This window comes from Stutzerimonas stutzeri (genome assembly GCF_002890915.1).
GTDB classification, from domain to species: domain Bacteria; phylum Pseudomonadota; class Gammaproteobacteria; order Pseudomonadales; family Pseudomonadaceae; genus Stutzerimonas; species Stutzerimonas stutzeri_AF.
On the sequence record NZ_POUT01000006.1, the window covers coordinates 222,286 to 276,054 of the forward strand.

48 protein-coding genes, 1 pseudogene and 1 riboswitch (1 of these 50 only partly in view) are annotated in these 53,769 nt (G+C 65.7%); of the genes and pseudogenes, 26 read left to right on the forward strand and 23 right to left on the reverse strand.

Features of this window, described 5'->3' with window-relative positions; genetic code table 11:
* The 6 genes from murC to lpxC all read left to right on the forward strand — a co-directional run.
* Positions 1-1,050 carry the 3' portion of a UDP-N-acetylmuramate--L-alanine ligase gene (murC, locus tag CXK94_RS12805; protein WP_102894620.1) on the forward strand. The gene continues 411 nt to the left of window position 1, outside the view, so only the last 1,050 of its 1,461 coding nucleotides appear in the window; its start codon lies beyond the left edge, outside the window; it ends in the stop codon at positions 1,048-1,050.
* On the forward strand, positions 1,047-1,991 hold the full coding sequence (locus CXK94_RS12810) for a D-alanine--D-alanine ligase (protein ID WP_102894621.1): 945 nt from the start codon (positions 1,047-1,049) through the stop codon (positions 1,989-1,991). The genes murC and CXK94_RS12810 overlap by 4 nt, the downstream gene beginning before the upstream one ends.
* 3 nt (positions 1,992-1,994) lie before the next feature.
* On the forward strand, positions 1,995-2,849 hold the full coding sequence (locus CXK94_RS12815; protein WP_102894622.1) for a cell division protein FtsQ/DivIB: 855 nt from the start codon (positions 1,995-1,997) through the stop codon (positions 2,847-2,849).
* A gap of 12 nt (positions 2,850-2,861) precedes the next feature.
* Positions 2,862-4,109 carry a cell division protein FtsA gene (ftsA, locus tag CXK94_RS12820; RefSeq protein ID WP_037038551.1) on the forward strand — a complete coding sequence of 416 codons (1,248 nt, stop codon included), beginning with the start codon at positions 2,862-2,864 and terminating at the stop codon, positions 4,107-4,109.
* A gap of 47 nt (positions 4,110-4,156) precedes the next feature.
* Entirely contained in the window at positions 4,157-5,341 is a 1,185-nt protein-coding gene (gene ftsZ, locus CXK94_RS12825) for a cell division protein FtsZ (protein WP_102894623.1), read from the forward strand.
* 115 nt (positions 5,342-5,456) lie between these two features.
* A complete protein-coding gene (lpxC, locus tag CXK94_RS12830) occupies positions 5,457-6,368 on the forward strand; it encodes a UDP-3-O-acyl-N-acetylglucosamine deacetylase (RefSeq protein ID WP_037038566.1) in 912 nt (303 codons plus the stop codon).
* Between the two features lie 214 nt (positions 6,369-6,582).
* Here lpxC and CXK94_RS12835 read toward each other — a convergent pair whose 3' ends face one another.
* The 9 genes from CXK94_RS12835 to CXK94_RS12875 form a co-directional block, all read right to left on the reverse strand.
* Complete coding sequence (locus CXK94_RS12835; RefSeq protein WP_102894624.1) at positions 6,583-7,116, reverse strand: ferritin-like domain-containing protein; 534 nt, start codon at positions 7,114-7,116, stop codon at positions 6,583-6,585.
* 239 nt (positions 7,117-7,355) lie between these two features.
* Positions 7,356-7,754, reverse strand: a complete 399-nt coding sequence (locus CXK94_RS12840) for a Rho termination factor N-terminal domain-containing protein (protein WP_102894625.1) — start codon at positions 7,752-7,754, stop codon at positions 7,356-7,358.
* 63 nt (positions 7,755-7,817) lie between these two features.
* Positions 7,818-8,159 carry an osmotically-inducible lipoprotein OsmE gene (osmE, locus tag CXK94_RS12845; protein WP_037038572.1) on the reverse strand — a complete coding sequence of 114 codons (342 nt, stop codon included), beginning with the start codon at positions 8,157-8,159 and terminating at the stop codon, positions 7,818-7,820.
* Positions 8,160-8,250: 91 nt separating this feature from the next.
* Complete coding sequence (locus tag CXK94_RS12850) at positions 8,251-9,567, reverse strand: PQQ-dependent sugar dehydrogenase (RefSeq protein WP_102894626.1); 1,317 nt, start codon at positions 9,565-9,567, stop codon at positions 8,251-8,253.
* Positions 9,568-9,576: 9 nt separating this feature from the next.
* On the reverse strand, positions 9,577-10,137 hold the full coding sequence (locus CXK94_RS12855) for an MgtC/SapB family protein (protein WP_102894627.1): 561 nt from the start codon (positions 10,135-10,137) through the stop codon (positions 9,577-9,579).
* A 77-nt stretch (positions 10,138-10,214) separates the two neighbouring features.
* Positions 10,215-11,303: a DUF5924 family protein gene (locus tag CXK94_RS12860; protein WP_256046006.1), complete on the reverse strand. Its 1,089-nt coding sequence runs from the start codon at positions 11,301-11,303 to the stop codon at positions 10,215-10,217.
* 186 nt (positions 11,304-11,489) lie between these two features.
* On the reverse strand, positions 11,490-11,981 hold the full coding sequence (locus tag CXK94_RS12865; protein ID WP_037038575.1) for an SgcJ/EcaC family oxidoreductase: 492 nt from the start codon (positions 11,979-11,981) through the stop codon (positions 11,490-11,492).
* A gap of 103 nt (positions 11,982-12,084) precedes the next feature.
* Positions 12,085-12,561 (reverse strand): DUF2726 domain-containing protein, encoded by a 477-nt coding sequence (locus tag CXK94_RS12870; RefSeq protein WP_102894628.1) that lies wholly within the window; start codon positions 12,559-12,561, stop codon positions 12,085-12,087.
* Between the two features lie 461 nt (positions 12,562-13,022).
* Complete coding sequence (locus CXK94_RS12875) at positions 13,023-13,610, reverse strand: TIGR00730 family Rossman fold protein (protein ID WP_102894629.1); 588 nt, start codon at positions 13,608-13,610, stop codon at positions 13,023-13,025.
* Positions 13,611-14,175: 565 nt separating this feature from the next.
* On the opposite strand from CXK94_RS12875, the gene CXK94_RS22640 reads away from it, so the two are divergent.
* Positions 14,176-14,310 carry a hypothetical protein gene (locus tag CXK94_RS22640; protein ID WP_256046007.1) on the forward strand — a complete coding sequence of 45 codons (135 nt, stop codon included), beginning with the start codon at positions 14,176-14,178 and terminating at the stop codon, positions 14,308-14,310.
* Positions 14,311-14,333: 23 nt separating this feature from the next.
* Positions 14,334-15,245 carry an SDR family oxidoreductase gene (locus CXK94_RS12880; RefSeq protein WP_102894630.1) on the forward strand — a complete coding sequence of 304 codons (912 nt, stop codon included), beginning with the start codon at positions 14,334-14,336 and terminating at the stop codon, positions 15,243-15,245.
* 52 nt (positions 15,246-15,297) lie between these two features.
* Here CXK94_RS12880 and dauA read toward each other — a convergent pair whose 3' ends face one another.
* Entirely contained in the window at positions 15,298-17,028 is a 1,731-nt protein-coding gene (gene dauA, locus CXK94_RS12885; RefSeq protein WP_102894631.1) for a C4-dicarboxylic acid transporter DauA, read from the reverse strand.
* A 195-nt stretch (positions 17,029-17,223) separates the two neighbouring features.
* Between dauA and CXK94_RS12890 the strand changes: the two genes are divergently transcribed.
* Together CXK94_RS12890 and mqo are read left to right on the forward strand one after the other, a co-directional pair.
* Positions 17,224-17,511: a PA4642 family protein gene (locus CXK94_RS12890; protein ID WP_037038583.1), complete on the forward strand. Its 288-nt coding sequence runs from the start codon at positions 17,224-17,226 to the stop codon at positions 17,509-17,511.
* Between the two features lie 331 nt (positions 17,512-17,842).
* On the forward strand, positions 17,843-19,354 hold the full coding sequence (gene mqo, locus CXK94_RS12895; RefSeq protein WP_102894632.1) for a malate dehydrogenase (quinone): 1,512 nt from the start codon (positions 17,843-17,845) through the stop codon (positions 19,352-19,354).
* A gap of 643 nt (positions 19,355-19,997) precedes the next feature.
* Here the strand turns inward: mqo and CXK94_RS12900 are convergent.
* Positions 19,998-20,189 (reverse strand): hypothetical protein, encoded by a 192-nt coding sequence (locus tag CXK94_RS12900; RefSeq protein WP_037039012.1) that lies wholly within the window; start codon positions 20,187-20,189, stop codon positions 19,998-20,000.
* Positions 20,190-20,360: 171 nt separating this feature from the next.
* On the opposite strand from CXK94_RS12900, the gene CXK94_RS12905 reads away from it, so the two are divergent.
* Positions 20,361-20,945 carry a YajG family lipoprotein gene (locus CXK94_RS12905; protein ID WP_037039014.1) on the forward strand — a complete coding sequence of 195 codons (585 nt, stop codon included), beginning with the start codon at positions 20,361-20,363 and terminating at the stop codon, positions 20,943-20,945.
* A 382-nt stretch (positions 20,946-21,327) separates the two neighbouring features.
* On the opposite strand, the gene CXK94_RS12910 is transcribed toward CXK94_RS12905, so the two are convergent.
* Positions 21,328-22,689, reverse strand: coding sequence for a DUF1329 domain-containing protein (locus tag CXK94_RS12910; RefSeq protein WP_102894633.1), 1,362 nt, complete (start codon positions 22,687-22,689; stop codon positions 21,328-21,330).
* Positions 22,690-23,028: 339 nt separating this feature from the next.
* Between CXK94_RS12910 and CXK94_RS12915 the strand changes: the two genes are divergently transcribed.
* Complete coding sequence (locus tag CXK94_RS12915; protein ID WP_102894634.1) at positions 23,029-23,301, forward strand: hypothetical protein; 273 nt, start codon at positions 23,029-23,031, stop codon at positions 23,299-23,301.
* Between the two features lie 40 nt (positions 23,302-23,341).
* On the opposite strand, the gene CXK94_RS12920 is transcribed toward CXK94_RS12915, so the two are convergent.
* A complete protein-coding gene (locus tag CXK94_RS12920) occupies positions 23,342-24,508 on the reverse strand; it encodes a 1-acyl-sn-glycerol-3-phosphate acyltransferase (protein ID WP_037039019.1) in 1,167 nt (388 codons plus the stop codon).
* Between the two features lie 268 nt (positions 24,509-24,776).
* Here CXK94_RS12920 and CXK94_RS12925 point away from each other — a divergent pair, with 268 nt between their 5' ends.
* The 3 genes from CXK94_RS12925 to CXK94_RS12935 are packed head-to-tail and all read left to right on the forward strand — an operon-like array spanning position 24,777 to position 25,848.
* On the forward strand, positions 24,777-24,959 hold the full coding sequence (locus CXK94_RS12925) for a CPXCG motif-containing cysteine-rich protein (RefSeq protein WP_037039022.1): 183 nt from the start codon (positions 24,777-24,779) through the stop codon (positions 24,957-24,959).
* Positions 24,959-25,219 carry a DUF2007 domain-containing protein gene (locus tag CXK94_RS12930; protein ID WP_037039024.1) on the forward strand — a complete coding sequence of 87 codons (261 nt, stop codon included), beginning with the start codon at positions 24,959-24,961 and terminating at the stop codon, positions 25,217-25,219. Before CXK94_RS12925 ends, CXK94_RS12930 begins: the two co-directional genes overlap by 1 nt.
* Positions 25,220-25,230: 11 nt before the next feature.
* On the forward strand, positions 25,231-25,848 hold the full coding sequence (locus CXK94_RS12935) for an SOS response-associated peptidase (protein WP_102894635.1): 618 nt from the start codon (positions 25,231-25,233) through the stop codon (positions 25,846-25,848).
* Positions 25,849-26,140: 292 nt separating this feature from the next.
* Here CXK94_RS12935 and CXK94_RS12940 read toward each other — a convergent pair whose 3' ends face one another.
* Entirely contained in the window at positions 26,141-28,270 is a 2,130-nt protein-coding gene (locus tag CXK94_RS12940; protein ID WP_102894636.1) for a methyl-accepting chemotaxis protein, read from the reverse strand.
* Positions 28,271-28,562: 292 nt separating this feature from the next.
* Between CXK94_RS12940 and CXK94_RS12945 the strand changes: the two genes are divergently transcribed.
* Positions 28,563-29,381: a M48 family metallopeptidase gene (locus tag CXK94_RS12945; RefSeq protein ID WP_102894637.1), complete on the forward strand. Its 819-nt coding sequence runs from the start codon at positions 28,563-28,565 to the stop codon at positions 29,379-29,381.
* A gap of 24 nt (positions 29,382-29,405) precedes the next feature.
* On the opposite strand, the gene CXK94_RS12950 is transcribed toward CXK94_RS12945, so the two are convergent.
* From CXK94_RS12950 to CXK94_RS12965, 4 genes are all read right to left on the reverse strand, one after another.
* Positions 29,406-29,849, reverse strand: coding sequence for an ester cyclase (locus CXK94_RS12950; RefSeq protein ID WP_102894638.1), 444 nt, complete (start codon positions 29,847-29,849; stop codon positions 29,406-29,408).
* Positions 29,850-29,934: 85 nt separating this feature from the next.
* Positions 29,935-30,522 (reverse strand): TMEM165/GDT1 family protein, encoded by a 588-nt coding sequence (locus CXK94_RS12955; RefSeq protein WP_037039032.1) that lies wholly within the window; start codon positions 30,520-30,522, stop codon positions 29,935-29,937.
* An 88-nt stretch (positions 30,523-30,610) separates the two neighbouring features.
* Positions 30,611-30,729, reverse strand: a riboswitch (yybP-ykoY riboswitch).
* A gap of 57 nt (positions 30,730-30,786) precedes the next feature.
* Positions 30,787-31,785, reverse strand: coding sequence for a class I SAM-dependent methyltransferase (locus CXK94_RS12960; protein ID WP_102894639.1), 999 nt, complete (start codon positions 31,783-31,785; stop codon positions 30,787-30,789).
* 413 nt (positions 31,786-32,198) lie between these two features.
* Complete coding sequence (locus CXK94_RS12965; protein ID WP_102894640.1) at positions 32,199-33,158, reverse strand: 2-hydroxyacid dehydrogenase; 960 nt, start codon at positions 33,156-33,158, stop codon at positions 32,199-32,201.
* Positions 33,159-33,229: 71 nt separating this feature from the next.
* On the opposite strand from CXK94_RS12965, the gene CXK94_RS12970 reads away from it, so the two are divergent.
* Together CXK94_RS12970 and CXK94_RS12975 are read left to right on the forward strand one after the other, a co-directional pair.
* The gene (locus tag CXK94_RS12970) at positions 33,230-33,859 is read left to right on the forward strand and encodes a LysE family translocator (protein WP_102894641.1); all 630 of its coding nucleotides are present in this window, start codon (positions 33,230-33,232) and stop codon (positions 33,857-33,859) included.
* Between the two features lie 105 nt (positions 33,860-33,964).
* On the forward strand, positions 33,965-35,647 hold the full coding sequence (locus CXK94_RS12975) for a fatty acid--CoA ligase (RefSeq protein WP_102894656.1): 1,683 nt from the start codon (positions 33,965-33,967) through the stop codon (positions 35,645-35,647).
* An 8-nt stretch (positions 35,648-35,655) separates the two neighbouring features.
* Here the strand turns inward: CXK94_RS12975 and CXK94_RS12980 are convergent, their stop codons facing one another.
* Positions 35,656-37,713, reverse strand: coding sequence for an ATP-binding protein (locus CXK94_RS12980; RefSeq protein WP_051497091.1), 2,058 nt, complete (start codon positions 37,711-37,713; stop codon positions 35,656-35,658).
* Between the two features lie 54 nt (positions 37,714-37,767).
* Between CXK94_RS12980 and CXK94_RS12985 the strand changes: the two genes are divergently transcribed.
* From CXK94_RS12985 to CXK94_RS13000, 4 genes are all read left to right on the forward strand, one after another.
* Positions 37,768-38,412 carry an MBL fold metallo-hydrolase gene (locus tag CXK94_RS12985; RefSeq protein WP_102894642.1) on the forward strand — a complete coding sequence of 215 codons (645 nt, stop codon included), beginning with the start codon at positions 37,768-37,770 and terminating at the stop codon, positions 38,410-38,412.
* Positions 38,413-38,531: 119 nt separating this feature from the next.
* Positions 38,532-39,185, forward strand: a complete 654-nt coding sequence (locus tag CXK94_RS12990) for an OmpA family protein (RefSeq protein ID WP_037039038.1) — start codon at positions 38,532-38,534, stop codon at positions 39,183-39,185.
* Positions 39,186-39,336: 151 nt separating this feature from the next.
* Positions 39,337-42,738 carry a CHASE domain-containing protein gene (locus CXK94_RS12995; protein ID WP_102894643.1) on the forward strand — a complete coding sequence of 1,134 codons (3,402 nt, stop codon included), beginning with the start codon at positions 39,337-39,339 and terminating at the stop codon, positions 42,736-42,738.
* A 113-nt stretch (positions 42,739-42,851) separates the two neighbouring features.
* Positions 42,852-44,975, forward strand: coding sequence for a two-component system response regulator (locus CXK94_RS13000; protein ID WP_102894644.1), 2,124 nt, complete (start codon positions 42,852-42,854; stop codon positions 44,973-44,975).
* Positions 44,976-44,990: 15 nt separating this feature from the next.
* Here CXK94_RS13000 and CXK94_RS13005 read toward each other — a convergent pair whose 3' ends face one another.
* The 3 genes from CXK94_RS13005 to CXK94_RS13015 all read right to left on the reverse strand — a co-directional run bounded on the left by CXK94_RS13005 (position 44,991) and on the right by CXK94_RS13015 (position 49,622).
* A complete protein-coding gene (locus CXK94_RS13005) occupies positions 44,991-45,899 on the reverse strand; it encodes an acyltransferase (protein WP_037039043.1) in 909 nt (302 codons plus the stop codon).
* A 273-nt stretch (positions 45,900-46,172) separates the two neighbouring features.
* Positions 46,173-48,269, reverse strand: coding sequence for a phosphate acetyltransferase (pta, locus tag CXK94_RS13010; RefSeq protein ID WP_102894645.1), 2,097 nt, complete (start codon positions 48,267-48,269; stop codon positions 46,173-46,175).
* A 165-nt stretch (positions 48,270-48,434) separates the two neighbouring features.
* On the reverse strand, positions 48,435-49,622 hold the full coding sequence (locus CXK94_RS13015) for an acetate kinase (protein WP_102894646.1): 1,188 nt from the start codon (positions 49,620-49,622) through the stop codon (positions 48,435-48,437).
* Between the two features lie 239 nt (positions 49,623-49,861).
* On the opposite strand from CXK94_RS13015, the gene CXK94_RS13020 reads away from it, so the two are divergent.
* From CXK94_RS13020 to CXK94_RS13035, 4 genes are all read left to right on the forward strand, one after another.
* A complete protein-coding gene (locus tag CXK94_RS13020; protein ID WP_102894647.1) occupies positions 49,862-50,347 on the forward strand; it encodes an FKBP-type peptidyl-prolyl cis-trans isomerase in 486 nt (161 codons plus the stop codon).
* Between the two features lie 172 nt (positions 50,348-50,519).
* Complete coding sequence (locus tag CXK94_RS13025) at positions 50,520-51,002, forward strand: glutathione peroxidase (RefSeq protein WP_102894648.1); 483 nt, start codon at positions 50,520-50,522, stop codon at positions 51,000-51,002.
* Positions 51,003-51,206: 204 nt separating this feature from the next.
* The gene (locus CXK94_RS13030) at positions 51,207-51,851 is read left to right on the forward strand and encodes a TetR/AcrR family transcriptional regulator (protein WP_037044869.1); all 645 of its coding nucleotides are present in this window, start codon (positions 51,207-51,209) and stop codon (positions 51,849-51,851) included.
* Between the two features lie 11 nt (positions 51,852-51,862).
* The gene (locus CXK94_RS13035) at positions 51,863-52,972 is read left to right on the forward strand and encodes an NADH:flavin oxidoreductase (RefSeq protein WP_102894649.1); all 1,110 of its coding nucleotides are present in this window, start codon (positions 51,863-51,865) and stop codon (positions 52,970-52,972) included.
* Positions 52,973-53,660: 688 nt separating this feature from the next.
* On the opposite strand, the pseudogene CXK94_RS13040 reads toward CXK94_RS13035, so the two are convergent.
* A pseudogene (locus CXK94_RS13040) lies at positions 53,661-53,769 on the reverse strand (IS110 family transposase); the annotation flags it as partial.

The following is a 53,769-nucleotide window of genomic DNA, read 5'->3' on the forward strand; positions in this document are numbered from 1 at the left end:
TCGGTATTCGCCGCCGGCGGGCTGGACCCGACCTTCGTCATCGGCGGTCGCCTGACCGCCGCCGGTACCAACGCGCAGCTGGGCAGCAGCCGCTACCTGATCGCCGAGGCCGACGAGAGCGACGCCAGCTTCCTGCACCTGCAGCCGATGGTCGCGGTGGTCACCAACATCGATGCCGACCACATGAGCACCTACGGCGGCGATTTCGGCAAGTTGAAGAAGACCTTCGTCGAGTTCCTGCACAACCTGCCGTTCTATGGCCTGGCGGTGCTTTGCGTCGACGATCCGGTGGTGCGCGAGATCATTCCGCAGATCGGCCGGCCGACGACCACCTATGGCGCCAGCGAGGATGCCGACGTGCGCGCCATCAACATTCGCCAGCACGGCATGCGCACCTACTTCACCGTGCTGCGCGATGGCTGCGAGCCGCTGGACGTGTCGGTGAACATGCCCGGCAACCACAACGTGCTCAATGCGCTGGCGACCATCGCCATCGCCACCGACGAAGGCATCGACGACGAGGCCATCGTCCAGGGGCTGGCGGAGTTCGCCGGTGTCGGCCGGCGCTTCCAGGTCTACGGCGAACTGCCGGTCGAAGGCGGCAGCGTGATGCTGGTCGACGACTACGGCCACCATCCGCGCGAAGTCGCGGCGGTGATCAAGGCGGTGCGCGGCGGCTGGCCGGAGCGCCGGCTGGTGATGGTCTACCAGCCGCATCGCTACAGCCGCACCCGCGACCTGTACGACGACTTCGTCCAGGTCCTCGGCGAATCCAACGTGCTGTTGCTGATGGAAGTCTACCCGGCCGGCGAGGAGCCGATTCCCGGCGCCGACAGCCGCCAGCTGTGCCACAGCATCCGCCAGCGTGGCCAGCTCGACCCGATCTACGTCGAGCGTGGCGTCGACCTCGCGCCGCTGGTCAAGCCGCTGCTGCGCGCCGGCGACATCCTGCTCTGCCAGGGCGCCGGCGATATCGGCGGGGTGGCCCCGCAATTGCTCAAGAGTCCCCTGTTCGACGGTGCCGCGAGCGCCGCGAGGAAAAGCAAATGACAGCCCTGCATTCGACCCGCGATCCCAAGGCCTTCGGCCGCGTCGCCGTGCTCTTCGGCGGCAAGAGCGCCGAGCGCGAGGTCTCCCTGAAGTCGGGCGCGGCGGTGCTGGCCGCGCTGCAGGCGGCGGGTGTCGACGCCTTCGGCATCGATGTCGGCGACGACCTGCTGCAGCGCCTGGGCAGCGAGAAGATCGACCGCGCCTTCATCGTCCTGCACGGCCGCGGCGGCGAGGATGGCAGCATGCAGGGCCTGCTGGAGTGCGCCGGCATTCCCTACACCGGCAGCGGCATCCTCGCCTCGGCCCTGGCCATGGACAAGCTGCGCACCAAGCAGGTCTGGCAGAGCCTCGGCCTGCCGACGCCGCAACATGCGGTGCTGGCCAGCGAGCAGGATTGCCAGGCCGCCGCCGACGCGCTGGGTTTCCCGCTGATCGTCAAGCCGGCCCACGAAGGCTCGAGCATCGGCATGGCCAAGGTCGAGGGCGTCGCCGAGCTGGTCGCCGCCTGGCGCGCGGCCAGCGCCTACGACTCGCAGGTGCTGGTCGAGCAATGGATCCAGGGCCCCGAGTTCACCATCGCCGTGCTGCGCGGCCAGGTGCTGCCGCCGATCGGCCTGGGCACGCCGCACAGCTTCTACGACTACGACGCCAAGTACCTGGCCTCCGATACCCAGTACCGCATCCCATGCGGTCTCGATACGGCCAGGGAGCAGGCGTTGAAGCAGCTCTCCGCGCGGGCCTGCGAGGCGGTCGGCATCCGCGGCTGGGGCCGGGTCGACGTGATGCAGGATGCCGCGGGTAACTTCTGGCTGCTGGAGGTGAACACCGTGCCGGGCATGACCGACCACAGCCTGGTGCCGATGGCCGCGCGCGCCGCCGGCCTGGATTTCCAGCAGTTGGTGCTGAGCATTCTCGATGACAGCCTCGAGGCGGGGAACTGAGCCATGATCGCCACGCTGCGCCATTCGCAACCCGCAAGCGGCCGCGCCTCGCGCAAGCCGGTGCCGCGTGGTGCGAGTCGCCTGGTGAAACCGCAGCCGCTGTCGGCGCGCCTGCCCAAGCCGAGTCTGGCCGGGCTCAAGCGCGTCGTCTGGCCGGTGCTGCTGATCGGGCTGGTGGTTGGCCTGTACGAACTCGGCCAGCGTCTGCTGCCCTATGCCGACCGGCCGATCGCCAAGGTGAGCGTGCAGGGCGAGCTGGGCTATGTCAGCCGCGAGGCGGTGCAGCAGCGCATCGCGCCTTTCGTCGAGCAGAGCTTCTTCAAGGTTGATCTGAACGGCCTGCGGCACCAACTCGAAGAAATGCCATGGATCGCCCACGTCGAAGTCCGCCGCGTCTGGCCGGACGAGGTGCTGGTGCGCCTGGACGAGCAATTGCCGATTGCCCGCTGGGGGGGCGAAGCATTGCTCAACAACAAAGGCCAGGCTTTTGCGCCGGATGACCTGAGCCGTTATGAACACTTGCCGCACTTGTATGGTCCGAAGCGGGCCCAACAGCGGGTCATGCAGCAATACCAGATGCTCAGCCAGATGCTGCGCCCGCTGGGATTCTCCATCGCCCGCCTGGAGCTGCGTGAACGGGGAAGCTGGTTCCTGACCACCAACCAGGGCATCGAACTGCTGCTGGGGCGGGACCAGGTCGTCGAGAAAATGCGTCGTTTCACCGCCATCTACCAACAGGCGCTGGAGCAGGAAAGCGAGAAAATTGCGCGGATCGACCTGCGCTACGCCAACGGCCTGGCCGTTGCCTGGCAGCCGATCCCGACCGCGACGGATACCACCGTCGCCGCGAAGAATTGAGGAATGAAATACATGTCTAGCGTGCAAAGCGGCAAGATGATCGTCGGCCTGGACATCGGCACCTCCAAGGTGGTGGCGCTGGTGGGCGAGGTGACCGCCGATGGCGAGCTGGAAATCGTCGGTATCGGTACCCACCCCTCGCGTGGGCTGAAGAAAGGCGTGGTGGTCAACATCGAATCCACCGTGCAGTCGATCCAGCGCGCCATCGAGGAAGCCCAGCTGATGGCCGGCTGCCGCATCCATTCGGCCTTCGTCGGCCTGGCCGGCAACCACATCCGTAGCCTGAACTCCCATGGCATCGTGGCGATCCGCGATCGCGAGGTCAGCACGGCGGACCTCGAGCGCGTGCTCGACGCCGCTCAGGCCGTGGCGATTCCGGCGGACCAGCGCGTGCTGCACACCCTGCCGCAGGACTACGTGATCGACAACCAGGAAGGCGTGCGCGAGCCGCTGGGCATGTCCGGCGTGCGCCTGGAAGCCAAGGTGCACGTGGTCACCTGTGCGGTGAACGCGGCGCAGAACGTCGAGAAGTGCGTGCGCCGCTGCGGCCTGGAAGTGGACGACATCATCCTCGAACAACTGGCCTCGGCCCACGCCGTGCTCACCGACGACGAGAAGGAGCTGGGCGTGTGCCTGGTGGACATCGGCGGCGGTACCACCGACATCTGTATCTTCACCGAGGGCGCGATCCGCCACACCGCGGTCATCCCGATCGCTGGCGACCAGGTCACCAACGACATCGCCATGGCTCTGCGCACGCCGACCCAGTATGCCGAGGAGATCAAGATTCGCTATGCTTGCGCGCTGGCCAAACTGGCCGGCGCCGGCGAGACCATCAAGGTCCCCAGCGTCGGCGATCGCCCGCCGCGGGAACTCTCCCGGCAGGCGCTGGCCGAAGTGGTGGAGCCGCGTTACGACGAGCTTTTCACCCTGATCCAGGCCGAACTGCGACGCAGCGGCTACGAGGATCTGGTCCCCGCCGGGATCGTCCTCACAGGCGGTACAGCGAAGATGGAAGGAGCCGTCGACCTGGCCGAGGAAATCTTTCACATGCCGGTGCGCCTGGGCGTGCCGCACAGCGTCAAGGGACTGACCGACGTAGTACGCAACCCCATCTATTCAACGGGCGTGGGCCTGTTGCTGTACGGACTGCGCAAGCAGGCCGACGGCATCCCCATGTCCGGCCTCGGTAATTTCACCGAAGACAACAAGACATCTGTCCTGGACCGGCTCAAGGGCTGGATCCAGGGCAATTTCTGAGCAGTGCGTGTAACACCAAAAATAGAAAGCTGGAAGGAGAGAGGGAAATGTTCGAACTCGTAGATCATACCCCGCAAAGTGCAGTCATCAAGGTCATCGGCGTCGGCGGTGGGGGCGGCAATGCCGTCAATCACATGGTCCGCAACAACGTCGAGGGCGTCGAATTCATCTGTGCCAACACCGATGCACAAGCGCTGAAGAAGATCGAAGCGCGTACCGTGCTGCAACTCGGTTCGGCCATCACCAAGGGGCTGGGCGCCGGCACCAATCCCGACATCGGCCGCCAGGCGGCGATGGAAGACCGTGAGCGCATCGCCGAAGTGCTCGAGGGTGCCGACATGGTGTTCATCACCACCGGCATGGGCGGCGGTACCGGTACCGGTGCCGCACCGATCATCGCTTCGGTGGCCAAGGAAATGGGCATCCTCACCGTCGCCGTGGTCACCCGTCCGTTCCCCTTCGAGGGCCGCCGCCGCATGCAGGTCGCCGACGAAGGCATCCGTGCGCTGTCCGAGTGCGTCGACTCGCTGATCACCATTCCCAACGAGAAGCTGCTGACCATCCTCGGCAAGGACGCCAGCCTGTTGGCCGCGTTCGCCAAGGCCGACGACGTGCTGACCGGTGCGGTGCGCGGCATTTCCGACATCATGCAGCGCCCGGGCCTGATGAACGTCGACTTCGCCGACGTCAAGACCGTCATGGGCGAGATGGGCATGGCGATGATGGGCACCGGCAGCTCCACCGGCCCGAACCGCGCGCGTGAAGCGACCGAGGCGGCCATCCGCAACCCGCTGCTGGAAGACGTCAACCTGCAGGGCGCGCGCGGCATCCTGGTGAACATCACCGCCGGCCTGGACCTGTCCCTCGGCGAGTACGCCGCGGTGGGCGAGATCATCGAGGCCTTCGCCTCCGACGAAGCCACCGTCAAGGTCGGCGCCGTGATCGACCCGGAGATGGCCGACGAACTGCACGTCACCGTCGTGGCCACCGGCCTGGGCGCGCGCAACGAGAAGCCGGTCAAGGTCGTCGACAACACCGTGCAGGCCACCGTTGCCGCAGCGCCGGCACAGGCTCCGCGCCAGGAACAGGCGGCGGTCAACTACCGTGACCTGGAGCGTCCGACCGTGATGCGCAACCAAGCGCATGCGGCCGCCACCGCAGCCAAACTGAACCCGCAAGAGGACCTGGATTACCTGGATATTCCTGCGTTTCTGCGTCGTCAGGCCGATTGATTGAAGTTATCAGGAGTATTGTTGTGATTGGTATTCAGCAAAGTTGGCATCTGCTATTATCGCCGGCAATTGTTGAAAACAATTCGCAACTAGTGCTATAGCGAAGCAAAAGGCCATGATCAGACAACGCACCCTGAAGAACATCATTCGCGCTACCGGCGTCGGCTTGCATTCGGGAGAGAAGGTTTACCTGACCCTGAAACCGGCACCGGTAGACACCGGAATCGTGTTCTGTCGCACCGACCTCAACCCGCCCGTGGAGATTCCCGCGCGGGCCGAGAACGTGGGCGAAACCACCATGTCCACGACGCTGGTCAATGGGGACGTCAAGGTCGACACCGTGGAGCATCTGCTTTCGGCCATGGCCGGCCTGGGAATCGACAACGCCTACGTCGAACTTTCCGCGTCGGAAGTGCCGATCATGGATGGCAGCGCCGGGCCTTTCGTATTCCTGATTCAATCCGCCGGCCTGCAGGAGCAGGACGCCCACAAGAAGTTCATCCGCATCACCCGTGAAGTGACTGTCGAGGAGGGTGACAAGCGCGCCACCTTCCTGCCGTTCGATGGCTTCAAGGTGAGCTTCGAGATCGACTTCGACCACCCGGTTTTCAAGGGCCGTACCCAGACCGCCAGCGTGGATTTCTCCAGCACTTCCTTCGTCAAGGAAGTCAGCCGTGCACGAACCTTCGGTTTCATGCGCGACATCGAATTCCTGCGCTCGCACAACCTGGCACTGGGCGGCAGCGTCGAAAACGCCATCGTGGTGGACGAAAACCGTGTGCTCAACGAAGACGGCCTGCGTTACGAGGACGAGTTCGTCAAGCACAAGATTCTCGATGCCATCGGTGATCTCTACTTGCTGGGAACCAGCCTGATCGGCGAATTCCGCGGCTATAAATCCGGTCACGCGTTGAACAACCGCTTGCTGCGCACCCTGATGGCCCAAAAGGATGCGTGGGAACTGGTGACCTTCGATGACCCGCAGACCGCACCGATCTCCTACATGCGTCCGGTGGCAGCCGGTTAAGCAGTACCTCTCTTCCTGATTGAGCCACCTTCGGGTGGCTTTTTTTATTTCGCTGCCCAGGCAAGTGAATGGCATGGAAGGTCGGGCCTGAGCTTCGAGCTACAGGCGGTCCTTTGGCCCGCATCGCCGCGAGGGCGCGCCTCCTACAGGGGTGTACCGGCCGCTTTTTGTGGGAGGCCCGACCTCGGGGCGCTAGCTTTTGGAGCTTGTCGCTTCAATTCATGCCGTCCAGCAGCCCCGCCATGTCGTCGGCGTGTTCCTCTTCCTGGGCGAGGATGTCTTCGAAGATGCGCCGGGTGGTGGGGTCCTTGTCGCCGATGTACTGGATGATCTCCCGATAACTGTCGATGGCGATACGCTCGGCCACCAGGTTCTCGAAGACCATGTCGCGCAGCCCGTTGCCCTCGACGTACTGGGCGTGGGCGCGTTCGGTCAGGCTGTCGGGGTTGAAGTCCGGTTCGCCGCCCAACTGCACGATACGCTCGGCGAGGCGATCGGCATGCTGCTGTTCCTCGTTGGCGTGCTCGAGGAATTCGTCCGCAGCCAGGGTGGATTTGAGCCCGGTGGCCATGTAGTAGTGGCGCTTGTAGCGCAGATAGCAGACCAGCTCCGTGGCCAGGGCTTCGTTGAGCAGGTTGACCACCACCTCGCGGTCGGCGGAATAGCTTTCGGTTACGGCTCCGTTCTCGACATGTTGGCGGGCCCGCTGACGCAGGCTTTGCTTGTCGCTCAGTTGTACGTAACTCATCACGGTGTCCTCGTCGGCTTTGTCTCGCCGCGAGGATGTCGCGGCGAATTCACGGTTCGCCAATTGAGATCGGAGCCGGGACGGAAAGTTTTGTGAGCTGGCTTCCATCCGGCTCCGGCTCGCGTGGCGGCCGGCCTGGCTCGTCGATCGGCAGCGGATCGCCTGGCTCCTCGCGCTTGGGATTGCGCTCCGGCATCGGCGGGTCGCTGTCCGGCTCTGGGCGTTGCATGGCGTCTCGCTCAGCTCAGGGCGCGCAGCAGCTCGTCCTTGCGCATCTTCGAGCGGCCGCGGATATCGCGCTCGCGTGCCTTGTCCATCAGTTGGTCGCGGGTCATGTCGGCCAGCGCCGTGCTAGCGGATTTCGAGCGGCGGGCCGAGCCCTTGTTCGGCGAATCGCCTTTGCGCGTCTGCGCTGCCCGGTGGGCGGAGTCCTTGCGTTCGGCGCGCTTGGCGGTTTCGCTTTTCGTCCTGCCCGAGCCGCCTTTGCGTTCGCCGCCGCCGGATTGCTTGTTGACCGTCGCCCAGGCTCGCGCCTCGGCCTCCTTCTCGGAAACGCCACGTTCTTCGTAGCTCTGCTCGATATGCTCGGCCTTGCGCTGCTGCTTTTCGCTGTATTTGGATTTGTCTCCACGGGGCATGGCGGGCCTCCTTGGTCGTGGAAATAGGCGGCGCAGCGGGTGCCGCTACGCCGCCGATGCGTCTCAACGGCGCTGATTGCGCTGGTTCTCCTCGAGTTGCCGGCAAGTCAGGAAGCCTTTGCCGTCCACGCGTCCAGAGGCGTCGAAGCTGACGTAGTAGGGCTGCTGCTTACCGTCCCGGCTGAGGATGTAGTCGTGGCAGAGGCCCGGAGCGGCGGTACGGGCGCCGGCGCTGGATGGTTCGCCGCCGATTGCCAGTACCCGCTCCTGGGTCATTCCCTCTTCGACGTCACGGACCAGGGGCTCATCGCGATAAGTGATCCGGTCGACGGGGTTCTGCACGTTGCTGGCGCAGCCGGCGAGCAGCAGTACGGCCGCAAGGGGGTAGAGCGCGCGCTTGAACATGGGAAGTCCTCGCTGGGTAGGGTTCTCTTTTGGCCCCTGAGCGCTCCGGGAGTTTCAGCGCAGCGCCGTTTCACGCCTGTGGCGAGGCCTCTCAATCGCCGCCTGGCGTGACGCGCCAGATGACGTTGCCGACGTCATCGGCCACCAGCAGGGCACCGCTCTTGTCTACCGCGACACCGACCGGACGCCCCATGGCCTCGCCCTTGTCGTTGACGAAACCGCTGAGCACGTCCTCGGGCGCCCCGGCCGGCATGCCTTCGCGGAAGGGAATGAACACGACCTTGTAGCCGCTGCGCGGCTTGCGGTTCCAGGAACCGTGCTGGCCGACGAAGGCACCCTTGGCATAGCGCTGCGGCAGCAGTGTCCCTTCGTAGAAGGCCAGGCCGAGCGAGGCGGTGTGCGCGCCCAGGGCATAGTCCGGGACGATGGCGCGCGCCACCAGCTCCGGCCGCTGCGGCTTGACCCGCACGTCGACGTGCTGGCCGTAGTAGCTGTAGGGCCAGCCATAGAAGCCGCCGTCCTGCACCGAGGTCATGTAGTCCGGCACCAGGTCGCTGCCGATTTCGTCGCGTTCGTTGACGGCGGTCCAGAGCGCGCCGCTGTCGGGCTGCCAGGCCAACCCGTTGGGGTTGCGCAGGCCCGAGGCGAACAGCCGCAAGGTCCTGGTCCGGGGATCCACCTCAAGGATCGCGGCACGGTTTTCCTCGGCTTCCATGCCGTTCTCGGCCACGTTGCTGTTCGATCCGCTGGTGACGTACAGGTGCTTGCCGTCCGGGCTGGCGATGACGTTCTTGGTCCAGTGATGGTTGATCGGCCCGGCCGGCAGGTCCACCACCTTCTCGCCTTCGGCAGCGATACGGGTCATGCCCTCCTCATAGGAGAAGCGCAGCAGCGCGTCGGTATTGGCTACGTAGAAATCGCTGCCCACCAGCGCCATGCCGAACGGCGAGTGGAGGTTTTCCAGGAACACCGTGCGCCGCTCGGGCACGCCGTCGCCATCGCTGTCGCGCAGCAAGGTGATGCGGTTGGCGCTGGGATTGCCGGAGCCGGCGCGGGCCATGACCTTCTTCATGATCCAGCCGCGAATGCCCTGCTTGCCCTCCTTGGGCGGTGCATCGCTTTCGGCGACCAGGACGTCGCCGTTGGGCAGCACATGAAGCCAGCGTGGATGATCGAGGTCGCGGGCGAATGCCTCGACTCGCAGGCCCGCTGCAGCCTGGGGCTTGGCGCCGTCCGGCCAGCCTGTGGCGGGGGCGATGTTCACCGTCGGCAGCAAGGTCTTGTGCGGTTCCGGCAGGGGCGGGTTGGGGCCATAGCCGGATTCGACCGGCAGCGTGGCCGTTTCGCTGCAACCGCCGAGGGCCAGCAGGCCGGCACCGATCAGCAGGACAAGGCGGGAATCGTGCATGGGAATTCCTCAGGCTGGTGGTGGGGGCGGGCCGCCATCGTTCGGCCCGCGCGAGCTGCTTCCTTCGTTGCCTTTCCGACGCTTGTGGGCGTGCAGCGCGGCGTGCCGCTCCAGCCGCGGCATCAGCACGAAGATCGCCAGCGCCAGCAGCGTGCTGAGCACGGCGGTGGCCTCGTGGCCCATGCCGACGGCGATGCCGATGGCCGCGGTGAGCCAGATGCCCGCAGCGGTGGTCAGCCCTTTGACATCCTCGATCGAGCTACCTTTGAGGATAGTCCCGGCACCGAGAAAGCCGATGCCGGTGACGATGCCCTGGATCACCCGCGAGATGTCGTCGCCGCCCATGCCGGCTTGCACCGGCACTAGCACGAACAGGGCCGCGCCCAATGCCACCAGCATGTGGGTGCGCAGCCCGGCCGCCTTGCGCCGGCGCTCGCGTTCGTAGCCGAGCAGTCCGCCCAGGATCGAGGCGATCAGCAGGCGACAGCCGATCCGTGTCGCCTGCTCCAGGTCGGGAATGTCGGAAAACTCCGAAGCGATGGTGCTGCTGATGATCGACCACCACTCCATGTTCGTCTCCAGTGCGCTGGGGTCTGACTGTATTGAGTCGTGGGAGCGCAGTGGGTTCGGTCAGTCGCGTGCGGCAGTCATGGGGCCTCGCCGGGGGCTTGTCCCATTCGTACCTGGGTTGATCCCGCTGGCCGCGCAGGCCCCTGATCGGTCACCTGGAAACGCAACATGCCGATCATCTGCCCGGCCTCGGTGACCACCCGTACCCGCCAGCGGCCTGCCGGTGCGGCAGGGAAATTGCGTTTGTGGGTCCAGGCCCGATAGCCCGCCTCGCGACCGCCGCTGATGTCCAGGGCGATGCGGTCGACTTGCCGGCCATTGTGCAGCCATTCGTGGTAGATGCGTTCCTTCAGGCCACGCGGCGCATTGATCGCGGTATAGGCATACAGCCCGTTGGCCTTCAGCTCGGCGCTGTTCAGCTGGCGCAGGCCCTGGCCCGGTTTGCGCTGGCGGTCATCGAGGCTCATGGTCACCGCGACATCGGTGAGCCAGAGCGTAGCCGGCGGCACCCAGGTGCGCCCCAGCCAGCCCGCGCCGCCGAGCGCCACGGCCAGCAGCACGATGCCCGGCACGTTGCGCCAGCTCCAGCGCGGGAACAGGCCGCTGAGGCTCGGCAGCGCCAGTAGCACGGCGACCGCCAGTGCCAGCTGGTAGCTCTGCGGCGTGGAGAGATGGAGGATGATCGGCAAGGCGGTAAGCAGCACCGCGAACAGTGTCAGGGTATGGAAGCCGAGGTAGAGCCAGCGCCTCGGTGCCAGCCACCTGTAGTACAGCGGGTCGATCAGCGAGATCAGCGCCGCCACGCCGAGCAGCCCGGTGAACAAGGCCTGACCGCTGTTCCAGGTGGTGGTGATGACGAAGAACGGAATGATGAAGAACAGGCTTTCCTGGTGCACCATTTGCGTCGCGTAACGCAGCAATGGTGGCGGCACCTGCCAGCCGAACCTGCGCTGCAGGCTGCGGCGCAGGCTGGATTCGAGCACCAGCCAGAGCCAGCTGACCAGCATGACCAGCGCCACCACCTTGGCCAGGCCGGCATGCCGTTCGACCAGCAGGAAGCTGGCCACGCCGGAACAGAAACCGAACAGCGCGATGGTCCCCGGATAGCGGCGGATCAGGCGGCTGGCCAGTTCGAACAGGCGTGACAGCAAAGGCTTGAACTGCATGAAGCGGCGTTCCGGGTAGAGGCTTGTTACCAGTATCGGGTACGGCAGGGGCGGTGCAAATGTGCTGGGCGCCGCTCGCCTGCCATTGTGCCCCGGCCGCGACCGAGTCGTGTGCCGAGCGATGAGGTTTTCGTCATTTTCCGCGCGTGCGCCGTCCCGCGGCGGCGCCGGCACGGTGGAAACGGATCAGTTCGGCGAAGCTTCGCCGTCCTCGTGAACCCGCTCCGCTGGCTGCGGTAGCGCCGAGGAGTGATGGCTGGTGATCAGCCACTGCCCGGCGGGGTCGTGCCATTTGTAGGTGAAGGTATAGCGTGCGCGGACGGTGCTGCCATCGCCGAGGTGGAAATCGTAGAGGCCGGTGTCCAGCGCGCTGTTGCAGTCGATCTGGATCATCCGCGAGACGACCTCGCCGGTCGGCTGCAAGGCGAGGAAATGCCTGAAATAGTCGAGCTTGCCTGCTGCAGTCGGGCGCGGGGTGTTGGATACCGTCGGCAGCAGCAACGACCCGGGGGCATAGTTGTCGACCACGCGCTGCGGATCGCCCGACTGCACGTCGTCGTTCCAGCGGTCGAAGAGAGCGGCGACCTGCTGCTCGTCGATGGTATGGCAGGCTCGATCTTCGGCCTGTGCGGCGATGGGGGACAGGGAAAGCAAGAGCAGGGGTAGTGCGTATTTCATTGCATTACTCGAGGTGGAGGGGTCGATTGCGGAACAGGAGCCGCTGCGGTTCTGCGCCTTCGCGCATGACTGTGACCGCCCAGGCCTGTCGACATTCCATCCCCTAATGAAGCATTGCCCGGTCCAGCGCTTCGCGGACCTCACGGAAGGAGCCGGCGGCCTCGGGCGAGAGGCGAATCAGCGGCAGATCGACGGTCCGGCACAGCTGGTCGAGGAAATCGTCCGCGGCCTGTGGCTCGTCCAGCTTGAGCGCGCAGACGGCGGCCAGGTCGCGCTTGCGGCACAGGAGGAAATCGAAGCGCTGCGCGGCGATCCGGTTGGTCGCCCGGTACCAGTACGCCCTGCGCGCGAGGGCGGTGACCTCGACGACATCGGCGACGCCTACCTTGGCGAGGATCAGGTAGTCGTCGCCGGCGCTGCGTTGCAGCGTCGCCAGCAGTTCACGCTCGGCCGGGGCGAACAGGGGCTCCTTGAGGCGATAGGGAAACTGCAATGCCGGATGGTTGAGCTGCCGGTTCTTGATGAAGAACACCAGCACGAAGCAGACGAAGGCCACCAGCGTCAAGGCGAGCCAGCTCATCCGGGGCGGCCTCGTCCTGCCGGCGGCACCAGCCTGCGTGCGGACTCAATGGCGCGATCGTTCATGCGGCCTCCTGTCTGGTTGTCTACCATGGTGGAGTGCAGAGCGCGGAAATGGTTTCCTCCGTTATCCACTACAGCTGTGCAGCTTTCTGTGGATAAGCATGGGAATGAAGGCGCTGGACCTTGCAGCACTAGGTCTTGAAGAATCTGCTCAAATTTCGCTCAATGCCTTGTTTGTCGAAGGAAAAAGCTCCAGCCGGCATGAGAAGGGAAAGAACCGCAGGCGTCCTCGCCATTGGCGATGGGTTATCCCCGGTTATTGTGGACGTCATTGTGGATAAAGCGGGCAAAGACGTCGCGAAGCCCCATATCTTTGCCGCCTTGGCGTCACTGGCTGAATTTTGCTCAGCTCGACGGAATGCCCGTTGCACGGGCATTCCTGCACCGCGGCGCGGTCGATCATGCCGGCGCGGTTTTTTCCCACCTGGCGTGCACGGTCGGCTGCCAATCCTCGAGCAGGCGCAGCAGCGTTTGCGCCGAATCGCTGCGCTGCAGCATGTCGCGATGGGCGCCGCGCACGAAACGTTCCTCGACGAGATGGTCGAGGAAGTGGCTGAGCTTGCTGTAGAAGTGGTTGACGTCGAACAGGCCGAGCGGCTTGTTGTGATAGCCGAGTTGGCCCCAGGTCCAGACTTCGAACAGCTCTTCCAGCGTCCCCAGGCCGCCGGGCAGAGCGATGAAGGCGTCCGACAGCTCGGCCATCCGGGCCTTGCGTGCGTGCATGCCGTCGACCACTTCCAGGCGCGTGAGTCCGGTATGGCCGACTTCGGCATCCTTCAGGCTCTGGGGGATGATGCCGACGACTTCGCCGCCGGCCTCCATGGTGGCGTTGGCCACCACCCCCATCAGGCCCACGGCGCCGCCGCCATAGATCAGCGTGATGCCATTGGCTGCCAGGGTGCGGCCGAGTTCGCGGGCGGCCTGTTCATAGATCGGGTTGGCGCCCGTGCTGGCGCCGCAAAAAACGCAAATGGAACGCAGGGACATCGTTGACTCCGTTGCAGGGACTGCCCGCAGGTTACGCCGCGCGGCGACCGGGGCCAAGCGGTGCCCCCGGCGAGATCATCGATCGACCCAGGCACCGCTGACCGCCGAGGCGTAATCGGCGAACAGGCATTCGAACAGGTTGTGGCTGAACATGGTCAGGCTCCTCCGCGGTTGATGAGCCCATGGTATGGGCGCTCCGGCTAGCCGGCCCGTTGATTCTGAACATCGTCGCGATAGGACGATGGCTATCGTGACTGCTTGGGTTTATCCCCGAACTCTGTGCAGCAATCTGTGGATAAGCTTGGGAAGAGCCGCTGCGAGCGAGTGCTCATCGGGGCTGGCGTGGTGCGTACATTTTTTGCCCAGATAACTGGGGATGCGGCTGGATGCCGCGCTACAGGGGGGTTGTCGTCATGTTGACGAACAGTGGGAAGCTATCAAAAGGGCGACATGCAATGGCCGAGGTTATCCCCGGAAGCTGTGGAAAACTCTGTGGTTTGTTTGGGTAAAGATGCCTGTGGAGCCGTTTTGACGGGGGTTGAGCCGGATTGAATGAAAAATGCTCATGACGGTGGACGTGGCTGCCATCGTCCATCGCATCATCCCGCTGTCTTATGCTCCGGCATTCATTCGCGGCCAGTTGGTTGTGGGTGCCTGGGCCCTCGCCGACACTCGCCCGGTCGACGAAACCGTCCCATGAAAAATCCGCTGAAGGAGCCCCGAATGACTGAAGCCATCCGCTTCGAAGACAAGGTTGTGATCGTCACCGGTGCCGGTGGCGGGCTTGGCCGCGCACATGCGCTGCTGTTCGCCCGTCATGGCGCCAGGGTCGTGGTCAACGATCTGGGCGGCAGCGCCCAGGGCGAGGGGGCCAGCAGTTCCGCCGCCGATCGCGTGGTAGAGGAGATTCGCCAGGCTGGCGGCAGCGCAGTGGCCAACCACGACTCGGTGACCGATGGCGGCAGGATCGTGCAGCAGGCGCTGGATACCTTCGGCCGTGTCGATGTGGTGGTCAACAATGCCGGCATCCTGCGCGACAAGACCTTCCACAAGATGGAGGATGCCGATTGGGACCTGGTCTATCGCGTACATGTCGAAGGCGCCTACAAGGTCACCCGGGCCGCATGGCCGCACATGCGCGAGCAAGGCTATGGCCGGGTGATCTTCACCGCCTCGACGTCCGGCATCTACGGCAACTTCGGCCAGTCCAACTACGGCATGGCCAAGCTCGGCCTCTACGGGCTGACCCGCACCCTGGCGCTGGAAGGGCGCAAGAGCAATATCCTGGTCAATGCCATCGCGCCCACCGGCGCGACGCGCATGACCGAAGGGCTGATCCCGCCGCAGGTATTCGAGCAGCTCAAGCCGGAGCTGGTCAGCCCGCTGGTGGTGTACCTGGCCAGCGAGCGCTGCCAGGACACCGCCGGGCTGTTCGAGGTCGGTGGCGGCTGGATGGGCAAGGTGCGCTGGGAGCGCAGCCTGGGCATGGGCTTCGATCCGCGGGCCGGCTTCGATGCCGAAGATGTCGCCGCACACTGGCAACGGATTTGCGACTTCGAGAATGCCGCACACCCGGCGGACAACATCGAGGCGCTCCGGGAAATGATGGCCAACCTGCAGCAGCACGCCGGCTGAGGCATGGTGGCGGCCGGCGCCTTCCGTTGGGCGGGGAGGCACCGGCGCAGGGTCAGGCCGGCGCCGTCAGCGCGTCCGGCTGCAGCAGGCGCATCGCCTTTTCGCGGGCCTGGCTCAGGTCGCGCACGTACAGCAGCCGCCCCTCCAGCCGGTGGATGCCGGCGCGGCGCAATTTCAGGCGCACCCGCGCGTTGCTGCCGCTGAGAATGAGGGTGACGCCCAGCTTGCGGTAATCCACCAGCACGTTTTCCAGCGCCGCCAGGGCAGTCATGTCCAGCATCGGTACCGCGCTGACGTCGACGATGACGACCTTGACCTCGGGGTTGAAGCGGCGCAACGCGCCGAGCGCCTTTTCCGCCGCGCCGAAGAACAGCGGGCCACGGATGGCATAGGTGGCGACGTGCTCGGGCATATCCTGGAGAAGCTTGCGTTGATCGCGCGAAAGCACCGTGGTGTCGGTCAGCTCGCTCATGCGCTTGATGAACAGGCCGGCGGCCAGCAGCAGGCCGACGCCCACCGCCAGCACCATGTCGAACAGCACGGTCAGCACCAGGCAGGTCAGCAGCACCAGCACGTCGCTGCGCGGCGCGATGCGCAGCACGTGCAGCACATGCGGCGCTTCGCTCATGTTCCAGGCCACGATCACCAGCAACGCCGCCAGCGCGGCCATCGGCAAGTAGCTGAACAGCGGCGCCAGCCAGAGGATCGCCACCAGCACCACGCCGGCGTGGATGATCGCCGCCAGCGGTGAAAACGCCCCGGCCCGCACGTTGGTGGCGCTGCGGGCTATCGCGGCGGTAGCGGTGATGCCGCCGAACAACGGGGCGATCAGGTTGCCCAGGCCCTGGCCGATCAGTTCGCCATTCGGCTCGTGGTTGCTGCCGGTCATGCCATCGGCCACCACCGCGCAGAGCAGCGACTCGATGGCGCCGAGCATGGCGATGGCAAAGGCCGGCGCCAGCAGCTGATGGAACAGATCGTAGTTCAGCTGCAGCGGCTGGCCATCCGGCCCGGGCAGCAGCCATGGCCAGGCGAAGTCCGGCAGGAACGGCGGGATACCCGGGTGGCTAACGCCGTCGAGGGTATAGCTGAAGCGTTCTCCCAGCGTGGCGACCGGCAGCCCGGAGGACTCCAGGGCCAGCCCCACCAGCGCGCCGACGGTCAGCGCTACCAGGTGTCCGGGAACCTTGGGTACCCAGCGCGGCCAGATGATCAGGATCGCCAGGCAGATCGCCGCCACCAGGGTGTCGCCAAGCCGGGCCCCGGGCAGCGAGCGCACCAGCAGGGCGACCTGCTCGACATAGTGTTGCGGCTGTTCCAGCAGCATCAGCCCGAACAGGTCCTTGATCTGCAGCGTGGCGATGACGATGCCGATGCCCGCGGTGAAACCGAGGGTGACGGGATAGGGAATGAAGGCGATCAGGCGCCCCGCGCGCAGCAGGCCGAGGGTGATCAGGATGAGGCCGGCCAGCATGGTGCACAGCAGCAGCCCGCCAAGCCCGAACTGCTGGGTGATCGGCAGCAGGATCACCACGAAGGCGGCGGTCGGCCCCGAGACGTTGAAGCGCGACCCCCCGGTCAGGGCGATCAGCGGAGCGGCGATCAGCACGGTATACAGACCATGCTGCGGCGCCACGCCGACGGCGATCGCCAGCGCCATGGCCAGCGGGATGGCGATGATGCCAACGGTCAGGCCCGCGCTGATATCGCCGCGCAGGGCGCGGGCTCCGTATCCCAGGCGTAGCGCCTGGCGCCAAGCGGCGAAGAGGGGGGGGAACTTCATGCCGGGGACGCTCCTTGTGCGCAAAGCGCCATTATAGGCGCGGAAGCAAGCTGCTTTTTGTGTCCCCTGAAAGATCGCTCGGCCGGCGAGGGCGGCGATGTACGACCTTGGTCGCAAGCGGCCCTGGCGCGTTGAGTGAGCCGCCTTCGAGGAGTAAACTGCCGCCCCCGTGATACCCCGTGGAGCGGAGGCGACATGCGTAAAGACAAGAAACAGGTGATTGGCGACGAGATCGCGGACGAGTCGATCAAGCTGTTTCTGCAGCCTGAGCCGGCTGACGACACGCCCCCTTCGCTGCACAAGCTGGTCAAGGCCTATCGTGGCCTGCGCCTCGATGACTTCGAGCGCTTTCTCGGTTTCTTCGTGGCGGCCGGCTACGACCTCGGCGCCCGGAATGCCAAGGGGCAGGACTTCATCGACCTGGTCGCCGACCAGCGTCACGCCAGGCCCTACATCGAATTGGTCGAGGCCATGCGCGGCTGATCCGAAGGGGCGCCGCTTCGTATCGAAGTATCGAGCATAGTCGCCAGCGCGCGGACTGCGAGCCGCGCGCAGCGGCCGGGCTCGCAAGCAGGATTCACAATCGTTTTTCTCGCCGCGTCGCCGTAGAGCACTGGGCAAGGCCCGCTCCGGATGGATCGCAGCGAGGGGAAGGAGGCCAAAAGCCGCCCTTCCGACAGCTGGCAGGTGATGTTCGACGCCTGTTCTCGGGCACATGCTCCCGAGCAGCGGTATGGGAACCATGCTCCGTTCCCGACCGTCTGGCTGGTGGGTTTTACGCGGCCGCGTACTGCGGTCACGACAGTTTAATGCTGTGATTCTGGAGAACGCGTTGATGACGCAACACGATAGTGAAGCAGTGGACATGGTGCTGGTGGGAGCCGGCATCATGAGTGCGACCCTGGCGGTACTGCTCAAGGAACTCGATCCCAATATCAAGCTGGAAATCGTCGAGCTGCAGGAGTCCGGGGCCATCGAGAGTTCCAATCCATGGAACAATGCCGGTACTGGCCATGCGGGGCTGTGCGAGCTGAACTACACCCCGGACAGCAAAGACGGCACGATCGACATCAAGAAGGCCGTGCTCATCAATACCCAGTTCGAAGTCTCGAAGCAGTTCTGGGCTTACCTGGCCGACCGCGAGGGCTTCGGCTCTCCCCGCGACTTCATCAATTCCGTGCCGCACCTGAGCTTCGTGCGCGGCAGCAAGAACATCGATTACCTCAAGCGCCGCTTCGACGCGCTGAAGACCCACCATGCCTTCGCCGACATGGAATACAGCGAGGACCGCGCGACCCTGGCCGAGTGGATGCCGCTGATGATGCCGGGCCGTGCCGCCGACGAGCCGATCGCCGCGACCCGCGCCATGAATGGCACCGACGTCAACTTCGGCGCGGTGACCAGCCAGCTGCTCAGCTACCTGTCGCGCAACACCGGCGTCAAGGTGTCCTACAACCAGAAGGTCACTGGCCTCGACCGCACCGCTAGCGGCTGGAAGGTCGACATCAAGAACACCCGCACTGGCGATTCGCGCGAAGTGCAGGCTGGCTTCGTCTTCCTCGGCGCCGGCGGCGCGGCACTGCCGCTGCTGCAGATGTCCGGCATCGAGGAAGGCAAGGGCTTCGGTGGCTTCCCGGTCAGCGGCCAGTGGTTGCGCTGCGACAATCCGGAAATCGTCAAGCAGCACCAGGCCAAGGTCTACAGCCTGGCCGCGGTCGGCGCGCCGCCGATGTCGGTGCCGCACCTGGACACCCGTGTGGTCGATGGCCAGAAGTCCCTGCTGTTCGGGCCCTACGCCGGTTTCACCACCAAGTTCCTCAAGCGCGGGTCGTTCATGGATCTGCCGCTGTCGATCCGCCCGAGCAACATCGGCCCGATGATGGCGGTGGCTCGCGACAACATGGACCTGACCCGCTACCTGATCAAGGAAGTGATGCAGTCCATGGACGATCGCCTGGAAACCCTGCGCGGTTTCTACCCCGAGGCCAAGGCCGAGGACTGGCGCCTGGAAGTGGCCGGCCAGCGGGTGCAGATCATCAAGAAGGACCCGAAGAAGGGCGGCATCCTGCAGTTCGGCACCGAACTGGTGGCGGCGAAGGACGGCACCATCGCCGCGCTGCTCGGCGCTTCGCCGGGCGCTTCGGTCACCGTGTCGATCATGCTGGATCTGATCGAGCGCTGCTTCCCCGAGCAGTATCGCTCGCAGGCCTGGGCGAGCAAGCTGGGCGAGATTTTCCCGGCTCGCGAGACCACGCTGCAGAATGATGCGGTGGCGTACCGTGAGATCAGTGCAATGGCGGATAAGCGCCTGGGCCTGGTCGACTGAGCCTGATCGTTCCGGTTGAATGGAAAAGCCCTGCATTGAATGGTGCGGGGCTTTTTTATGGATGTTAGGTGCTGATACCGGACTGGCAAGTTTGGGTGTTACTGCCATTTGGTTTGGGCTTGAACCTCGGCGATCAAGGCGCTTACCGAGTGTGCTGACACTTCTGGTTTCGCCCGAGTCGCCTGGAAGATCGAGAATTATTGCTTTTTGCTCGATGCACGAACTATCAGGCGACGCCAAAGGCCCCTTCAGGAGGGTGAGCGGAATCGTTGCGTAGGGGGTTGAGCGGCATGGACGCCGCGAGAGACGCGAAGGGACAGGGACGTCCCTTCGCGGCGTGCCCCTGGAGCGGCGATGGAGCGAAACGGAGCGTAGCGGAGTAACAGCCGCAGGCTGGCCCGGAGGGCGAGCGAAGCGAGTAACGGACCCGGAGCGAAGCGCAGGGCCGGATGCAGGGGCAAGCGTTTTTGCTTACTTTTTTCGCGACTGAAAAAAGTGAGTCGCCCAGCAGGGCGAAACCAATCTCTCAAGCAACTCGCTAAACGCCAGTGAAAGCAAAACTTTCATTCAACACACCCAATCTTGCCAGTCCGGTATCAGCTGTCTCTGCTCACGATAATCTGCAGAGAACCTCACATGCCGATCAAGCCGCGCGCGTAGCGTCGGCCGGCAACTGCCGGCCGATCCAACCCAGCCGCACCTCCACCACCTCGACCCAGCGTGGCCCCTGCGGTCTGGCGGCGCTGCTGAACAGCATGCGACAGCAGCCCTGCTCATCGAGCAGGGCATAGTGACGGAGTGCGCGGCGGCGCAGCAGGGCGGGAAGCAATCGCATGGAGTGGCGCTCATGGCTGTGACATCGCCGCCTTTATCGCAGACATCCGTGACAGGCGGATGAAGGAACGTGCCGGTGTCGCAGCCGGTCTGAATCGCATCACTGTCGGCTGGCTGCGCCGCTGGGTATACTGCCCGGCGTTCGTCGTTCCCTAACCTTGGAGAAAACAGCATGCTGCGGCGCCTGTTGTTCGGTCTTGTCACTGTCCTTGGAGTGAGCCTGGTCGGCTGTGCCCATAGCCCCCAGCAGCTCGATCCCAGTCCCAAACTCGGCGGTACCATCAATCCTGTCGGCCAGGGACAGCCCGTGGTGGTGCGGGTCGTCGACGGTCGTGCCTCGCCGACGCTGGGCACCCGCGGCGGGTTGTATCCGGAAACCAGCGCGGTGATCGTGCCCAGCGAGAAGATCATTCCCAAACTGCAGGCGCAGACCGAAGCGGCCGTTCGGCTGCTGGGTTTCACGCCATCACCGAATGCCTACAACGCCCCGCAGCTGACCCTGACGCTGGCCGAACTGAAGTACCAGTCGCCCAAGGAAGGCCTGTATGTGACCGAAGCCAACATCGGCGCCACCCTGCGGGTCGAGGTACAGAATTCCGGCAAGCGCTACAACGGTCGCTATGGTGCTTCGTTGAACCAGCGCTTCGGCATGGCGCCCAACGAGCAGACCAACACCAAGCTGGTTAGCGATGTCCTGAGCGATGCGCTGACCCGCGTATTCCGCGACGAGAGCATCGGTCGCCTGCTGGCCGAATAGCGCCGCCCCGCTCCCCGGACGTCACCATGAACCCGTCTCATCGAGACGGGTTTTTTATGACCATGTCCCGCTCGCGCATCGCATGTGCGTCGAACGTCGGGCGCAGGTTGGCTCGGGCCTGTAGGTTGGGTTGAGGCGCATAGCGGCGAAGCCCAACGTATTCGTGCCCATGCCAGCCTGTTGGGCTTCGCGGCGCTCAGCGCCACCTACCCGCGAGCGCCCGATCAGCGGCTGTTGCAAGGCTTCGGCCGAATATGTCCAGCAAGGCCCTGCGACACGTAAGGGGCGTAGCCTTTTATGAGCAACTGCTGGTGCTTATCGCCTGTTGAAATGCAGAAGCCCCGCGCGGGGCGGGGCTTCTGGCGGTGTAGTGAGGCCGGGCTCAGCGTACGCCGGAGTTGCGCAAGGCCGCCGGGGTGTACTGGTTGGAGTTGGCCTTGTAGTTGTAGGTGTAGGGGTTCTTCTCTTCGTTCTTCATGCCCATGACCAGGTAGCGGCCGGAGACGAGGTCGTAGAGCGTCTCCATCGCATACAGCGGGACCTGCACGTTGTAGATGTAGGTGCTGTGCGCCTCGGCCACGCGCCAGAGCTGGTTGCGACCGTCGTAGTGGTCGATGATCGCGGCCTGCCAGGTGTCCTCGTCGATGAAGAAGTGGCGCTTGGCGTAGATATGGCGCTCGCCCGTTTTCAGCGTCGCCTCGACTTCCCAGACGCGGTGCAGCTCGTAGCGGGTCAGGTCCTGGTTGATGTGGCCGGCCTTGAGGATGTCACCGTACTTATGTTCGGGCGAATCCAGGCGGTAGGCGTTGTAGGGGATGTACAGTTCCTTCTTGCCCACCAGTTTCCAGTCGTAGCGATCCGGTGCACCGTTGAACATGTCCAGGTTGTCGGAGGTGCGCAGGCCGTCGGCGGCGGTACCCGGGCCGTCATAGGCGACCTGGGGCGCGCGGCGCACGCGGCGCTGGCCGGCGTTGTAGATCCACGCCATGCGCGGCTCCTTCACCTGGTCCAGGGTTTCGTGCACCAGCAGCACGTTGCCCGCCAGGCGCGACGGCTCGGTCACCTGCTGCTTGAAGTAGAACAGGATGTTGCCGTGCTTCTCCGGGTTGTAGTCGGTAAGGGTGTCGGTGTAGACCACCTCGTCGATGAACTTGACCAGGCTGTAGCTGCCGTTGACCTGTGGCGTGGCCTGGGCGACGAGGCGCCGGGCCGAGCTACCGCGGTAACGGGTGATGTGGTTCCAGATGACTTCCAGGCCATCCTTGGGGATCGGGAAGGCGACGGCGGTCTGGAAATTCTCCAGGCCGTTGCCGCCACGGACCAGGTTGGCCTGGCGCGCGTTGTGCGCGGCGGCATCGTAGATGTGCTGCGGCATGGCGGCACTGCGGCGGGTTTCGAAGACCGGCAGGCGATAGGTCTGTGGATAACGCTTGAGCATGGCAATCTGCCCGGGGCTCAGGTTGTCCTTGTATTGCTCGTAGTTCTGCGCGGTGATGGTGAATTTCGGCTTGTCAGCGCCGAACGGGTCGCCGACGAAGCCGTCGGCGCTGATCGGGGCGGCATCCTGCGGCAGGCCGCCGGTCCAGGCCGGGATGGTGCCGGCGGCGTTGCCGGCCATTTCGGCGCCGACCGGTGTCAGCGCGTTGCCGAGCCTGGCCGCCTCGGATTCGGATACGGCTGCCATGGCACTGCTGGCCAGGAATGACAGCGTAAGGGCCCCCATTGTGAGTATTGTTTTTTTCATTATCTGGTCCTGTGCTCCTGAATAGCTGTTCCCCCGCGGCGCTTGCGGCGAGCGGGCGTCGATCGGCGTATCCGTAGAGCCGATGCATGCCGCAGCCCCGCCTGGCTGTCGGCCCGCACGCGCTCTAGCTTGCCGCTTCGAGGTATGGCGAGGGTGAAGGTCGGGAGGACTATAAGTCAAGATTGAACGATGAACATGGCGCCATAAGCCAGCCTGATAATGGTGGGGCCGAGCCGCCGCTCCGTCGGAAAAATCCAGGTGTGGCGTTTCGCTTGCTAGACTGCGCGGCCGCGTTCGGCGATGCGTCGAACATTCGATCACACCTGAGCGGAGGTCTGGATGTCGCTGCAGGCGCCCCTGGTCATGAGCCCGGTTTTTCTTCTCGACTGCATGGCGCTGCTCTGCGCCCTGTGCGGCAGCTGGTTGCTGCTGGCCACCCGCTGGCGCGAGCAGCGCGCGGCAACGCGCTTGCTGGCGGCTGGCGATTCCGCTGCCGGGGCGGCGGAGGTCGGCCACGCGGCGGCGATTCGCCTCAATCGGCTGTTCTATCGGGCCGGTTTAGCCGGGCTGGCGCTGGCCCTGGCATTTTCCTGGGGCGGCCAACTGCTCTGACGGCCGCCGCCGCTGTTCGAGCGGCGGCAGGGCGCGGTTCTTAGAGCTCCAACCCGGCATTGAGTCGGTACTGATTGCGTACCGGCATGGCGTACTGCTGGATCAGGTACGGCTGCTGCACGCTGGGGCAGGCGGCCAGGCGCTTGGCCCATTCGGCCTCGGCGCGCTCCACTTCCTCGCGGCTGAACAGTTCGGCGGCGCTGGGCACCTCGATCTCCGGGTCACGGCCATCCCACAGGCGATAGGCCAGGTAGTGCACGGGAAACAGGCGGTAGCCGCAGAGGATCTGGCGGTCGACGGCCGCGGCCATCTGCTTGGCGTCCTCGGGGACGTTGTCCATCGGCGTGCCGAAGGCCACGTGGACCCGTCCCTTGTAACCGGTGATGCCCAGCGCGATGCTGGCGTCGTCCTCGCCCGGCGCCTTGCAATAGCTGCCGGTGGTGGCACGGATGTACAGCTCGCGCGCCTTGGCCTGGTCGCAGGGGTCGTATTCGTAGCTGATCGCCACCGGAATCGGCCGCAGCGCGGCGAGCGCGTCGGCGAACGACTCGTCCTTGCGACTCATGTGCAGCATCTTGAGGATCGCCGAATCGGTACGGTCGTCGCCGTCCTTGGCGCGGCCTTCGGCCTGGGCGATCCACACCGATTCGCCGTCGTTACGGATCGAATGGTTGATGTAGGCCGAGAGCACCTGGTAGGCCGCCAGTTTCTCGCGGCGCCCGGTGATCGAGCGGCGGACGATGAAGCTCTTGTTCAGGCGCATCAGGTCGCTGACGAACGGCCGCTGCAGCAGGTTGTCGCCGATGGCGATGCGCGGCGTGCGGATGCCCGCCTGATAGACCGCGTAGTTGACGAAGGCGGGGTCCATCACGATGTCCCGGTGGTTGGCCAGGAACAGGTAGGCGCGGCCCTGCTGCAGCTGCTCCAGGCCCGAATAGGTCACCCCGTCGGTGGCGCGTTCGATGGTGCGGTCGACATAGGCTTCGATCTTGTTCTGCAACGCGTCCACCGTATGAATACTGGCGAACTCGCGGCGCAGCCTGCGGGCGATGATGGGTTTGATCAGCCAGCCCAGGGTGTCGGCCAGGCGTGGGAAGCGGAAGTGCGCCAGGATATCGAGAAATTCCCGATCGGCGAACAGGCGGGCCATGACGACCGGGACTTCGGTGTCGGCATAGGGTCGGATGGCTTCGAATTCGTCCATCATGCTCTCTGTAAAGGAAACGGCGAGAAACGGGCTCGTGCGGTGAACACAGCGGGTAATTTGCTGAACAGGCGGGGCGTCTGGCCCATACTCGGAGCACAGCGACCGCTTTCTCTGCCTGATCGCCCGCCATGTTTCGGCATGCGGCCGGCGCACCTCCTGCGAGGCGCACCTTGGTCAGTTCTTGGGTTTGCCGGTTTTCGGCGCGCTTGCGATGAGAAACCGGGACCTCAGAGACGGCGATTATAGCGACAAGTCACGTGGAGGACCGATGCTGGAAGCACAGCTCTATCAATGCCCGTACTGTGGCGAGCCGGTCGAGGCCCTGCTCGATCTCAGTGGTGGCGATCAGCAGTACATCGAGGATTGCCCGGTGTGCTGCCGGCCGATCGTGTTCGATCTGCGCACCGACGGTGTCCACTGGCAACTCGGGACCTTCAGGGAGGACGAGTGATGCAGCGTATCTACGAACCGCGCGACCTGCTGGAGGCGCAGATGCTCAGCGGCATGCTGATGGGCGAGGGCATCGATGCCTTTCTGGCCGGCAGCCATCTGCTGGGCGCCATGGGTGAGTTGCCGGCGGCGGGGCTGCTGGGGCTGATGGTGGCTGACGAGGATGCCGAGCGGGCACGCCAGCTGATCGCCGCGTACAATGGCGCCGAGCCGTTGCCGGGCGATGAACCGGAGAGTTACCCCGGCGAATTGATCTGCTGACGAGTCTTTCTATGTGTGGCCGCTACGCCCTTTTTCGCTGGAGCCAGGATTTTGCCGCCTTGCCCGGTTTCCCCGCTGACCAGCAGCCGCACTGGAGCCTGGCGCCTGGCGCCTCGGTGCTGTTGCTGCGCCAGGTCGACGAGCAGTTGCAACTGAGCCGGGTGCGTTGGGGGTTGACGCCCGCCTGGCTCACCGACCTGACCCGCACGCCTGCGCAGGCGCGCGCCGAAACCCTGGCCGAGCAGCCGATGTTTCGTGAGGCCTTCCGCCTGCGGCGCGGCCTGCTGCCGGCCAACGGCTTCTATGAGTGGCGTGGTAGCGCTCGCAAGCGGCCCTACTGGATGACCGGCGAAGGCTCGCTGAATTGGTTCGCGGCCTTGTGGGAGGCCTATCCGGTCGAAGGGCATACCTACCTGAGCGCCGCGGTGGTGACCCTGCCGGCGGCGAACCTGCGCCGGCCGCTGATGCTCGACGAGGCGGGGCGCTCCGCCTGGCTCGATCCGACGACCCCGCTGGACGTCTTGCAGGCGCTGCTCGGCCAGTCGCAACCGGCGCTGCGCGAGCGCCCGCTGGCGACGCTGGTGAACGATCCGAAGCTCGATGCGCCGGAGTGCCTGACACCGGCGTAGCCTGGGGCGGGCGGCGCTCTGCCGAGGTGTGCGGCGGCGCAACCCAACGCTCATCGATGTGCCGCCTGTTGCATCGCCCGTTGGGCTTCGCTTCGCTCAGGCTGCGCGCCCCGACCCAACCTACGGCTGCTCCGCCCATATGCACGGAGTGCACGCCGTAGGTTGCGGTTGAGGCGCGTAGCGCCGAAGCCCAACACCACGCCGAAGTGATGGTTGACGCCTTGCTCGTTGGGCTTGGCTCAGCCTCGGCGGCTCCACCCAGCCTGCATAAGCCGGCGCCTTGCGGGCCCTTTCAGACCCTGAACTGGTTGATCAGCCGGCGCTGTTGCTCGGCCAGGCGTGTCAGGCCGGCACTGGCCTGGCTGGCCTCCTCGGCACCGCCGGCGACCTGCTGGGCCACTTCGCCGATATTGTTGACGTTGCGGTTGATGTCCTCGGCGACGGCGCTTTGCTCTTCGGCGGCGCTGGCGATCTGGTTGTTCATGTCGTTGATCAGCGAGACCGCCTGGGTGATCGCCAGCAGCGCTTCGGCGGCGGCGCTGGCCTGCTCGACGCTGTGCAACGTGCGGCTCTGGCTCTGTTCCATCACGGCGACGACGTCCCGCGTGCCGTTCTGCAACTGCTGGATCATCTGCTGGATCTCGCCGGTGGCCTGCTGGGTCTTCTGCGCCAGGTTGCGCACCTCGTCGGCCACCACGGCGAATCCGCGGCCCTGCTCGCCGGCGCGGGCGGCCTCGATCGCCGCGTTGAGGGCGAGCAGGTTGGTCTGTTCGGCGATGCTGCGGATGGTCACCAGGATGGCGTCGATGTTTTCGCTGTCTCGTGCCAGGGCCTGCACCACGTCCACCGCGCGGCCGATCTCGCCGGCCAGTTCGGTGATGGTCGAGCCGGTGTCCTGGACGATATGACGACCCTGGTTGGCGGCGCGGTCGGCGTTGCTCGCCGCCTCGGCGGCCTGGCTGGCGTTACGTGCCACATCCTGCGCGGTGGCGGTCATCTGGTGCACCGCGGTGGCGACCTGCTCGATCTCGGCCAGCTGGGTCTGCACGCCCTTGTCGGTGCGGATGGCGATGTCGGCGGTGTGTTCCGAGGCATCGCTGACCTGCTGCACCGAGCCGACCACCTCGCCGATCATGCCCTGCAGGCGCGCGAGGAACGCGTTGAAGCCGGCGGCGATCTGCCCCAGTTCATTGCGGCTGTCGATGTTCAGGCGCTGGGTGAGGTCGCCTTCGCCCTGGCCGATGTCGTCGAGCATGGCCACCATGTCCCGCAGGGGCCGGGTGATGCGCCGGCTGATCAGCCAGAGGGCGGCGAGCCCGATCATCGCGATCAGCAGGCCGATCAGCAGCATGGCAGCGAGGCTGCTGTGGTTTTCCTGGGCCAGGGCGGTGATGAGCTGTTCCAGGTCCTGCATGACCACGGCCAGCGGCAGTTCCAGCATCAGCACCCAGCGGGCATCGGTGTCGGTGAAGGAAAAGGGCAGCAACACCTCGATCAGGCCGCGTGTTTCGTCGACCTGATAGTGGACCTGGCCGACCGGCAATCGCTCGATGCTCTTCAAGGCTTCGGGGGCGAGAATCTGCGCCGCCGGTTTGCCGAGCAGGGCGGCGTCGTGGCTGTAGGCGGCCAGGCGGCCGTTGCCGGAGATTAGCGCGATCTTGCCGACACCGCCGTAGAGCTGGTCGTTGACGCCGCCGAGCAGCTGCTGGATGAAGTCGACCCGGATGTCGGCGCCGACGATGCCTTGAAACTTGCCGTCGATGATGATCGGGGCGCTGAACGAGGACAGCAGCGCCTTTTCACCATTCATTTCATAGGGAGCCGGATCGCCCACGCAGGATTTCAGGTGCTCGCGCGGGCACAGGTAGTACTCGCCGGCGCGTACGCCGGTCTCGAGCAGCGTGGTGTCTTCGATGTCGGTGAGCCTGTCGAGCACCACGCTGCCGCCGTTGTCGCGATACAGCCAGCTGGCGAAACGGCCATTGAGCATGCCGGGCGCGTCGCCGCGGTACATCACGTCGTTGGCGTCCACGCCGTTGGGTTCCCAGGCGATGAACGTACTGTTCAGCGCCGGGTTCTGCAGCAGGGTCTCCCGTGCCAGATTGATCAGTTCCTCGCGGGTGAGGTTGGCCATGGGCATGCCCTGGTCATCGGTCATGCCGGGCAGGGCGTTGACCCGGGCGAGGCCGATGGCGATCTGCAGCGGCTCCTGCAGCTGCGCCTGGAGGCGGCTGACCTGCCATTGCGCCAGGGCGGTCACGCGTTGTTCGGCCATGCCTTCGATCAGCCCCCGGGTACGCTCCTCGACCAGTTCCTGGGTACGCATGCCGGATACCATCGCGTAGAGCAGCAGGGCCGCGATGATGGCGAGCGTACAGGCTCCGGCGAGGGCGGCGAAGGAGGTCTGGATCGATCTGAACATGGCGTGGCTGCTCTTGTTGGCTACGTCTGGTTCTGACGCTATCGGCAGGTTTCGTCATTGCTGCAGCCGCGCCTGTCGGTTGCCGGGGCGCCGGGCCGGCGCGGGGGCACGAGCGGCTCTGCGCTGCGGATTGCGTCGAACGCCGCCGGGCGGCGTTGCGCGAGTGCCCGTGGCCTGGGTGGCGTGCCTTGTGAGGTGCCGTTCGGCTTGCCGTCATTCGCTGCAGCGACGCGGCTTGCGATGAAACGGGAACAGCCCCTAGCATACGGCGCAGATTCCCCGGAGAAGCTCCATGTTCAAGCCGCAACCATTGCCCATGCTGATCGCCGCCGCGCTGCTGGCGGGCTGTCAGGCCGTCAATACCACCAGCGGTGGCGCCGTGGGCGTCGACCGCAAGCAGTACATGTTCAGCATGCTGTCGACCGAACAGGTCAACCAGATGTATGCCCAGTCCTATCAGGAGACGCTCAGCGCAGCCTCGAGCAAGGGGGTGCTGGAGCAGAACAGCGCAGTGAGCAAGCGGGTCAATGCCATCGCCCAGCGCTTGATCGCCAAGGTCTCGGTGTTCCGTCCGGATGCGGCGCAATGGGCCTGGGACGTCAACGTGATCGACAGCCCCGAGCTCAACGCCAACTGCGGGCCGGGCGGCAAGATCATCTTCTATACCGGGCTGATCGAGAAGCTGAAACTCACCGACGACGAGATCGCCGCGGTGATGGGCCATGAGATTGCCCATGCGCTGCGCGAGCATGGGCGCGAGGCTATGTCCAAGGCCTACGGCGTGCAGATGGCTACCCAGCTGGGCTCGGCCATGGGCGTGGGGACCGGCGGCCTGCAGTTGGCGAACATGGGCGTGGAGTACCTGATGACCCTGCCCAACAGCCGCAGCAACGAGAACGAGGCGGACCTGATCGGCCTCGAGCTGGCCGCGCGTGCCGGCTACAACCCGAACGCCGCGCTCACTCTCTGGGAGAAGATGGCTTCGGCCGGTGGTTCGGCGCCGCCGGAGTTCATGAGCACGCACCCGTCGTCCAGCACCCGTACCGCGGCGCTGAAAGCCAATATTCCGAAAGTCATGCCGCTCTACGAGCAGGCCCGCAGCGGCCGTTGATCCGGCCCGCTGTCATCCGGCCGTTCAGGTCGGTGGCAGCAAGGCGCCGAGAGGGGTGTCGATGCCCAGTTGCAGGCGCACCCCCTCGAGGTCGATCAGCGTGGTGATCTCTTCGATGTCGCCGGCCGGGTTCAGCGTCCAGACGCTCATCGCGGCGATGGCGAGGATCTTGTCGCTGGCCGGATAGCCGAGCAGTGGCATCGCCAGCGTCCCCATCACCGTGCTGGACGTGACGACCTTGTGGCCTTCGCAGATGCATTCGTCCACCACCACTTCCAGGTCCGGCATCGCGCTGCGCACGTTGCGCACTAGCTCGGCGAAGCCGGCACTGTTCAGCGGCTGGCTGATGAATGAGCCCTTGTAGCTGAAATACTTGCTCTGCATCTGTTCGGAAAGGGCCAGGCGGCCCTTGTTCCAACTCAGGTCGATATGGTTGCAGACTCGTTTCTTGCGTCCATCCGCTGACATGCAGCCTGGTCTCCTCGGGGCGCTGATGGTGCGCTGCGGCTGCGCACTCTATCAGCTCCCCGGCCTTGCGGATTTGCGCTGGGTATCAGCCTGAGACAATCGCGCCCATGCTCAGCGCTTCGTAACCGGCATAAAGCGCCAACGCCGCGAACCCTGCAGCCGCGACCCGACGAATCAGCGCCAGCGGCAGGCGATCGGCGGCGAAATGGCTGGCCAGGACCACCGGGACATTGGCCAGCAGCATGCCGGCCGTGGTGCCGAGGATCACCAGGATGAATTCGGGGTACTGCGCGGCCAGCATCACCGTGGCGATCTGCGTCTTGTCGCCCATCTCGGCGATGAAGAAGGCCACGATGGTGGCGACGAAGGGACCGTAGGGGCGGCCGAGGCGGGTGTCGTCGTCATCCAGCTTGTCGGGGACCAGCGTCCAGGCGGCGACGGCGGCGAAGCTGAAGGCCAGGATCCAGCTCAGCATCACCGGTGACAACAGGCTCGATACCCAGCTGCCGACCGCGCCGGCTGCCGCATGATTGGCCAGGGTCGCGACGACGATCCCCCAGATGATCGGCCACGGGCGTCGATAGCGGGCCGCCAGCAGCAGCGCGAGCAATTGCGTCTTGTCGCCGATTTCGGCCAGGGCAACGATCAGGGTGGGGACGAAGAAAGATTCCAAGTGGCATTCCTTAAGGGCGGGTCGACAGTTCTCCATGACACGCACCACCTGCCCGCCCGGGTCAGGTGTACATGTCATGGGTCTTGTCAAACCGGGGCCGGGCGTAGGGCTACGCCCTGGCCGGTCGCATGCGCCATGGTCTGCGGACCAAGTATGTTGACGCATGCCGGACGAGCGGGGCGCTCGTCGGAGACTACTCCCCCAAGGACGGCGGCGAGTTTGCCGCAAGCCGCCCCTGGGTGCAAGCGCCTGCGGCGGCTGGCATCAGCCGCGCGGGGCCCGGTAGATGCGAAAGCCATCGCGCTCGGCCAGCGTCTGGCAGGGGCCGAGGTGGCGCTCGATCAGCGGTGGGTACTTGAGGAAGGTATTGGCCACCAGGCGCAGCTCGCCGCCGCCGAGCAGGTGTTCGGCCGCATGCTCAATCAGTGCCTCGCTGGCTTCGTAGCTGGTATGCACGCCCTGGTGGAACGGCGGGTTGCTGACGATCGCGGCCAGCTGCCGCGGCGCGGCGTGGATGCCGTCGCCGGCGATCACCTCGCCCTCCAGTCCGTTGGCGGCCAGCGTCATGCGGCTGCTCTCGACGGCGAAGGCGTCGACGTCGAGCAGCACCACCTCGCTCTGCGGGTAGCGCCGCTTCAGCACGGCACCGAGGATGCCGGCGCCGCAGCCGAAGTCGAGCAGGCGCCCGTTCGGCAGGCCGTCGAGGTGTTCGAGCAGCAAGGCGCTGCCGCGATCGAGCCGGCCATGGCTGAATACCCCGGGTAGGCTGATCACCTCGAGCGGGCCGTCCGCCAGCTGCAGGCTGAAGCGCTGGGCCAGCGCCGGCAGGTCCGGCAGCGCCGGTGCCTGCTCGACCTGAACCTGCCAGAGCTGGCAATGGCGCGCGCTGTCGAGCTTGCGCGGGGCACCGTAGCCGGCCAGCTGCCTGGCGGCGCGCTCGACCCCGGCGCGCTTCTCGCCGACCAGGTACAGCGGACGACCCTCGAGCCCGGCCGCCAGCGTCTGCAGCAGATACTCGGTCAGCTCTCGGGATTTCGGCAGGAACAGCACGGCGGCCTCGAAGTCCGCTTGGGCAGGCGTGACGCCGAAACTGCAACGTCCGGCAAAGCGCCGCTCCAGCAACTGTTGCTCGCCGGCATGCCAGCTCCAGCCGGTTGCCCCAGGCAGATGGCCCAGCAGATCGTCGGCGGGCAGGCCGGCCAGCAGCAGCTTGCCGCCGAACAGTTCGGCCTGGCGCAGCAGCACTTCGCTTCGGGGGTCCATGGGGCGTCTCCTGAAAAAGTCCGGGAGCTTAGGGGCTGTTGGCGTTTCGCCGCAAGTTGTGACGCGCCATGGCGCCAAAGAGCCGAAATAGCGCTTTCAGGTCTGGGGCAGTCCTTCGGCCTGCAATCGCCGCGGGGGCGCGCCCACAGGAGGTTCAGTGTGCACCGGCTGCTTTTTGTGGAAGGCCCCTCTGGGGCGATGCTTTTTAGCTTCAAGCTTCAAGCTTCAAGCTTCAAGCTGGCAGTCCTTCGGCCTGCATCGCCGCGAGGGCGCGCCTACAGGGGGCAGTGTGCACCGGCTGCTTTTTGTGGGAGGCCCGACCTCGGGGCGATGCTTTTCAGGCTTCAAGCCTCCAGTGCTTCTATCGAACGGCCGTCGTGAATGGCCCGATGGAGCCGCTATCGCATGCCGGTTCAGTTCACCTGGCGGGTCGGCGCGCCGGCGAAGAAGGCCTTGGCGTTCTCCGTCAGCTGGCCGACGATGCGCTGGCGTGCCTCGCGGCTGCCCCAGGCGCTGTGCGGGGTGACGATCAGCCGCGGCAGGCCGGGGGCCAGCAGCGGATTGTCGTCGCGTGGCGGCTCGCTGGTCAGCACGTCGGTGGCGGCGCCGCCCAGATGGCCGCGGCGCAGGGCATCGGCCAGGGCCTGTTCGTCGACCAGGCCACCACGGGCGGCATTGACCAGGAAGGCGGTCGGCTTCATCAACTGCAGCTCCCGCGCGCCGATGAGGTTGCGGGTCTGCTCGGTCAGCGGGCAATGCAGGGTCAGCGCGTCCACCTGCGGCAGCAGTTCGTCCAGGTCCAGGCGCTCCGGCCGCGCCGGCCGGCCCGGCAGATTGCCGATCAGCACGCGCATGCCGAACGCCTCGGCCAGGCGCGCCACCGCGCTGCCCAGTTCGCCATGGCCGAGCAGGCCGAGGGTCTTGCCCTCCAGCTCGACGATGGGGAAGTCCAGCAGGCAGAACTGGCCGCTTTCCTGCCAGCGCCCCCGGGCGACGGCCGCCTGGTAGTCGGGCAGGCGGGTGGCCAGTGCCAGCAACAGCATCAGGGTGTGCTGGGCCACCGTGGCGGTGCCGTAGGCCTGGCAGTTGCAGACGACGATACCGCGCTCGCGTGCGGCCTGCAGGTCGATGTTATTGACGCCGGTGGCGGCGACTAGAATCAGTTTCAGCTCGGGGCAGGCGGCGAGGGTGTCGGCGTTCAGCGCGATCTTGTTGACGATGGCCACCTGGGCGCCGCGCAGGCGCTCGTTCACCTGTTCCGCTGTGCTCAGGGAATGGCAGACGAGTTCATCGAAGGCCGACTGCAGCGGGGCGAGGTCGAGGTCGCCCTGGTCGAGCGGGGAGAGGTCAAGGAAAACGGCGCGATTGGACATCAACTGTACCTTTCGATAGGGCCGGGACGGGCGGAAGATATCGCCCGGCACGCATGGCGGAGAAATCGATTATGTATTGGCTGGAATTTACGACCGTGGCGCTGGTGCATCTGCTCGCGGTGGCCAGCCCGGGGCCTGATTTCGCGGTGGCGGTGCGCGAGAGCGTCACCCGGGGCCGGCGGGCGGGCAGCTGGACCGCGTTGGGTATCGGCTGCGGGATCTTCCTGCACGTCGGCTATTCACTGCTTGGCATCGGCCTGATCGTCTCGCAGTCGATTGTGCTATTCAACCTCTTCAAGTGGCTGGCGGCCGGTTATCTGCTCTACCTGGGCTGGCGCGCGCTGCGTGCACGGCCGATGACGCTGGACCTGCAGGCCGATGCGCAGGCGCCCACGCAGCATTCGGCCTGGCGCGCATTCGCCGTCGGGTTCGTCACCAACGGTCTGAATCCCAAAGCGACGCTGTTCTTCCTGTCGCTATTCACTGTGGTGATAAGCCCTCATACCCCGCTGCCGATCCAGGCCGGCTACGGCCTCTATCTGGCCTGCGCGACCACGCTGTGGTTCCTGCTGGTGGCCTGGCTGTTCAGCCGAGGCCGCGTGCGCGCTGGCTTCGCCCGCATGGGGCACTGGTTCGACCGTCTGACCGGCGCGGTACTGATCGGCCTAGGCGCGCGCCTGGCGCTGAGCGAGATCGCTTAGCCGGCCGAAACGTCCTGAAAGAAAATAATCCTTTGGGTTGATTTTGCCGGGCTCCTGACGCTCTAGAGTGGGCTTACAACTCCAAGAAAAGACAGGATGCCCACCATGTTGCAGACCCGTGTGATCAAGCCGGCGGCGAACGCCTACCAGTATCCCTTGTTGATCAAACGCCTGCTGTTGTCCGGGCTGCGCTATGAGCGCAGCCGCGAGATCGTCTACCGCGACCGGCTGCGCTACGACTACCGCACCCTCAACCAGCGCATCGCGCGGCTGGCCAACGTGCTGACCGAGGCCGGCGTCAGGCCGGGCGATACCGTGGCGGTGATGGACTGGGACAGCCACCGCTATCTCGAATGCATGTTCGCCATCCCGATGATCGGCGCGGTGGTGCACACCATCAACGTGCGCCTGTCGCCGGAACAGATCCTCTACACCATGAACCACGCCGAGGACCGATTCGTGCTGGTCAACAGCGAATTCGTGCCGCTGTACCAGGCGATCGCCGGGCAACTGAGCACCGTGCAGAAGACGCTGCTGCTCACCGATGGCGACGAACAGGAAGCCGGCCTGCCGGACTGCATTGGCGAATACGAGCGCCTGCTCGCCGCTGCCGAGCCGAGCTACGATTTCCCCGACTTCGACGAGGACTCGGTCGCGACCACCTTCTACACCACCGGCACCACCGGCAATCCCAAGGGCGTCTATTTCACCCATCGCCAGCTGGTGCTGCATACCCTGGCCGCCGCAGTCACCGTCAGCGCGCGGGAGAACCCGCGGCTGATGGGTTCGGGCGATGTCTACATGCCGATCACGCCGATGTTCCACGTGCATGCCTGGGGGCTGCCGTACGTGGCCACCATGCTCGGCCTGAAGCAGGTCTATCCGGGGCGCTACGATCCGGAGTTCCTCATCGAGCTGTGGCGCCGCGAGCAGGTGACCTTCTCCCATTGCGTGCCGACCATCGTGCAGATGCTGCTCAACGCCAAGGCGGCGCAGGGTACGGATTTCAACGGCTGGAAGATCACCATCGGCGGCAGCGCGCTGACCCGTGGGCTCTACGATACCGCCCGGGCGCGCGGGATGGAGCTGATCGCCGCCTACGGCATGTCCGAGACCTGCCCGCTGATTTCCGGTGCGCACATCAACGACGAGCTGCTCGTCGCCGACGAGGAAACCCGCAGCAGCTACCGGCTCAAGGCCGGGGTGCCGGTGGTGCTGGTGGACGCGGCGATCCAGGCGCCGGACGGCAGCTTCCTTCCGGCCGACGGCGCGTCGCAGGGCGAGTTGGTCCTGCGTGCGCCCTGGCTGACCCAGGGCTACTGCAACGAGCCGGAAAAGAGTGAAGAACTCTGGGCCGATGGCTGGCTGCACACCGGCGACGTGGCGGTCATCGACGAGATGAGCAACATCGAGATTCGCGACCGGATCAAGGACGTGATCAAGACCGGCGGCGAGTGGTTGTCGTCGCTGGAGCTGGAAGGGCTGATCAGCCGCCACCAGGCCGTGCGCGACGTGGCCGTGGTCGGGGTGCCGGACGCGCGCTGGGGCGAGCGACCGTTCGCCCTGCTGGTGCTCGCCGAGGGCCAGCGGCTCGATGCGCGCGGGCTGCGGGATTTCCTCGAACCCGCGGTGGCCGAAGGGCAGATCAACAAATGGGCGATCCCGCAGCAGGTCGCCGTGGTCCAGGAGATTCCCAAGACCAGTGTCGGCAAGCTGGACAAGAAACGCATCCGCGTGGAAATCGCCCGCTGGCTGGAAGAGGGCAACGATGCGATCTCCGCACTCTGAGACCGGGCTCAGCTAGCCTCGAGCATGGCCTGCACCTTGTCCTCCAGCGCCTGGATGCTGAACGGCTTCACCAGCACTTCGTAATCCAGGTGCAGGCCGCTGCGCTCGAGCACCGTTTCCTCGGCATAGCCGGTGATGAACAGCACCTTCAAGCCCGGGCGTGCCAGGCGCGCGAGATCGGCGAGCTGGCGGCCATTCATGCCACCGGCCAGGCCGATATCGGAAATCAGCAGATCGACCTCGCCTGCCTCGCCCAGCTGTTTCAGGGCGCTGGCGCCACAGGCGGCGGCGAGGACCTGGTGGCCGAGCTCCTGCATGACCTCCACCACGAGCATGCGTACATTGTCCTCGTCGTCGACCACCAGCACCGTGCGACCTTCCTGCCGTTCCGGTATGCAAGGGCTCTTGTCCTTGACGCTCGATGGGCGGGGCTCGCCGAAATGGCGGGGCAGGAACAACCTGGCCGTGGTCCCGGCGGGGCTGCTTTCGATATGCACGCCGCCACCGGACTGCTTGGCGAAACCGTAGACCATCGACAGGCCGAGGCCGGTGCCTTCGCCCAGCGGCTTGGTGGTGAAGAACGGGTCGAAGACATAGCTGAGCTTTTCCGGAGCGATGCCGCTGCCGGTGTCGCTGACGCTCAGCGTCACGTAATCGCCGGGGGTCAGGCCGAAACGGCTGGCTGCGTGCCGGTCGAGGCTTTCGTTGCGGGTCGTCAGGGTCAGGCAGCCGCCATCGGGCATCGCGTCGCGTGCATTGAGGGTGAGGTTGAGCAGGGCGTTTTCCAGCTGGTTGGCATCGCAGAGCGTCAGCCAGAGGTGTGCTTCGTGCTCGTTGCGGAACTCGATCAGCGGGCCGGTGGTGCGTTGCAGCAGCTCCATCATCCCGCCCACCAGGGCATTGACATCGGTGGCACTGGGGTCGAGGGTCTGCTGGCGGGCGAACGCCAGTAGCCGATGGGTCAATGCGGTGGCGCGGCTGGCGGAGCCGAGCGCAGCCTCGACATAGCGTGCGAGTTCGCCGGTCCGGCCCTGCTGCACCCGCAGCTCGATCAGCTCCAGCGAGCCGATGATGCCCGCCAGCAGGTTGTTGAAGTCGTGCGCCAGGCCGCCGGTGAGCTGGCCGACGGCTTCCATCTTCTGCGACTGGCGTAGCGCCGCCTCGGCCGAGGCCCGTGCGGCCACCTCCTCGTTGACGCGCTGTTCCAGGGTCTCGTTGAGGCGATGCAGGGCCTGCTCGGTGCGCTTGTGGCCGGTGATGTCCAGGCAGGCGCCGACCAGGTAAGGCTGCCTGCCGTCGGTGTCATGACCGGTCTGCGCCTTGACGAACAGCCAGCGCAGGCCGGTTCTGGAAAGCTGCACGCGAAACTGCATCTCGAAGTCTTCGCCAAGCCTGGCGCAACGTTCGCATTGCGCGACGATGCCCGGGCGGTCGTCGCGATGGACCCGCTGCAGCAGCGCATCCAGGCTCAGGTTGCCTTGCGGCAGGCCGACCAGACGCTGCATGGCCACGTCCATGTCCAGCCGGTTGCTGGCCAGGTCCCAGTAGAAGGTGCCGGTGCCGGACGCGAGCAGTGCCGCATTCAGCCGCTCGTCGCTCTGCCGCAGGCGGTTGCGCGTGCGTTCCTGGCTCTGCAGCAGCTGGGTCACGTCCTCGGCACGGTGGATGATGTAGCGCACCTTGCCGTCCGGACCGAACACCGGTGCGTTGATCACGTCCCAGTAATGCTCGGCGAAGCCGCCCCCGTCCTCGTCGGACCGTTGCAGCGAATAGCGCACGTTGCTCATGCGCTGGGTGCGACCGCTGGCGATGACCTGCTCCAGCGAGGCGCGCAGTGCCGCGACGCCCTGGGCATCGGGGTTGGATGGATCGTCGGTGTAGACCTCGAACAGGCGCTTGCCGATGATCTCCTCGCGGCGGGTCATGGTGACGCGCAGGCGCTCCTCGCTGACAGCGACCATGGTGTAGGCTTGATCCGCCGTCACGACCAGGTAGATGCCTGGCAGCGCATCGATGATTGCCTGCAGATCTCGAGTGACGATGATTCGTTCTCCCGTGCGGTTCATGTTGGTTCAGCCCAGCCCTTGGCCGCTGAAATTATCATTTTCGAGGAGCCCGTCTTGGAGCCGTCCATCCCGCCCCTGATACGCGAAACCTTTCCCGTCGGGCCCCTGCAGTGCAACTGCACCATCATCGGCGATCCGTTGACCCGCAAGGCCATTGTGGTCGACCCGGGCGGCGATCACGAACGGATTCTCGCCCGCCTGGAGGCCCTGGGGTTGCAGGTGGTCAGCATCATCCACACCCATGCCCATCTCGATCACTTCCTCGCCTCGGGGCAGATGAAGGAGAAGACCGGCGCCACGCTGCACCTGCACAAGGACGATCAATTCCTCTGGGACAACCTGGAGATGCAGTGCCGGCTGTTCGGCGTGCCCTATACGCCCGTGCCGGCCCCGGACCAGTGGCTGGCCGACGACGAGGCGCTGGCCTGCGGTTGCGGTGTGGCGCTGCACACGCCCGGACATACGCCCGGCTCGATGAGCTTCTGGTTCCCCGCGGCCAGGCTGCTGATTGCCGGCGATACCCTGTTTCGCCGGGGCATCGGTCGCACCGACCTGTGGGGCGGCGACTACGCCAGCATCGAGCGCTCGATCAAGCAGCGCCTGTACTGCCTGGACGAGGACGCCACGGTGGTGACCGGCCATGGCCCGGACACGCGCCTCGGCGACGAGATGCGGGAAAATCCGTTTGTCCGCGCCTGATGGTTCTGTCGTTTCGTTCCCATTCTTTGCCATGGCCGATGGTAACCTAGCGGCGTTTTTCAGGTCCGTGTTCGCAAGGACGGTGGCCGCTGATAACTGACGAGATGAAGGAAGTACTTATGAAAATGCTGAACTTGACCGCCTTGGCCGCGGGTGTCGCCCTGCTGGTCGGTTGCACCACCAACCCCTACACCGGCGAGCAGCAGGCCGGCAAGGCAGGGGTCTACGGTGGCATCGGTGCGGTCAGTGGCGCAGTCATCGGCGCTGCGACCTCGAGCAAGAAGGACCGGGCCAAGGGCGCGCTGATCGGCGCGGCCGTCGGTGGCGCGGCCGGCGGTGGCTACGGCTACTACGTCGACACCCAGGAAGCCAAGCTGCGTCAGACCCTGCAGGGCACGGGCGTTCAGGTACAGCGCAATGGCGACAACCTGACCCTGATCATGCCGGGCAACATCACCTTCGCCAGCAACTCGGCGGATATCTCCAGCAGCTTCTACCCGACGTTGAATTCGCTGGTGCAGGTGTTCAAGGAGTTCAACAAGAACGGCGTCGACATCGTCGGCCACACCGACAGCACCGGTTCGCTGCAGCTGAACCAGGATCTGTCCAACCGTCGCGCCCAGAGCGTCGCCTCCTACCTGGTCTCGAACGGCGTGGCCGCCTCGCGCATCTCCTCCTACGGTGCCGGCCCCAGCCAGCCGATCGCCAGCAACGACACGGCTGCCGGCCGTGCCCAGAACCGCCGCGTAGAGATCAATCTGCGGCCGCTGTAAGCGCTTTCATAGCGAGCGGAGCTGCAATGGCTCCGCTTGCGTCGTGATTTCGACGTCATGCATCCGTTGTCGCTGTGCTGTAATTGAACCTCTCTGCGCTTCGCGAATCTGAAATTCGATAGCACGCCAGTAGTGGCACAGAGGAGGTTGAATGGATGATCGTCCCGCTCTCCATTCCCGCAGGCCCTGGCTGCCATTGCTGGTCGCACTGGCCTTGATGGCGGGGTTGGGAGGATGGATAGGCTGGCAGTGGCACGTTCAGGAAGTGCGCAGCAAGGTCGAGCAGGAGCAGCGCTTCACCTTCGCCGTCGATGATATCGAGCACACCCTTCGCGAACGGATGCGCGCCTACGAGATGGTGCTGCGCGGCCTTGCCGGACTGGTGGCGGGCAACGACGACGTGCAGGTGGAGGATTGGACCAGGGCCACGGACCAGCTGCAGCTGCAGGACTTCTATCCGGGTATCCAGGGTGTCGCACTGGCGCGCCATGCCACCTCCGCGACCCTGCCGACGATGATCGAGCGAATCCGCCGTTCCGGCCGTGAACGCTTTCGCATGTACCCCCCGGGCGACCGCGACGAATATGTCTTCGTCGATTACATCCATCCGACCGACTGGCGCAACCGCCGGGTGCTGGGCTTCGACCTGTTCAGCGAGGAAACCCGTCGCGAAGCGATCATCAGCGCGCGCAACAGCGGCAATCCGGTGCTGACCGGGCCGTTGCGGCTCAAGCAGGAGACCGAGCAGAACATCCAGGCCGGCGTCTTGCTGTTCCTGCCGCTCTATGCCCCGGCGGCACCGGTGACCACCGAGGAGGAGCGCCAGCGCGCCTTCGCCGGCACGCTGCACGGCGCCTTCCGCCTGACCGACCTGATGGAGGGCATTCTCGGCTCGCGCAGCCGGATGTTGCAGTTGCAATTGTTCGATGCCGCCAGCCCCGACTCGCCATTGTTGATGGGGCGCGCGCCGATCAGTGCCGATGCCGCCTTCCAGCGGGTGCGCAACATCTACATGTACGGCCGCAGCTGGCAGCTGCAGGTAGCCAGTACGCCCGAGTACGAGGCGATCCTGCGCGACAACAGCCGCGCTTTCAGCCTGGTGGCGGCGCTGACCGCCGCGGTGCTGTTCTCCCTGCTGGTGGGCGGCTATCTCTATCTGCGCGAACGTGCCCTGCGCAGCAGCCAGGCGCTCAGCCTGCAGTTGCAGGAGCGCGAGGCGCGCTTCCGCCAGTTGATCGAGCAACTGCCGGTGGCCACCTTGTTGTGCAACGCCGGCGGGCGCATCGAACTGGCCAACCAGCGTGCCGGCCAACTGCTCGCCAGCAGCACCGAGCTGCTGGCCGGCGAACGGGTCAGTCGCTACGTGCCGGGCGTGCTCGGCGAGCAGACCCTGCAGCAGTTGCGCGAGACCAGCCAGCTGGAACTCCAGGCGCAGCGCGAGGACGGCCGGCCGATCCCGGTCGCCGCCAGCCTGACCAGCTTCAAGCATGACGCGGCGCTGTACTACGTGCTCAACCTGCTCGACCTGCAGCCGCGCAAGCGCGACGAAGAGCGCTTTCGCAATGTCGTCGAGGCCTCGCCCAATGCCTTCGTGCTGGTCGATGTCGAAGGCCGCATGGTCATGGTCAATCGCCAGACCGAACTGCTGTTCGGCTACAGCCGCGAGGAACTGCTCGGCCAGCCGGTGGAGCTGCTGCTGCCCGAGGCGATGCGCGAAGCGCACCGCGAGTTGCGCCAGGGCTATATCGAGCACCCGGAGCCGCGGCGCATGGGCGGCAATCGTGAACTCTTCGGCCGCCACCGCGATGGCCGGGCGCTGCCGGTGGAGATCGGGCTGTCGCCGTTGCGCAGCGGTGACGAGCAGCTGGTCCAGGCGGTGATCATCGATATCAGCCATCGCAAGGAGGCCGAGCGCCGCCTGCGCGATCAGGCGGACCAGCTGGCAATGGCCAACCGCTACAAGTCGGAATTCCTCGCCAACATGTCCCATGAGCTGCGCACGCCGCTCAACAGCATCCTGATCCTCAGCGACCAGTTGCGGCAGAACGGTACCGGCAACCTCAGCGACAAGCAGGTGCGCCATGCCGACATCATCCACCATGCCGGGCACGAGCTGTTGCAGCTGATCAACGACGTTCTGGACCTCGCCAAGATCGAGGCCGGGCGCATGCAGCTCAAGCTGGAGCCATTGAACCTGGTGGCGCTGCTGGCCGAGCTCGAGGATGCGCTCGGCCCCATGGCCGAGCAGAAGGGCTTGAGCCTGAAGATAAGCATCGAACCGGGGGTGCCGGCGACGCTGGACTCCGACCGCGCGCGCCTGCAGCAGATTCTCCGGAACCTGCTGACCAATGCACTGAAATTCACCGAGCGGGGCGGGGTCGAGCTGTCGGCCCGCTGCCTGCCCGATGGCGAGGGCGAGGCCTGCCGGACCTTGCAGCTCCAGGTACGCGACAGCGGCATCGGCATCGCCCGTGACCAGCAGGAGCGGATATTCCAGGCGTTCCAGCAGATCGACGGCTCCATCAGCCGGCAATATGGCGGCACCGGTCTCGGCCTGGCGATCACCCGCCAGCTCGCCGAGGTCCTGGGCGGCCAGGTCACCGTGGACAGCGATCCGGGGCGCGGGTCGATCTTCACCGTCGAGCTGCCCATCGCGGCGACGGCGGCGGTCGCGGTAGCGCCGCAATTGAACGGCCCCAAGCCGGGCCTGCTGATCGTCCAGGACGATGCCGGGTTCGCCGCGAGGATCGCCGAAGTGGGGCAGCAGCACGGCTTCGCCAGCGTGATCCGCGACACCGGCGAGCAGGCGCTCGAAGCCCTGCAGCACGAACGCTTCGCCGCGGTGATACTCGACATCCTGCTGCCCGACATCAGCGGCTGGCAGGTCTATCGCGAGCTGCGCGCCGCCAACCAGGGCACGCCGGTGATCATCATTTCCTGCGTGCCGCAGCCCCACGACTGGCACGACGAGCATGCGCGCTACCTGCTCAAGCCGGTGGCGCAGTCGGAGCTGGAACTTCTCTTCATCGAACTGGCGCGCCATGAGCACCGCGCGCCATTGCTCGAGCAGGAAGGGGAGGCGCGCATGGCGACACCGCCGCGTACGGAACCGCCGGCCACGGTGCAGGACCCGGCTGCCGCGCTGCAGCTGTCGAGCCCGGGGCAGCGGGTCTTGCTGGTCGATGAAGACGTACGACTGATCTATTCGCTGACGGCCCGGCTCGATGACCTGGGATTGCAGGTGGTGCCGGCGACCAGTGCCGACGAGGCGCTGCAGCGTTTCGAAGAGGATGCCTTCGATCTGGTAGTGCTGGACATGAGCCGGCCCGGTGTGGAAGGTCCGGAATTGGCGCGACGGCTCAAGGACGAGCACGGCTTCGAGGCGCCGATCATTGCGCTGGTGGCCGACGCCGGTGCCGAGGAGCGCGAGCGTTGTGCCGCAGCCGGGGCGGACGATGTGCTGGTCAAGCCTGTGGAAACCGCGGCGCTGCGCGACATATTGCGGCACTGGCTGGGGCTGGAGACGGACTCGATCGGCAGCGAAGAGGAGTAGCGAGAAGTGCATGCTGAACATCCGATAGGCGCCGCAACGGGCGCCCGACTGTGCGCCGGGTGCCTCCCGCACAGCTCACCCGTGGTCGGATACCGTTGACAGGGAGACCGCTCATGGCACAGACGCAGCTCAAATCCAAGCCGCGCAGTCGCACGTTGCTGGTGGTCGACGACCGCGAGGCGAATCTGGTGGCCATGGAGGCGCTGCTCGGTGACGGCGACTGGCAGGTGCACAGCGTCAATTCCGGCGAAGCGGCGCTCAAGGCGCTACTCGAACTGGACGTCGAGCTGGTTCTGCTGGACGTGCAGATGCCCGGCATGGACGGCTTCGAGGTGGCGCGCCTGATGCGCGGCAGCCCGCACACGCGCTACACGCCGATCATCTTCGTCTCGGCCATCGCGCATACCCGCGACTCGGTGCTGCGTGGCTACGCCACCGGTGCGGTGGATTTCATCCTCAAGCCCTTCGATCCGCAGGTGCTCAAGCACAAGATCAATACCCTGCTGGCGCATGAGCACAACCGCCGCGACCTGCAACTGCTCACTCAGCAGCTGGACAGCGCCCGCGCGTTCAACGCCTCGGTGCTGAGCAACGCCGCCGAAGGCATCCTGGTGGTCGGCGAGGACGGCTACATCAGCTTCGCCAATCCGGCCATCGCCGGCATGCTGCACACCCGCGTCGATGATCTGCAGGGCACGCCGCTGCTGTCGCACCTGGCGGCCCCGGAGATGCCGGCCAACTGGCGCGAATCGGACTTCTACCAGCACTGGCGCAGCGGCGCGACCTACCGCCTGCACGAGGCGCAGCTGCACACGGCCAACGGCGCGACGCTGCCGGTGGCGCTGTCCAGTTCGCCGCTGCCGCGCCAGCAGCGCTCGATGGTGGTGATCGCGCTGGACATGTCGGTGGTGCGCAACCTGCACGTGCAGCTGGAAACCCAGGCGGTCACCGATTCGCTGACCGGCCTGCTGAACCGGCGCGGCTTCCACCAGGCGCTGGAGTCGTCGCTGGCGCGGGTCGACCGCAACGGCAAGCGCATGGCGATCCTCTACATCGACCTCGACGGCTTCAAGCGCATCAACGATTCGCTCGGCCACGATGCCGGCGACGAGATTCTCTGCAAGGTGGCGCGCCTGCTGGAAACCTGCATGCGCCCCTACGACATCATCGCGCGCATGGGGGGCGACGAGTTCACCGCATTGCTGGACTCCCTGGACCATCCGGAAGACGCCGCGCGGGTGGCCGAGAAGCTGATCGAGCTGATCTCGGTGCGGCACAAGGTCGACGGCACCGAGGTGACCCTCGGCGCCAGCATCGGCATCGCGCATTTCCCCGACTGCGGGGTGAGCGTCGACCAGTTGCTGCGCTCGGCGGACATGGCGATGTACGAGGCCAAGCGCGCCGGGCGCAGGCAGTACCGCTTCTTCTCCAGCGACATGAACGAACGGGCGCACGCTCGGTTGATGATGGAGGAGAACCTGCGCAGCGCCACCGAGCGTAACGATTTCGAGCTGCTCTACCAGCCGCAGGTCATGCTCGCCAACGGCAAGCTCAGGGGCTTCGAGGGCCTGTTGCGCTGGCCGTGCGGTGCCATCGGCGAGAACCATCCCGGCGTGTTCATCCCGCTGCTGGAGGAAACCCGGCTGATCGAACGGGTGGGCGAATGGGTGCTGCGCGAGGGGATGAACCAGCACTGCCAGTGGCTGCCGTCGTTCGGCGGCGACCTGATCCTCAGCCTGAACGTCAGCCCGATACAGTTCAGCCGCGCCGGGTTGCTCGACTCGCTGCGACGGTTGCTCGACGAGTACCAGCTCGATCCGGCACAGCTGGAGCTGGAGGTCACCGAAGGGACGCTGATGCAGGATCTCGAGCAGAGCTGCGATAAGCTCAGGCAGTTGCGCAAGCTGGGCGTGCGGGTGGCCATCGACGATTTCGGCACCGGCTATTCGTCCCTGGCCTACCTGCGCCATTTCGAGCTGGATACGCTGAAGATCGACCAGTTGTTCATCGCCAACATGCTGGATTCGCCGCGCGATGCGGCGGTGGTCAGCACCATCATCGATCTGGGACGCAACCTCGGTCTGGAAGTGGTGGCCGAGGGCGTGGAGACCCTGGCGCAGCGCGACTGGCTGGTCGCCAACGGCTGCGACGTGATGCAGGGCTTCCTGGTTTCGCCGGCGGTGCCGGCGGCGCAGGCCAGCCTTTTTCCCAGGCAGGTGGACTGGGAGGGCCGCTGAGCGGCGCCGGCGGTTTCAGGAACGCGGTGGAAACGCCTGGTGCAACTGCGCCAGCTGCGCATCCTTGGCGCTCCAGAGCTGGTTGACCCATTGCTGGAAGGCCAGCCGGTAGGCCTCGTCCTGGTCGTAGTTCCGGCCGAGGAACTCGGCGGGGATCGGCTGCGATTCGATCCGCAGCACCACCTGGCGAATGTGCCCGGCGAGCAGGTCCCAGAAGCTCGGGCGGCCGTCGGGGTAGTGGATGGTGATGTTGATCAGCGCGCTCAACTGCTCGCCCATGGCGTCGATGACGAAGGCGATGCCGCCGGCCCTGGGTTTGAGCAGATGGACGAATGGCGACTGCTGCTGGTCATGCTTGGCCGGTGTGAAGCGCGTGCCTTCGAGGAAGTTGAACACCGACACCGGGTTGGTCCGGTAGCGCTCGCAGGCCTTGCGTGTGGTGATCAGGTCCTGGCCGCGTTTCTCCGGGTACCTGGCCAGGTATTCCTTGCTGAAGCGTTTCATGAAGGGAAATTCCAGCGCCCACCAGCACAGCCCGATCACCGGGACCCAGATCAGCTCCTGTTTGAGGAAGAACTTGAGGATCGGCATGCGTCGGTTGAGCTGGTACTGCAGCACGAGGATGTCCGCCCAGCTCTGGTGGTTGCTGGTGACCAGGTAGGAGTGCCGCATGTCGACCCGTTCGAGGCCCTGCACGTCCCAGCGGATGGGTTGCACCAGGTCCATCCAGAAGCTGTTGACCGCCATCCAGGACTCGGCGATCCAGTGCATGCCGAAGCGCAGGCCGCGCTGGATCGCGGGGATGGGCAACACGAGCTTGAGCAGCGAAAGCGCGAACAGCGGCCAGCACCAGAACAGCGTGTTGAGCGCCAGGGTCAGCGCGGCGAGGGTGCCTCGCAGGGGCGAGGGAAGGAAGCTCAGCATGGGGCGTCTCGTCGATACGGCTGATTCGAGGCGCCAAGGGTAGCGATTGTGCGCCGAACTGCAACTGTCGGGCGAAGCCCGACGGGCAATGCAACAGGCCTGGGGGTGGCGTAGGGGGTGGGAAACGCGCGCTGCGCTTTCCCACGCGGAGCGCGCCCGGCATGCCTCGCGCACAGGGTTGGGTGGCGATGCGTTCGCGTGGATGGCTTCGGCCATCCACCCTACGCCCGCATGGTGCGCATGGCGTAGGATGGAAAACGCGCGCTTCCGCGGTCAGGCCTTCTGGTTGGCGGCCTGCAGCGCGGTCAGGGCGATGGTGAAGACGATGTCGTCGACCAGGGCGCCACGGGACAGGTCGTTCACCGGCTTGGCCAGGCCCTGCAGCATCGGGCCGACGCTGAGGCAGTTGGCGTTGCGCTGGACCGCCTTGTAGGTGGTGTTGCCGGTGTTCAGGTCGGGGAAGATGAACACCGTGGCCTGGCCGGCGACCTTGCTGTTCGGCGCCTTCTGCCGGCCGACGCTGAGCACGGAGGCGGCGTCGTACTGCAGCGGGCCGTCGATCGGCAGTTCGGGGGCGTGCTCCTGGGCGATGCGGGTGGCTTCGGCGACCTTCTCGACTTCCGCACCGCTGCCGGAGCTGCCGGTGGAGTAGCTGATCATCGCCACGCGCGGGTTGACGCCCAGGGCCACGGCGGACTCGGCGCTCTGCAGGGCGATCTCGGCCAGTTCGGTGGCGTTCGGGTTGGGGTTCACCGCACAGTCGCCGTAGACCAGCACCTGGTCCGGCAGCAGCATGAAGAACACCGAAGACACCAGGCTGTAGCCCGGCGCGGTCTTGATCAGCTGCAGGGCCGGGCGGATGGTGTTGGCGGTGGTGTGCACGGCGCCGGAAACCAGGCCGTCCACTTCGTCCAGGGCGAGCATCATGGTGCCGAGCACCACGGTGTCCTTCAGTTGCTCGCGGGCATCGTCCGGTGTCAGGCCCTTGGCCTTGCGCATCTCGCACATCGGCTCGACGTAGCGGTTGGCGATGGCGTCCGGATCGAGGATCTCCAGGCTGGCCGGCAGGCTGATGCCCTGCTCGTGGGCGACCTGCTGGACTTCCTCCGGCTTGGCCAGCAGCACGCAGCGGGCGATGCCGCGCTCCTGGCAGATGGCGGCGGCGCGGATGGTGCGCGGCTCGTTGCCTTCCGGCAGAACGATGCGCTTGTTGGCATCCTGGGCGCGCTTGACCAGCTGGTAGCGGAACGCCGCCGGGGACATGCGCAGCTCGCCGCGCGGCACGCTGCAGCGGGTGTGGAGGAACTCCGGATGCAGGTGCTGGGCGATGAAGTCGGTCACGCGGGTGGCGCGCTCGATGTCGTCCGACGGGGTTTCCTTGTTCAGGCCGAACAGGTTGTTGGCCGTGTCGTAGGAATTGGTCTCGACGGTCATCACCGGCAGGCCGCCGTCCAGCGCGGCCTTGCACAGCTCGAGGATGCGCGGGTCCGGCGCGAAGTCGCTGCACAGCAGCAGGCCGGCGAGCTTCTCGCCGTTGAGCGAGGCCAGGCTGGCGGCGAGGATGATGTCGTCGCGGTCGCCCGGGGTCACCACCAGCACGCCGGAACGCAGCAGCTGCACGGTGTTCGGTACGGCACGGGCGCAGAGCACGATCTTGCTGACGCGGCGCTGCTCGGCTTCGCCGGCGTTGAGCACCTGGGCGCCGAGCAGCTCGGCGATGTCGCGGGTGCGCAGGGCGTTGAGTTCTTCGGCGAAGGGGATCGCGCCGAGCAGCTGGAAGTCCGCGCTGCCCAGCAGCGGCAGGTGCTGCTTGAGGCTGTCGACGAAGGCCGGGATGCCTTCCTCGCTCTTGACCTTGTTGAGGATCACGCCGAGCACCTTGGGATCCTTGGCGCCGCCGTACAGCTGCGCCTGGATCTCGATGCGCTCGGCCAGGCGCTTGAGGCTGTCGCTGCCCTGGGCGGCGATCAGGATGACTTCGGCATCCAGGCTCTTGGCCAGGTGAGTGTTGATGCGCTGGGTGTAGTTGGATTCGCGGGTCGGCACCATGCCTTCGACGATGACCACGTCCTTGCCGGCCGCGACCTGCTGGTAGCGGCTCACCACGTCCTCGAGCAGCAGGTCGATCTCGCCGTCGGCCAGTTGGCGCTCGACCCGCTCCAGCGGCAGCGGCTCGGGCGAGGACAGCTGCAGCGTGCGCTCGACCAGGATGCAGGAACGCTCGCGGCCCTGGTCGACCGGGAAAGGCTGGGCGATGGGTTTGAAGAAGCCGACCTTCAGGCCGGCTTTTTCAAGGGCGCGGATCAGGCCGAGGCTGATGGAGTTGAGGCCGCCACCGAAGCCGGTAGGGGCGAGGAAGAGTGTGTGCATGGCATCTCCTTGGGAAGCAGGTGCTCGGGGTAACGGGGCTGGGCGCCGGCTAGGCTAGGCGAGTTGCGCGAGGGCGGGAACTGCCTGTTTGCCGCGGGCCGTATGGGCAGAGACCCGACGGCTTGCGCGGTCGGGTCTCGATCATTCTCAACGTGCCTCGAACGTTCAGGCGTCCAGTAGCGCCAGCGTATCGAGGGCGATCTGGCGCTCCTCGTTGGTCGGCACCACCATCACGCGCGGGCTGCCCTCGGCCTGGATCTCGCCGGCGACGCCGCGGGTGCAGCGGGCGTTGGCCTCGGCGTCGAGCTTGAAGCCGAACAGCTTGAGGTGCTCCAGCGTGCGCTCGCGCACCGCCGCGGAATTCTCGCCGATGCCGCCGGTGAACAGCAGGCCGTCCAGTTGCGGCAGGGCGCAGGACATGGCGGCCAGCGACTTGGCCAGGCGGTAGCAGAACACCTCGAAGGCCAGCACGGCGCCCGGGTGGCCAGCCAGGCGGGCCTCGGTCAGGGTGCGCATGTCGTTGGACAGGCCGGAAAGCCCCTTCAGACCGCTTTCCTTGTTGAGCATGTTGTCGATCTTGGCCAGGTCCCAGCCCAGGGTCTTGTTCAGGAAGTTGTGCAGGCTCGGGTCGACGTCACCGCTGCGGGTACCCATCACCAGGCCTTCGAGCGGCGTCAGGCCCATGCTGGTGTCGCGGCTTTCGCCATTGACCACGGCGCAGGTGGAGCAGCCGTTGCCCAGGTGGGCGACCAGCCAGCTGCTGTTCTCCACCGGCAGGCCGGCCAGCTCGGCGGCGCGCTTGCTGACGTAGCGGTGGCTGGTGCCGTGGAAGCCGTAGCGGCGTACGCCGTGTTCCTTGTAGAGAACGCCGGGGATGGCGTAGCGGTAGGCGTACTCCGGCATGGTCTGGTGGAAGGCGGTGTCGAACACGCCGACCTGCGGCAGTTCGGGGAACAGGTTGATGGCGGCATGGATGCCGCTGAGGTTGGCCGGGTTGTGCAGCGGCGCCAACTGGATGTTGGCTTCGATGCTGGCCAGGGTTTCATCGGTGAGCAGCGACGAGGCGAAGAACTTCTCACCGCCATGCACCACGCGGTGGCCGATGCCGTCCAGGTGGCCGCCGGCGGCATCTTCCACGCGCGGCAGGATCTGGGCGAGGGCAGCCTGGTGATCGGCGTTCGGCACCTTGACGCTTTCCTTGCCGTCGGCACTCTCGAAGTGGATGACAGCCTCCGGGCTGCCGATGCATTCGGCGAGGCCTTGCAGGGGGAAAGTCGCTTGCGCTTCGTTGACCAGCGCGAACTTGATCGACGAGCTGCCGCAGTTAATCACCAGGATGTTACGAGCCGACATCGGTGCTCCTTGGATTGAATGTTATTGATATGAGCTGCCAAAGAAATCTCTTTGGCGGATTCTTGCACATGCGCCAGAAAAGGGATGCCATCCAAAGGTTGTAGTCCGCCTGTCCAAGGCACTACATGCAAGGCGTCCTCAAGCATTGCCGGCACCCCGTTTATCTGGCCTCGGTTCGCATTCGCCGCGGCGGGCGGTTAAACTTCTGCACTCATTCCCCCAAGCAAAGGTTTTGCCCCATGCTGATTGCCGCCAACAAGGCTGTCTCCATCGACTACACACTCACCAACGACGCCGGTGAGGTGATCGACAGCTCGGCCGACGGCGCGCCGCTGGTCTACCTGCACGGTGCAGGCAACATCATTTCCGGTCTGGAAAAGGCCCTCGAAGGCAAGCAGGGCGGCGACCAGATCCAGGTCACCATCGAGCCCCAGGATGCCTACGGCGAGTACAGCCCCGAGCTGGTCGCGACGCTGAACCGCGCCATGTTCGAAGGCGTCGACGAACTGGAAGTCGGCATGCAGTTCCATGCCTCCGGCCCGGACGGCGGCATGCAGATCGTCACCATCCGCGACGTGGAAGGCGACGATGTGATCGTCGACGGCAATCATCCGCTGGCCGGCCAGCGCCTGAACTTCGACGTCAAGGTCGTCAACGTGCGTGACGCCAGCGAAGAGGAAGTGGCCCATGGTCACATTCACGGCGAGGGTGGCCACCACCACTGATACGGGGGCCGTTCAGGCCTCCGGTGATGCAGTGGCCCGCGTGGCTGCTGTGCTGGCTGCATAGAGAGCGCTCCGGTCGTTGCCGGGGCGTTTTTTTGTGGCCGCCAGCCCCCCGGCGACCGTTACGCGACGCCGAGAACTTCCCCGGAAGTTTTTTGTTAGGAGAGATGTCATGAGCGCATTCCATCAATTGGTTCTGCCAGGCCTGGGCGGCGGGGAGTTGTCGCTGGCGGAGTTTGGCGATCGGATCACGCTGGTGGTCAATGTCGCCTCGCAGTGCGGGCTGACGCCCCAGTATGCGGGCCTGGAACAGCTGCATCAGCAGTACCACGGACGGGGTTTCAGCGTGCTCGGCATACCCTGCAACCAGTTCGCCGGGCAGGAGCCGGGCAGCGACGACGAAATCCGCACGTTCTGCACGCTCAACTATGGCGTCAGCTTCCCATTGAGCGGCAAGCTCGAGGTCAACGGGCCGCAACGGCATCCGCTGTACCGCCTGCTGGCGGGTGAAGGCGCCGACTTCCCCGGCGACATCACCTGGAATTTCGAGAAATTCCTGGTCGCGATGGACGGCCGCGTACTGGCGCGTTTCTCGCCGCGCACCACACCGGACGATCCGGCCCTGATCCAGGCGATCGAGAGCGCGTTGGCCTGACGAGCCCTGCCCCAGGACGACGGCCGCCCCTGCGGTCGTAGTACCTTCCGCCCACTTCGCTGGTTCGCTGTCTGCTCCGCCGCGCGGCTCGCGCGCTTTCGGCTGCCCCCGCATCTCATCGTCAGCTACCCGAATGGCCATGCCATGGAATAAGCCGCATGGATGATGCTGGGCGGGCGAGACGACCGGTCATATGCTCGCCGAATGAACAGACCAGCACGCAACGACAAGCGCGAACTGATCCTGACTAGGGGCGCCCAGGTGATGACCCGGCGGGGTTACCACGGCACCGGGGTACAGGAGATCGTCCAGGCCGCCGGCATTCCCAAAGGCTCCTTCTACCACTACTTCGCCAGCAAGGAGGATTTCGCCCTGCAGGCGCTGGCGTACATCTATGAGCCGCGGCTGGAGCGCTACCGGGCCGCGTTGGCCAATTCCGCGAGCGGCCCGCGGCAGCGCATCCTCGACTACTACGCCGAGCTGGTCGCGCACTTCGCCCGGCAGGAAAGGCCCGAATACCACTGCTTCATCGGCAGCCTGAGTTTCGAGATGGCCGAGTTGAGCCAGCCGATCGGCCGCCAGGTCTGCGCGATTCTCGCCCGCTCCGTCGAGTTGCTGGCCGCCTGCCTGGACCAGGCGCGCAATGCCGGCGAAATCGCCTCCGGCTGCGATTGCCCGGCCCTGGCGGAATTCATCGGCGATGCCTGGGAAGGAGCATTGCTGCGCATGAAAGTCGGCGGCGATGCCGCGCCGTTGCAGGTTTTCCTCGAACAGCTGGAGCGCCTGCTGGCGCCGGCTGCGTCCAGTTCGCCGGGCTGCGATGCCCGGTTGCCTTGCCCAATGCCATAAGGAGTCGATAGATGACCGCCAGCGTACAAGCCCTGTTCCAGCCCTTCGAGCTGGGCGCCCTGCGATTGCCGACCCGCGTGGTCATGGCGCCGATGACCCGCTCGTTCTCGCCCAATGGCGTGCCGACCGCCGATGTGGTCGAGTACTACCGCCGCCGTGCCGCTTCCGGTGTCGGCCTGATCATCACCGAGGGCACTACCGTCGGCCATGCCGCGGCCAACGGTTATCCGCATGTGCCGCGCTTCTACGGCGATGATGCGCTGGCCGGCTGGCAGGCGGTGGTCGAGGCGGTGCATGCGGCCGGCGGCAAGATCGTCCCGCAGCTCTGGCACGTCGGCAACGTGCGGCGCCTGGGCACCGAACCGGCGCCGGAAGTGCCGGGCTACGGGCCGATGGAAAAGCGCAAGGATGGAGAGGTCGTCGTCCACGGCATGACCCAGCAGGACATCCAGGACGTGATCGGCGCCTTTGCCCAGGCCGCGCGCGATGCCAAGGCGATCGGCATGGACGGCGTGGAGATCCATGGCGCCCACGGTTACCTGATCGACCAGTTCTTCTGGGAAGGCAGCAACCAGCGCAGCGACGAATATGGCGGCAGCCTGGCCAATCGCTCGCGCTTCGCCATCGAGCTGGTCCAGGCGGTGCGTGCCGCGGTGGGGCCGGAGTTTCCGATCATCTTCCGCTTCTCGCAGTGGAAGCAGCAGGACTACAGCGCGCGGCTGGTGCAGACGCCCGAGGAACTGGCGGAATTCCTGGCGCCGCTATCGGCGGCCGGGGTGGATATCTTCCACTGCTCGACCCGGCGCTTCTGGGAACCGGAATTCGAGGGCTCGGAACTCAACCTGGCCGGCTGGACCCGTCGCCTGACCGGCAAACCGACCATCACCGTCGGCAGCGTGGGGCTGGACGGCGAGTTCCTGCAGTTCATGGTCAAGACCGACAAGGTGGCGCAGCCGGCCAATATCGAGGGCTTGCTGGAGCGCTTGAACCGTGAGGAATTCGACCTGGTGGCCGTGGGGCGGGCGCTGCTGGTCGATCCCGACTGGGCGGTGAAGGTACGGGAAGGGCGGTTGCAGGATATCCTGCCGTTCAGTCGGGAGGCGTTGAAGACGTTGGCATGAGGGTGTGAGGCAGCAGAGGCTGGTTCTGCTGGTTCTGCGCCCGACCCTGGCTTCTCGTCCTTGCCACTTCGCGAGGTTGGCTTGGTACCAGACTGGCAAGTTAGTGTGTTGAATGAAAGTTTTGCTTTCATCGGCGATTAACGAGCTGCTTGAGAGCTTGGTTTCGCCCTGCTGGGCGAGTTCCTTTTGGCAGTCGCCCGGATGGCCGGCCCCGCCAAAAGGAACCAAAAAGTCTTGCCCCTGCATCCGGCCCTGCGCTTCGCTCCGGGTCCGTTACTCGCTTCGCTCGCCCTCCGGGCCAGCCTGCGGCTGTTACTCCGCTACGCTCCGTTTCTCTCCATCGCCGCTCCAGGGGTCGGCTTACAAGGGCCATCCCTGGCCCTTTAAGCCTTTCGCCGCATCCTTGCGGCTCAACCCCCTACGCAACGATTCCGCTCACCCTCCTGATGGGGCGTTGAGCGTCGCCTGAGGGTTCGTGCAGAAAGAAAAAGCCAAGCCAAAGCAAACATCAACGATCTTCCAGGCAACTCGGACTCCATTCCCCGTCAGGAGGCCGAGTGGAGGTGTCGCGCAGGGGGACGCGAGGCATGGACGCCGAGCGAGGAACGAAGGACGGGGCCGCCGAGGTAGGGACGTCCCTTCGTGACGGCCCCCGGAGCGGCACCGGAAGGAGCAACCGTGTTCGGCGTCAAGCAATTTGCGTATGGAAGTGCGCTTTATCCCGGATCATGGCATTCAGAATCACCAGCAGCTTGCGCATGCAGGCCACGATGGCAACCTTGCTCTTCTTGCCAGCG

Coding starts and splice junctions, on each gene's coding strand:
- CXK94_RS12935 (WP_102894635.1), top strand. CDS start 25,231: ATGTGTGGCCGCTACGCCCTTTTTCGCTGGAGCCAGGATTTTGCCGCC.
- CXK94_RS12945 (WP_102894637.1), top strand. CDS start 28,563: ATGTTCAAGCCGCAACCATTGCCCATGCTGATCGCCGCCGCGCTGCTG.
- osmE (WP_037038572.1), bottom strand. CDS start 8,159: ATGTTCAAGCGCGCGCTCTACCCCCTTGCGGCCGTACTGCTGCTCGCC.
- CXK94_RS13000 (WP_102894644.1), top strand. CDS start 42,852: ATGGCACAGACGCAGCTCAAATCCAAGCCGCGCAGTCGCACGTTGCTG.
- CXK94_RS12910 (WP_102894633.1), bottom strand. CDS start 22,689: ATGAAAAAAACAATACTCACAATGGGGGCCCTTACGCTGTCATTCCTG.
- CXK94_RS13020 (WP_102894647.1), top strand. CDS start 49,862: ATGCTGATTGCCGCCAACAAGGCTGTCTCCATCGACTACACACTCACC.
- ftsZ (WP_102894623.1), top strand. CDS start 4,157: ATGTTCGAACTCGTAGATCATACCCCGCAAAGTGCAGTCATCAAGGTC.
- CXK94_RS12855 (WP_102894627.1), bottom strand. CDS start 10,137: ATGGAGTGGTGGTCGATCATCAGCAGCACCATCGCTTCGGAGTTTTCC.
- CXK94_RS22640 (WP_256046007.1), top strand. CDS start 14,176: ATGACGGTGGACGTGGCTGCCATCGTCCATCGCATCATCCCGCTGTCT.
- CXK94_RS12900 (WP_037039012.1), bottom strand. CDS start 20,189: ATGCGATTGCTTCCCGCCCTGCTGCGCCGCCGCGCACTCCGTCACTAT.
- CXK94_RS12960 (WP_102894639.1), bottom strand. CDS start 31,785: ATGGACCCCCGAAGCGAAGTGCTGCTGCGCCAGGCCGAACTGTTCGGC.
- CXK94_RS12890 (WP_037038583.1), top strand. CDS start 17,224: ATGCGTAAAGACAAGAAACAGGTGATTGGCGACGAGATCGCGGACGAG.
- CXK94_RS12865 (WP_037038575.1), bottom strand. CDS start 11,981: ATGAAATACGCACTACCCCTGCTCTTGCTTTCCCTGTCCCCCATCGCC.
- CXK94_RS12950 (WP_102894638.1), bottom strand. CDS start 29,849: ATGTCAGCGGATGGACGCAAGAAACGAGTCTGCAACCATATCGACCTG.
- CXK94_RS12835 (WP_102894624.1), bottom strand. CDS start 7,116: ATGAGTTACGTACAACTGAGCGACAAGCAAAGCCTGCGTCAGCGGGCC.
- CXK94_RS13015 (WP_102894646.1), bottom strand. CDS start 49,622: ATGTCGGCTCGTAACATCCTGGTGATTAACTGCGGCAGCTCGTCGATC.
- pta (WP_102894645.1), bottom strand. CDS start 48,269: ATGCACACACTCTTCCTCGCCCCTACCGGCTTCGGTGGCGGCCTCAAC.
- CXK94_RS12925 (WP_037039022.1), top strand. CDS start 24,777: ATGCTGGAAGCACAGCTCTATCAATGCCCGTACTGTGGCGAGCCGGTC.
- dauA (WP_102894631.1), bottom strand. CDS start 17,028: ATGAAGTTCCCCCCCCTCTTCGCCGCTTGGCGCCAGGCGCTACGCCTG.
- CXK94_RS12850 (WP_102894626.1), bottom strand. CDS start 9,567: ATGCACGATTCCCGCCTTGTCCTGCTGATCGGTGCCGGCCTGCTGGCC.
- CXK94_RS12915 (WP_102894634.1), top strand. CDS start 23,029: ATGTCGCTGCAGGCGCCCCTGGTCATGAGCCCGGTTTTTCTTCTCGAC.
- CXK94_RS12840 (WP_102894625.1), bottom strand. CDS start 7,754: ATGCCCCGTGGAGACAAATCCAAATACAGCGAAAAGCAGCAGCGCAAG.
- CXK94_RS12905 (WP_037039014.1), top strand. CDS start 20,361: ATGCTGCGGCGCCTGTTGTTCGGTCTTGTCACTGTCCTTGGAGTGAGC.
- CXK94_RS12930 (WP_037039024.1), top strand. CDS start 24,959: ATGCAGCGTATCTACGAACCGCGCGACCTGCTGGAGGCGCAGATGCTC.
- CXK94_RS12970 (WP_102894641.1), top strand. CDS start 33,230: ATGTATTGGCTGGAATTTACGACCGTGGCGCTGGTGCATCTGCTCGCG.
- CXK94_RS12990 (WP_037039038.1), top strand. CDS start 38,532: ATGAAAATGCTGAACTTGACCGCCTTGGCCGCGGGTGTCGCCCTGCTG.
- CXK94_RS12995 (WP_102894643.1), top strand. CDS start 39,337: ATGGATGATCGTCCCGCTCTCCATTCCCGCAGGCCCTGGCTGCCATTG.
- CXK94_RS13035 (WP_102894649.1), top strand. CDS start 51,863: ATGACCGCCAGCGTACAAGCCCTGTTCCAGCCCTTCGAGCTGGGCGCC.
- CXK94_RS13025 (WP_102894648.1), top strand. CDS start 50,520: ATGAGCGCATTCCATCAATTGGTTCTGCCAGGCCTGGGCGGCGGGGAG.
- CXK94_RS12810 (WP_102894621.1), top strand. CDS start 1,047: ATGACAGCCCTGCATTCGACCCGCGATCCCAAGGCCTTCGGCCGCGTC.
- CXK94_RS13030 (WP_037044869.1), top strand. CDS start 51,207: ATGAACAGACCAGCACGCAACGACAAGCGCGAACTGATCCTGACTAGG.
- lpxC (WP_037038566.1), top strand. CDS start 5,457: ATGATCAGACAACGCACCCTGAAGAACATCATTCGCGCTACCGGCGTC.
- CXK94_RS12860 (WP_256046006.1), bottom strand. CDS start 11,303: ATGCAGTTCAAGCCTTTGCTGTCACGCCTGTTCGAACTGGCCAGCCGC.
- CXK94_RS12980 (WP_051497091.1), bottom strand. CDS start 37,713: ATGAACCGCACGGGAGAACGAATCATCGTCACTCGAGATCTGCAGGCA.
- CXK94_RS12940 (WP_102894636.1), bottom strand. CDS start 28,270: ATGTTCAGATCGATCCAGACCTCCTTCGCCGCCCTCGCCGGAGCCTGT.
- CXK94_RS12880 (WP_102894630.1), top strand. CDS start 14,334: ATGACTGAAGCCATCCGCTTCGAAGACAAGGTTGTGATCGTCACCGGT.
- CXK94_RS12870 (WP_102894628.1), bottom strand. CDS start 12,561: ATGAGCTGGCTCGCCTTGACGCTGGTGGCCTTCGTCTGCTTCGTGCTG.
- CXK94_RS12920 (WP_037039019.1), bottom strand. CDS start 24,508: ATGATGGACGAATTCGAAGCCATCCGACCCTATGCCGACACCGAAGTC.
- CXK94_RS13005 (WP_037039043.1), bottom strand. CDS start 45,899: ATGCTGAGCTTCCTTCCCTCGCCCCTGCGAGGCACCCTCGCCGCGCTG.
- CXK94_RS12965 (WP_102894640.1), bottom strand. CDS start 33,158: ATGTCCAATCGCGCCGTTTTCCTTGACCTCTCCCCGCTCGACCAGGGC.
- CXK94_RS12815 (WP_102894622.1), top strand. CDS start 1,995: ATGATCGCCACGCTGCGCCATTCGCAACCCGCAAGCGGCCGCGCCTCG.
- CXK94_RS12875 (WP_102894629.1), bottom strand. CDS start 13,610: ATGTCCCTGCGTTCCATTTGCGTTTTTTGCGGCGCCAGCACGGGCGCC.
- CXK94_RS12975 (WP_102894656.1), top strand. CDS start 33,965: ATGTTGCAGACCCGTGTGATCAAGCCGGCGGCGAACGCCTACCAGTAT.
- ftsA (WP_037038551.1), top strand. CDS start 2,862: ATGTCTAGCGTGCAAAGCGGCAAGATGATCGTCGGCCTGGACATCGGC.